At 66.5% G+C, this 57111-nt stretch carries 56 protein-coding genes and 1 tRNA gene (2 of these 57 cut by a window edge); 18 read left to right on the forward strand and 39 right to left on the reverse strand.

The window, feature by feature from the left end; translation table 11 throughout:
• The 3 genes from ahcY to AC4EEO_RS13025 all read right to left on the reverse strand — a co-directional run.
• Positions 1 to 368 carry the beginning of an adenosylhomocysteinase gene (ahcY, locus tag AC4EEO_RS13015; protein ID WP_109863448.1) on the reverse strand. It extends 1099 nt beyond the left edge of the window, so 368 of the gene's 1467 nt are visible here — the first part of the coding sequence; its start codon is at positions 366 to 368; its stop codon lies beyond the left edge, outside the window.
• Between the two features lie 74 nt (positions 369 to 442).
• Positions 443 to 670, reverse strand: coding sequence for a Trm112 family protein (locus AC4EEO_RS13020; protein WP_491338994.1), 228 nt, complete (start codon positions 668 to 670; stop codon positions 443 to 445).
• A 79-nt stretch (positions 671 to 749) separates the two neighbouring features.
• A complete protein-coding gene (locus AC4EEO_RS13025; RefSeq protein ID WP_026264922.1) occupies positions 750 to 1136 on the reverse strand; it encodes a DUF3499 domain-containing protein in 387 nt (128 codons plus the stop codon).
• Between the two features lie 118 nt (positions 1137 to 1254).
• Here AC4EEO_RS13025 and AC4EEO_RS13030 point away from each other — a divergent pair, with 118 nt between their 5' ends.
• Positions 1255 to 1767, forward strand: coding sequence for a metallopeptidase family protein (locus AC4EEO_RS13030; protein ID WP_491338995.1), 513 nt, complete (start codon positions 1255 to 1257; stop codon positions 1765 to 1767).
• Between the two features lie 68 nt (positions 1768 to 1835).
• Here the strand turns inward: AC4EEO_RS13030 and AC4EEO_RS13035 are convergent, their stop codons facing one another.
• Genes AC4EEO_RS13035 through AC4EEO_RS13045 form a run of 3 tightly spaced genes read right to left on the reverse strand, consistent with a single transcriptional unit; the run spans position 1836 to position 7439 of the window.
• On the reverse strand, positions 1836 to 3530 hold the full coding sequence (locus tag AC4EEO_RS13035; protein WP_491338996.1) for a DUF5719 family protein: 1695 nt from the start codon (positions 3528 to 3530) through the stop codon (positions 1836 to 1838).
• Entirely contained in the window at positions 3523 to 6879 is a 3357-nt protein-coding gene (locus AC4EEO_RS13040) for a glycosyltransferase (RefSeq protein WP_491338997.1), read from the reverse strand. The genes AC4EEO_RS13035 and AC4EEO_RS13040 overlap by 8 nt, the downstream gene beginning before the upstream one ends.
• Positions 6880 to 6908: 29 nt before the next feature.
• Positions 6909 to 7439, reverse strand: a complete 531-nt coding sequence (locus AC4EEO_RS13045; RefSeq protein ID WP_018762934.1) for a WhiB family transcriptional regulator — start codon at positions 7437 to 7439, stop codon at positions 6909 to 6911.
• A 390-nt stretch (positions 7440 to 7829) separates the two neighbouring features.
• Between AC4EEO_RS13045 and AC4EEO_RS13050 the strand changes: the two genes are divergently transcribed.
• Positions 7830 to 8531: a TIGR03089 family protein gene (locus AC4EEO_RS13050; RefSeq protein WP_491338998.1), complete on the forward strand. Its 702-nt coding sequence runs from the start codon at positions 7830 to 7832 to the stop codon at positions 8529 to 8531.
• 12 nt (positions 8532 to 8543) lie between these two features.
• On the opposite strand, the gene AC4EEO_RS13055 is transcribed toward AC4EEO_RS13050, so the two are convergent.
• Positions 8544 to 9101 carry a GtrA family protein gene (locus AC4EEO_RS13055; RefSeq protein WP_018762932.1) on the reverse strand — a complete coding sequence of 186 codons (558 nt, stop codon included), beginning with the start codon at positions 9099 to 9101 and terminating at the stop codon, positions 8544 to 8546.
• A gap of 171 nt (positions 9102 to 9272) precedes the next feature.
• Here AC4EEO_RS13055 and AC4EEO_RS13060 point away from each other — a divergent pair, with 171 nt between their 5' ends.
• Genes AC4EEO_RS13060 through manA form a run of 4 tightly spaced genes read left to right on the forward strand, consistent with a single transcriptional unit; the run spans position 9273 to position 13982 of the window.
• Positions 9273 to 10469: a 5-(carboxyamino)imidazole ribonucleotide synthase gene (locus AC4EEO_RS13060; RefSeq protein ID WP_491338999.1), complete on the forward strand. Its 1197-nt coding sequence runs from the start codon at positions 9273 to 9275 to the stop codon at positions 10467 to 10469.
• Complete coding sequence (purE, locus tag AC4EEO_RS13065; protein WP_018762930.1) at positions 10466 to 11050, forward strand: 5-(carboxyamino)imidazole ribonucleotide mutase; 585 nt, start codon at positions 10466 to 10468, stop codon at positions 11048 to 11050. The genes AC4EEO_RS13060 and purE overlap by 4 nt, the downstream gene beginning before the upstream one ends.
• A gap of 10 nt (positions 11051 to 11060) precedes the next feature.
• On the forward strand, positions 11061 to 12704 hold the full coding sequence (locus tag AC4EEO_RS13070; protein WP_491339000.1) for an LCP family protein: 1644 nt from the start codon (positions 11061 to 11063) through the stop codon (positions 12702 to 12704).
• 33 nt (positions 12705 to 12737) lie between these two features.
• Entirely contained in the window at positions 12738 to 13982 is a 1245-nt protein-coding gene (manA, locus tag AC4EEO_RS13075; protein ID WP_491339001.1) for a mannose-6-phosphate isomerase, class I, read from the forward strand.
• Here the strand turns inward: manA and AC4EEO_RS13080 are convergent.
• Entirely contained in the window at positions 13979 to 15022 is a 1044-nt protein-coding gene (locus AC4EEO_RS13080) for a lipid II:glycine glycyltransferase FemX (protein ID WP_491339002.1), read from the reverse strand. The genes manA and AC4EEO_RS13080 overlap by 4 nt on opposite strands.
• An 89-nt stretch (positions 15023 to 15111) precedes the next feature.
• Positions 15112 to 16134 (reverse strand): class II fructose-bisphosphatase, encoded by a 1023-nt coding sequence (glpX, locus tag AC4EEO_RS13085; RefSeq protein ID WP_018761877.1) that lies wholly within the window; start codon positions 16132 to 16134, stop codon positions 15112 to 15114.
• Positions 16135 to 16272: 138 nt separating this feature from the next.
• Between glpX and AC4EEO_RS13090 the strand changes: the two genes are divergently transcribed.
• The 5 genes from AC4EEO_RS13090 to AC4EEO_RS13110 all read left to right on the forward strand — a co-directional run bounded on the left by AC4EEO_RS13090 (position 16273) and on the right by AC4EEO_RS13110 (position 21689).
• Positions 16273 to 17040: a DUF4245 domain-containing protein gene (locus AC4EEO_RS13090; protein ID WP_240617805.1), complete on the forward strand. Its 768-nt coding sequence runs from the start codon at positions 16273 to 16275 to the stop codon at positions 17038 to 17040.
• 10 nt (positions 17041 to 17050) lie between these two features.
• Positions 17051 to 17665 carry a carbonic anhydrase gene (locus AC4EEO_RS13095; RefSeq protein ID WP_018761879.1) on the forward strand — a complete coding sequence of 205 codons (615 nt, stop codon included), beginning with the start codon at positions 17051 to 17053 and terminating at the stop codon, positions 17663 to 17665.
• 87 nt (positions 17666 to 17752) lie between these two features.
• Complete coding sequence (locus AC4EEO_RS13100) at positions 17753 to 19180, forward strand: class II fumarate hydratase (protein ID WP_109863457.1); 1428 nt, start codon at positions 17753 to 17755, stop codon at positions 19178 to 19180.
• Positions 19181 to 19347: 167 nt separating this feature from the next.
• Complete coding sequence (locus AC4EEO_RS13105; RefSeq protein ID WP_043424020.1) at positions 19348 to 20019, forward strand: TetR/AcrR family transcriptional regulator; 672 nt, start codon at positions 19348 to 19350, stop codon at positions 20017 to 20019.
• Positions 20016 to 21689, forward strand: a complete 1674-nt coding sequence (locus tag AC4EEO_RS13110) for an MDR family MFS transporter (protein ID WP_491339003.1) — start codon at positions 20016 to 20018, stop codon at positions 21687 to 21689. The genes AC4EEO_RS13105 and AC4EEO_RS13110 overlap by 4 nt, the downstream gene beginning before the upstream one ends.
• Before the next feature lie 169 nt (positions 21690 to 21858).
• On the opposite strand, the gene AC4EEO_RS13115 is transcribed toward AC4EEO_RS13110, so the two are convergent.
• Positions 21859 to 22329 (reverse strand): NUDIX hydrolase, encoded by a 471-nt coding sequence (locus AC4EEO_RS13115; protein ID WP_109863460.1) that lies wholly within the window; start codon positions 22327 to 22329, stop codon positions 21859 to 21861.
• Positions 22330 to 22373: 44 nt separating this feature from the next.
• Positions 22374 to 22919 (reverse strand): prepilin peptidase, encoded by a 546-nt coding sequence (locus AC4EEO_RS13120; RefSeq protein WP_018761884.1) that lies wholly within the window; start codon positions 22917 to 22919, stop codon positions 22374 to 22376.
• A gap of 60 nt (positions 22920 to 22979) precedes the next feature.
• Here AC4EEO_RS13120 and AC4EEO_RS13125 point away from each other — a divergent pair, with 60 nt between their 5' ends.
• Both AC4EEO_RS13125 and AC4EEO_RS13130 read left to right on the forward strand, forming a co-directional pair.
• Positions 22980 to 23774 (forward strand): hypothetical protein, encoded by a 795-nt coding sequence (locus AC4EEO_RS13125; protein ID WP_491339004.1) that lies wholly within the window; start codon positions 22980 to 22982, stop codon positions 23772 to 23774.
• A 42-nt stretch (positions 23775 to 23816) separates the two neighbouring features.
• Entirely contained in the window at positions 23817 to 24464 is a 648-nt protein-coding gene (locus AC4EEO_RS13130) for a GNAT family N-acetyltransferase (RefSeq protein WP_018761886.1), read from the forward strand.
• A gap of 265 nt (positions 24465 to 24729) precedes the next feature.
• Here AC4EEO_RS13130 and phoH2 read toward each other — a convergent pair whose 3' ends face one another.
• Both phoH2 and AC4EEO_RS13140 read right to left on the reverse strand, forming a co-directional pair.
• On the reverse strand, positions 24730 to 26148 hold the full coding sequence (gene phoH2, locus AC4EEO_RS13135; protein ID WP_018761887.1) for an RNA 5'-3' helicase PhoH2: 1419 nt from the start codon (positions 26146 to 26148) through the stop codon (positions 24730 to 24732).
• Positions 26149 to 26387: 239 nt separating this feature from the next.
• The gene (locus AC4EEO_RS13140; protein ID WP_018761888.1) at positions 26388 to 27149 is read right to left on the reverse strand and encodes an isoprenyl transferase; all 762 of its coding nucleotides are present in this window, start codon (positions 27147 to 27149) and stop codon (positions 26388 to 26390) included.
• 149 nt (positions 27150 to 27298) lie between these two features.
• Here AC4EEO_RS13140 and trhA point away from each other — a divergent pair, with 149 nt between their 5' ends.
• Positions 27299 to 28042, forward strand: coding sequence for a PAQR family membrane homeostasis protein TrhA (gene trhA / locus AC4EEO_RS13145; protein ID WP_018761889.1), 744 nt, complete (start codon positions 27299 to 27301; stop codon positions 28040 to 28042).
• A 7-nt stretch (positions 28043 to 28049) separates the two neighbouring features.
• Here the strand turns inward: trhA and AC4EEO_RS13150 are convergent, their stop codons facing one another.
• On the reverse strand, positions 28050 to 28379 hold the full coding sequence (locus AC4EEO_RS13150; RefSeq protein ID WP_109863465.1) for a hypothetical protein: 330 nt from the start codon (positions 28377 to 28379) through the stop codon (positions 28050 to 28052).
• 98 nt (positions 28380 to 28477) lie between these two features.
• On the reverse strand, positions 28478 to 29383 hold the full coding sequence (mca, locus tag AC4EEO_RS13155) for a mycothiol conjugate amidase Mca (RefSeq protein WP_018761891.1): 906 nt from the start codon (positions 29381 to 29383) through the stop codon (positions 28478 to 28480).
• Positions 29384 to 29511: 128 nt separating this feature from the next.
• Between mca and AC4EEO_RS13160 the strand changes: the two genes are divergently transcribed.
• The gene (locus AC4EEO_RS13160) at positions 29512 to 29970 is read left to right on the forward strand and encodes a DUF4307 domain-containing protein (RefSeq protein WP_491339005.1); all 459 of its coding nucleotides are present in this window, start codon (positions 29512 to 29514) and stop codon (positions 29968 to 29970) included.
• 151 nt (positions 29971 to 30121) lie between these two features.
• The gene (greA, locus tag AC4EEO_RS13165; RefSeq protein ID WP_018761893.1) at positions 30122 to 30616 is read left to right on the forward strand and encodes a transcription elongation factor GreA; all 495 of its coding nucleotides are present in this window, start codon (positions 30122 to 30124) and stop codon (positions 30614 to 30616) included.
• Positions 30617 to 30720: 104 nt separating this feature from the next.
• Here greA and AC4EEO_RS13170 read toward each other — a convergent pair whose 3' ends face one another.
• Genes AC4EEO_RS13170 through AC4EEO_RS13185 form a run of 4 tightly spaced genes read right to left on the reverse strand, consistent with a single transcriptional unit; the run spans position 30721 to position 34902 of the window.
• Entirely contained in the window at positions 30721 to 31335 is a 615-nt protein-coding gene (locus AC4EEO_RS13170; RefSeq protein ID WP_491329569.1) for a rhomboid family intramembrane serine protease, read from the reverse strand.
• 8 nt (positions 31336 to 31343) lie between these two features.
• Positions 31344 to 32582, reverse strand: a complete 1239-nt coding sequence (ilvA, locus tag AC4EEO_RS13175) for a threonine ammonia-lyase (protein WP_109863468.1) — start codon at positions 32580 to 32582, stop codon at positions 31344 to 31346.
• A gap of 3 nt (positions 32583 to 32585) precedes the next feature.
• Complete coding sequence (locus AC4EEO_RS13180) at positions 32586 to 33902, reverse strand: AI-2E family transporter (protein WP_240617806.1); 1317 nt, start codon at positions 33900 to 33902, stop codon at positions 32586 to 32588.
• Between the two features lie 25 nt (positions 33903 to 33927).
• Positions 33928 to 34902, reverse strand: coding sequence for an aldose 1-epimerase family protein (locus AC4EEO_RS13185; RefSeq protein WP_491329568.1), 975 nt, complete (start codon positions 34900 to 34902; stop codon positions 33928 to 33930).
• Positions 34903 to 35002: 100 nt separating this feature from the next.
• Between AC4EEO_RS13185 and galT the strand changes: the two genes are divergently transcribed.
• A complete protein-coding gene (gene galT, locus AC4EEO_RS13190) occupies positions 35003 to 36157 on the forward strand; it encodes a galactose-1-phosphate uridylyltransferase (RefSeq protein WP_491329567.1) in 1155 nt (384 codons plus the stop codon).
• Complete coding sequence (gene galK / locus AC4EEO_RS13195; protein ID WP_491329566.1) at positions 36154 to 37335, forward strand: galactokinase; 1182 nt, start codon at positions 36154 to 36156, stop codon at positions 37333 to 37335. The genes galT and galK overlap by 4 nt, the downstream gene beginning before the upstream one ends.
• 110 nt (positions 37336 to 37445) lie before the next feature.
• On the opposite strand, the gene AC4EEO_RS13200 is transcribed toward galK, so the two are convergent.
• From AC4EEO_RS13200 to AC4EEO_RS13295, 20 genes are all read right to left on the reverse strand, one after another.
• Positions 37446 to 38345, reverse strand: coding sequence for a Bax inhibitor-1/YccA family protein (locus AC4EEO_RS13200; RefSeq protein ID WP_491329565.1), 900 nt, complete (start codon positions 38343 to 38345; stop codon positions 37446 to 37448).
• A gap of 148 nt (positions 38346 to 38493) precedes the next feature.
• Positions 38494 to 39207, reverse strand: coding sequence for an ABC transporter ATP-binding protein (locus tag AC4EEO_RS13205; RefSeq protein WP_018761901.1), 714 nt, complete (start codon positions 39205 to 39207; stop codon positions 38494 to 38496).
• Positions 39194 to 40141, reverse strand: coding sequence for an ABC transporter ATP-binding protein (locus tag AC4EEO_RS13210; protein WP_491339006.1), 948 nt, complete (start codon positions 40139 to 40141; stop codon positions 39194 to 39196). Before AC4EEO_RS13210 ends, AC4EEO_RS13205 begins: the two co-directional genes overlap by 14 nt.
• Entirely contained in the window at positions 40138 to 41382 is a 1245-nt protein-coding gene (locus AC4EEO_RS13215) for a branched-chain amino acid ABC transporter permease (protein ID WP_018761903.1), read from the reverse strand. The genes AC4EEO_RS13210 and AC4EEO_RS13215 overlap by 4 nt, the downstream gene beginning before the upstream one ends.
• Positions 41379 to 42386, reverse strand: coding sequence for a branched-chain amino acid ABC transporter permease (locus tag AC4EEO_RS13220; RefSeq protein ID WP_018761904.1), 1008 nt, complete (start codon positions 42384 to 42386; stop codon positions 41379 to 41381). Before AC4EEO_RS13220 ends, AC4EEO_RS13215 begins: the two co-directional genes overlap by 4 nt.
• Positions 42387 to 42539: 153 nt before the next feature.
• On the reverse strand, positions 42540 to 43772 hold the full coding sequence (locus AC4EEO_RS13225) for a branched-chain amino acid ABC transporter substrate-binding protein (RefSeq protein WP_018761905.1): 1233 nt from the start codon (positions 43770 to 43772) through the stop codon (positions 42540 to 42542).
• A gap of 246 nt (positions 43773 to 44018) precedes the next feature.
• Positions 44019 to 44092, reverse strand: a tRNA-Leu gene (locus AC4EEO_RS13230).
• Between the two features lie 105 nt (positions 44093 to 44197).
• On the reverse strand, positions 44198 to 45664 hold the full coding sequence (locus AC4EEO_RS13235; protein WP_018761906.1) for an NAD(P)/FAD-dependent oxidoreductase: 1467 nt from the start codon (positions 45662 to 45664) through the stop codon (positions 44198 to 44200).
• A 34-nt stretch (positions 45665 to 45698) separates the two neighbouring features.
• On the reverse strand, positions 45699 to 47114 hold the full coding sequence (locus AC4EEO_RS13240) for a S8 family serine peptidase (protein WP_491339007.1): 1416 nt from the start codon (positions 47112 to 47114) through the stop codon (positions 45699 to 45701).
• Positions 47115 to 47118: 4 nt separating this feature from the next.
• Entirely contained in the window at positions 47119 to 48066 is a 948-nt protein-coding gene (locus AC4EEO_RS13245; RefSeq protein WP_491339008.1) for a Ppx/GppA phosphatase family protein, read from the reverse strand.
• Positions 48063 to 48734, reverse strand: coding sequence for a DUF501 domain-containing protein (locus tag AC4EEO_RS13250; protein WP_133832122.1), 672 nt, complete (start codon positions 48732 to 48734; stop codon positions 48063 to 48065). Before AC4EEO_RS13250 ends, AC4EEO_RS13245 begins: the two co-directional genes overlap by 4 nt.
• 27 nt (positions 48735 to 48761) lie before the next feature.
• A complete protein-coding gene (locus AC4EEO_RS13255) occupies positions 48762 to 49442 on the reverse strand; it encodes an FtsB family cell division protein (protein ID WP_491339009.1) in 681 nt (226 codons plus the stop codon).
• Positions 49443 to 49579: 137 nt separating this feature from the next.
• A complete protein-coding gene (gene eno / locus AC4EEO_RS13260) occupies positions 49580 to 50860 on the reverse strand; it encodes a phosphopyruvate hydratase (protein WP_491339010.1) in 1281 nt (426 codons plus the stop codon).
• A 118-nt stretch (positions 50861 to 50978) separates the two neighbouring features.
• Complete coding sequence (locus AC4EEO_RS13265) at positions 50979 to 51551, reverse strand: MazG nucleotide pyrophosphohydrolase domain-containing protein (RefSeq protein ID WP_081624148.1); 573 nt, start codon at positions 51549 to 51551, stop codon at positions 50979 to 50981.
• A gap of 79 nt (positions 51552 to 51630) precedes the next feature.
• The gene (locus tag AC4EEO_RS13270) at positions 51631 to 52767 is read right to left on the reverse strand and encodes an adenosine deaminase (RefSeq protein WP_018761913.1); all 1137 of its coding nucleotides are present in this window, start codon (positions 52765 to 52767) and stop codon (positions 51631 to 51633) included.
• Positions 52768 to 52806: 39 nt separating this feature from the next.
• Complete coding sequence (locus AC4EEO_RS13275; protein ID WP_018761914.1) at positions 52807 to 53538, reverse strand: DedA family protein; 732 nt, start codon at positions 53536 to 53538, stop codon at positions 52807 to 52809.
• Between the two features lie 134 nt (positions 53539 to 53672).
• Positions 53673 to 54302 carry a DedA family protein gene (locus AC4EEO_RS13280; protein ID WP_285320112.1) on the reverse strand — a complete coding sequence of 210 codons (630 nt, stop codon included), beginning with the start codon at positions 54300 to 54302 and terminating at the stop codon, positions 53673 to 53675.
• 6 nt (positions 54303 to 54308) lie between these two features.
• Complete coding sequence (locus AC4EEO_RS13285; RefSeq protein ID WP_018761916.1) at positions 54309 to 55631, reverse strand: thymidine phosphorylase; 1323 nt, start codon at positions 55629 to 55631, stop codon at positions 54309 to 54311.
• Positions 55628 to 56071: a cytidine deaminase gene (locus AC4EEO_RS13290; RefSeq protein ID WP_491339011.1), complete on the reverse strand. Its 444-nt coding sequence runs from the start codon at positions 56069 to 56071 to the stop codon at positions 55628 to 55630. The genes AC4EEO_RS13285 and AC4EEO_RS13290 overlap by 4 nt, the downstream gene beginning before the upstream one ends.
• Positions 56072 to 56076: 5 nt before the next feature.
• Positions 56077 to 57111, reverse strand: the 3' portion of a protein-coding gene (locus AC4EEO_RS13295) for an ABC transporter permease (RefSeq protein WP_109863480.1). 474 nt of this gene lie beyond the right edge of the window; only the last 1035 of its 1509 coding nucleotides appear in the window; its start codon lies beyond the right edge, outside the window; the stop codon is at positions 56077 to 56079.

Raw genomic sequence — 57111 nt, forward strand, 5'->3', positions numbered from 1 at the left:
ATCTGTTCGGCTGTCCACCAGTATTCTTCGAGGGTCTCGCCCTTCCAGGCGAAAACGGGCACGCCCTGCGGATCCTCGACGGTGCCCTTGCCCACGACAACTGCCGCTGCGGCCTCGTCCTGGGTGGAGAAGATGTTGCAGGAGGCCCAGCGGACCTCGGCGCCCAGCGCGGTGAGGGTTTCGATCAGCACCGCGGTCTGCACCGTCATGTGCAGGGAGCCTGCGATCCGGGCGCCCTTGAGCGGCTGCGTTGGCCCGAATTCTTCGCGCAGGGACATGAGGCCGGGCATTTCGTGCTCCGCCAGGCGGATCTGGTGCCGCCCGGCTTCCGCCAGGGAGATATCGGCAACTTTGTACTCAAAAGTCATGAATGGTCCTTTGCTTGAGGCGGGGTCCTGGTCCCCGTTCTGCTGTTTCTCGGTGCGGGCTGGTGCAGGTGGATCTATTGCCCGGCCGCGTTAGGATCGTGCTGGTCCGAGCCCGCCGTTGCCGCTGCCGCCAGCAGTTCCGGCGGAAGGAGCAACGGAATACCGTCTTCGATGGCGTACCGGTTCTTGACGCCTGCTTCATCTGCCGTGGTGGCCACCAGTTCTTCGCCTTCCTGGACCAAGGGCGAGCCGGTCACGGGGCAGCGCAGGACGGACAACAGCTCGGGACTGATCTTTGGCATGTGTTCTTGCTCCCTGGCGGGCGCGCTCGCGCCGGTAGCGGAAAAGATGTGCAGCAACCAGCCTACCGCCAGATCCAGGTCAGGAAGGTTCCCGAAGGACGCGCAGGTGGCCCCGCCGGGTTCCTTCGGTTCCGGCCGGCGCTTCGAGGGCAGAATGGTGCCCGCGCTGGGTGGGCGGCTGTGGCTCCGACGGGCGCGCCGCGGCATCACGGACGGCGTTGGCGAGGGCCAGGAGGTCGTCCGGGCCGGGCTGCTGTGGGGTGGACGGCATAGCCAGCCGCAAAACTTCCCAACCGCGCGGAACGGTCAACGAGCCCGCATGCTGTTCACAGAGGTCGTAGCAGTGCGGCTCGGCGTAGGTGGCCAGTGGACCGAGGACGGCCGTGGAGTCCGCATACACGTACGTCAGGGTGGCTACCGCCGACTGGCGGCAGGCGGACCTTGAACATTGACGGATAGCTCCCACGACATCACAGACTACCCTTATATCCCTCGAAAGCCGTGCATTGGCTGCGGTCCCCGACGCGGACGGGCCGCCGGGGGAATATATCGCGTAAATCCGCCCCCGGGTTTAGAGTCGGTATATGCAGTCATCGAACCATGAATCAGGTTTTTCGGTCCGGTTGGCTGACCCGGACGCCTCGGCTGCGCCGGGCGTGGAAACCACCGGCAGGAGCTTCCTGCGGCGGCGCCGGAACCGCCACGGACGCGGCCTGCGCGGCGAAGTAATGCTCCCCACCCACCCCGGCTACCGGACCCGCGGCGACCGCTTCGACGATCTGGTCCTGGACTCAGCGCAGCGGCTCCATGACATTTGGGGCAAGACCCTTGACGGCGTCCGGTTCGGCGTCGACGAAATCCCGCCGGACCTCGAACAGTTGGCCGCCAAAGGCAGCACTGCCCCCATGGGGGCCTATACGCCCGCCGCTGGTGCCGAGGGGCCCATGATTACGGTGTACCGCCGCGTTGTTGAGAACGCCTGCTCCAGCGTGGAGGAGCTCCAGGACCTGGTCCACGACGTCGTGGTGGAGCACACCGCGGAGATGCTCGGCGTAGCCCCGGAGACCCTGGACCCGGTCTACCGCCGCCGCTACTGAGCCCGCCACCCGGGGCAGCCGCGCGGCAGGCCCCGGGTCTCCACCGGGCGTGCCGGCTGTCAGGAATCCTAGTAGCCCAGGGTAACCGGGACGGTTTCCTGTCCGGCGGCAGCCGGCAGGAAAGCCAGGGTTGAGACGTCGTTGCGACCGTCCTGGCCCAACAGCACGGAACCGTAGGCGGCATCCCCCGACGCCGACACCACATACCCGACGACGTCGGCACCGTCAGCCTGGTCCGGAACGGTAATGGTGGCGGTGGTTCCGCCGGCGATGTCCGCGGTGGCGGCCGGCCTGACCTTGCCATCAGCGGTGATTGGCGCGTAGGTAATGGTGGCCCGCGTGTCCAGGGCCCCGAACACCAGCTGGCGCAAGCCGCCCTTGGGGACGGGAACAACATGCTGGCTGCCCAGCCGCACGGCGGATCCCGCCCACGCCACATCCGAGGGTTGCCCGGCTTGAAGGCCGCGGCTCATTCGGGCGGCCGCCACGAAGGAAACGTCCGATGAGGCGGCAATGGTGTACTGGCCCGCCGGAACCCCGGCCAGGGACACTTCCGTGACGGAGCCGGCCTTTGCGGTGACCACTCCGCCGGCTGGGAGCGCGGTTTGGCCGTCCCGTCCATACAGCTTGATCTCCACCACGGCGTCCGAAGCGCCCGGAACCGTCAGTTGGAGCGCCGGGGCGGCATCCCCGTAACCGTTGCGGGACGTCAGCGCGGCAAGCCCGGCCGGATCCTGGATATCCACTCCTGGCACGACCTGGCGGACGGCCGGTGCCGCCCCGGGCGCAATGAAGTCCACGCCGCCCGGGGTCAGGCCGCGCAGGACGCTTTGCTGGATCGAGGCGGCCACGGGTCCGCCGGCGCTGCGTACGCGCACGCTGAGCTGGGGAACGTTGGGGGCCAGGCCGGCAAGGACGACGCTGCGGGTGGTGCCGGGAGCCACCAGCAGGCCTCGGCTGCCCGGCGCCTGGATCTGCCCTGCGCCACCGTACAGTTCCAGGCTTACCGTGGCAGGGGTGCTGGAAGCGTTGGTCAATGCCAGGACGGAAGTGCGGCCCACTGTGGTGCTGGCACCTCCCAGCCACTGGTCGTTGGAAGGTTGTCCGCAGGTGGCTGCCGCACTCCCCTGCAAGTCGCCGTCGGTGGCGGTGTATTTCATGGCACCGGCCGCGGACGCGTTCTGGTTGGCCACGGCGTTGGCGCTGAGGACGTTGACCTGGTCTGCGGCCCGGTCCGCCACCACTCCGGCGAGGAGCTCCTGTGGTGCGCCGGCCGCCGGAGGCTTCCCGGCGTCCTTGGCGATCTCAACGACGGCCGTCCCGTCCAGGCGGGTCAGGCGGCTCGCAGGCAGAACGCCGCCGGCGCCCAGCACGGCCGCGGTGACCTTGGTTGCGGCGGTGGCCGACTCCGGCCGGAACTGGGCGTCGGTGCCTGTGCCCGTACCCTCCAGCAGCCTCGCCGGGCCCGGGCACACGCCAACACTGGCTCCTGCCGGAACAGCTGCCCGCACCACCGGAAGGACCCGGCTCGACGCCGGCCCCTGCACCAGCGACCCCGCAGCCACTACGGCTCCACCACCCGCGAGGATGAGCACCCCTGCGGCTGCTCCGGCCACCGCCGCTGCCCGCCCGCTGACGCGAGGCACCCGGGTGGAACCGCGGCCGGTCCGTTTGGCGTTACCACCGTTTTCGCTTTGGACTGGAGCCGGTGCCTGGACCGGCGCGGGAGCCCCGGAATCCGCCGGCGGGGTGTGCTCATGCATTTTGGTGTTCCTTACGCAGGGAGCCCTCGTCGCGTGAGAGGCCGGTCCGCGGCCGTTGCGTCGGCATCGGGACAGCGAGGATGACGGTCAGGGCGATCACCGTGATTTGGCCTGCAGCGGCCCAGAAAGCCCACGGGTTGTCGTAGCGGACCGTGAGCTGGCCGGCCGAGGCCGGAAGAGTGAAGGCCTGGGCCCAGCCGGACGTGGTGGAGGTCAGCTTGCGGCCGTCGAGCCAGGCGCTCCAGCCCGGGTCCGCCCGCTCGGCAAGCACCACCAGACGGCCCTCCGGACCGGTTGGGACGGCAGCGTCAACGCCGTCCTTGTTGGAGGGGACGGAGGTTGTGGTGGCACCGCGCGGATCCACGATACGGACGCGGTGGGCGACGTCCGCGGCCTGCAGGACCGCCTGGTTCGATGGGCTGATGCGCCAGAGCCAGCCGACGTCCGTCTGACCCACTGCCACCAGGCCGGGTACGGCATCCATGCGGCTGGCCGTCAGTTGGGCTGCCGTGTCTGCGGCCCGCAGCACCACGAAGCCGACGCCCAGTTGTTCGAGGTCGGCACGGGGATCCACTCCCTGGCCGGCAACCAGCGTGGCGACGACACGGCGGACGGAGCCTGTGACGTCGTCGTCGTCGCGGACCTCTTCCGCGCCCGGGGCGCCGATGATGGTGCGGGCGGAGGCAATGGCCGAGAGGTTGTCCAGGGTGGTACCGGCCCCCCGCATCAGGGAAGCCTTATAGGTGCCGTCCTCATTGGTGCTGATGATCAGGGTGCGGGTCTGTTCGGGTCCGGTACCGCGGTCGATCGCCGTAGCAGGCAGGGACCGTGCGTTCGCGGCCTCCACCAGCCGGGCGGAGCCCAGTGCTCGGTCGGTCCCGGAGCCGGATGGGCCGGGAGTGCCGGCCAGTGCTGCAGGCGCGGGGGCGGCGGCCGGACGCAGGAGGTTTTGGGCGGACCACGCAGCCATCCCGGCCAAAGGTCCGGCCAGAAGCATCACCAGGCCCACTGCCAGCCCGGCGCGTGCCGCAGTGGTGGCCTTGGACCCGGCAGCGGATCTGCGGTCAACGGCAGACATGACCTGGCCGGCGCCCAGGATTGCCGCGGACAGCAGGGCGAAGGAGGCAGCCGAAACCGCCGGTCCCGGGAAGGGGGTTACCAGGGACTCGGCGTTGATGCCCGTGGCCACGTGGCTGGTCAGCCATCCGCTGGCCAGTGACACCAGTGCCACGATCCAGAACCAGCGAACGGCCCGGACCGGGCGTCCCGCGACGAAGAGGCCAACGATGGCCAGGGCCACGACCGGGACCGAGATCAGGAGTGCCATCAGCAGCGCCCACGGCACCGGTCCGCCGGAGAACAGTCCAAGCCCCTGCAGCCCGCCCGCAGGGTCAAACGCCAGGGGCTGTCCGATAATTTGCTGCCACAGAGGCGCGGCATCGAAGCCAAGCGGGAGTCCGGGGTCGGCCAGGAGTGCGCGCGGCCGGTCGATGGTGGAAAGGCCGAACGGCACGAACAGGGCCGCACTGGGCAGCAGGGCCCACCACACGGTCCTCCCCCGCCGGCCCAACAGGACGCCGCAGAGGACTATGAGCACAACGGCCGGGACAAGCAGGGAAGGGGCGGAGGCCGTCGTGACGGCCAGCGCCAGGCCGGCTGCGGCGGAGGCAGTCCAGGATGGCATGCCGTTGACGCCGGGTTTGGCAGGCGCTTGGTCGGCCGGACGTGCATCAGCGGGGGATTCCAGGCTGAAGCTGCCATGGCCCACGGCTGAACCAGTAGCCCGCAGCAGGCCCAGGACCACCAGCGGAATCATCATGTGCGCTATGAGTGCGCCGGCGCGGCCTTGGTTGAGGGCAACCTGCAGTGCCGGGGCAGCCGCCCAGAAAATGGCGGCTGCGAGCCGGAGCCGGCGCCGGGCCGTCAGGCCGCCTGCCGCAAACCAGGCGGTAAGGCCGGAGAGCGGGGCGCCCAGGAGGAGGAGCCACGCCATGGCCGGGTTAGCATCGCCGCCACCCAGGACACCGATAATCCACAGCACATAGTCAAAGGGGTCGCCATGGCCGGGAAGTCCGGCTCCCAGGCTGATCCACCAGCCGGAGGCGTTGTGCCAGATGTCGCCCAAACCCGCCGATACCGGGATCAGGCCGCCGCCGGTGATGGCATTGGCCCGGAACAATCCGGTGAGGGCGAGGAGCGAGGCGATTGACGCAATGATGACGGCAGCGAGGGCGCCGTTGCCCACCCATCCCCTCTTGGCGGTGGCGAGGGCGGCGAAGTCATCAGCGGCGTCACCGGTGGGCTGGTGGGCGAGCGGATCCTGCACCAGGTGGTCAGCGCCGGATCCGTCCGATCCCAGCGCCTCCATCAGGGACCGGCGGTGGCTCCACACTTCACGGCGTGGTGTTTGCAGCTTGCGGATCACCGAGCGTCGGATCCGCCGGGTCCGTTTGGCCGCCCTTCGGGCTTTTGCCACCGACCGTGGACGGCCCAGGGCCGCACAGGTGGCCAGGAGCTGTGAAATGCCGTGGCCGGGATCCTTGACCACGATGCTCAGGACTAGTTTGAAGAGGCTGCCCAGCAACGCTCCAAGGCCGTGGACCGGCACCATCCAGAGTGGGCTGTGCTTGAGCCGCAGGTGTACCTGTGCCTTGCGGGCTGCTGCGGGGTTGCCCAACGCGTGGGGCCGGTGCGCGACGTGGAACATGCGGGCCGCGGGGACTACCACGACGCGGTGGCCGGCCAGCCGGTTCCGCCAGCAGAAGTCAACGTCGTCGCCGCTGCCAGGCAGGGCGGGATCGAAACCGCCCAGTTGCTCCCAAACGTCCCGGCGGACCAGCATGCCCGCGGAATTGACGGCGAAAGTGTCGGTGCGGCCGTCGTACTGGCCTTGGTCCAGCTCATCGGCGTCGATCAGGGTGAGCCGCTCAGCCCACCGGCTGGTGGAAAGCCCGACGTCGATCAGCCGGCGCGGCGAGTGCCAGTCGAGCTGCTTGCAGCCGGCCACGGTCACGGAAGGCGCACGCTCCACGGCGCCGAGGAGTTCAGCGAGGGCATCCGGGGCCGGGGCCGCGTCGTCGTGCAGCAGCCAGATCCATTCCGTCCTGTCGCCGCCCGACCCGGCTTTAGGAACCAAACCGGCGAGGCCTGCGGAGATGGCCGCACCCATACCGCCCTTGGTCCGGGGGTAGGCCAGGACGCTGGCGTCGCCCAGGGATTCCCGAAGCAGGCTGTGGGAGTCGTCGGCAGAACCGGCATCAACGCCGATGGCACGGTCGACAGGCCGGGTCTGGCCAGCCAGGGCTGACAGGGTTGTGGGCAGATAGGCACTGCCGTTGTGGGCGACCACAACGGCAGTGACATGGACATCCTGAAGAATTAGATCGCTCGCTTCCTAAGCCGCCGGCGCTCACGCTCGGAAAGGCCTCCCCAGATGCCGAACCGTTCGTCGTTGGCCAGCGCGTACTCCAGGCATTGCGACCGTACGTTGCAGGCGCCGCACACCTTCTTGGCGTCGCGGGTGGAACCGCCCTTTTCCGGGAAGAACGCCTCCGGGTCAGTCTGGGCGCACAAAGCGTCAGTCTGCCAGCCCAGTTCGCCTTCGTCATCGAAGTCCTGTTGGAGCGGCAGTCCGATCCACACCGGTTGCACGCTTCCGCCGGCGGCCAACTCCATGGGCGGATCCAGGTCGTCCTCCGGTTCCGCGCCGTCCAGCAGGGCCTCGTGCGCCGCGAGGAACGCCGTGGCCTGATCCTCGAGGACACTGCCGGAGTTCCTTTTGTACCGTTCCGCAGCATCAGGATCGGCGGGGTCAACGTACCAATCGCTTGGCACCCCCCGCGCACGGTACTTTGCCGTTGCCTGGCCGGCTACGACGGCATCTTCCTGGATACGCTCTGCTTGCCCCACGGCGACCCTCCTGACGTTGCAGCCACTGCCTTGATACGTGGACACTCGGTTGTGTGCCGGTATTTACGCAATTGCTTTAGATACCTAATTACACGCGTGTAACTAGGGTGAGTCAAGCCGTAGCCGGGATAATAGACAGTGAAACCTAAGAACTTTGCGCACGCCACGCCCGGGTTTTTTGCCGGCTTCGGCGTGGCGCGGGCCGGAAGCAGCATATTCCGGCCGTGAAAGCCGCAAAAACAGCGCCACGACGGGGAAAATACCCGCTAAGTGCCAAAATAGCAAGCACCCTTAGTAGGCCACGTGATAAACATCACTCCTGCCGGCGGACTGGGGACGCAGCGTCCAGCTGCTGGTGACCAGGGGATGCCAGGATGGCAGGATGAAGCCATGACATCGATCCCCGCCATCACCCTGATGGGCAACCTCCGTTCCGGCAACTCCACGGCACCGCGCCTGACCTGGTACGGGCCGGATTCGGAACGGGCTGAATTGTCGGGCCGGGTCCTGGACAACTGGGTGGCCAAGACCAGCAACCTGCTTCAGGACGAGCTCGACGCGGAGCCGGGCATGCGCCTCGGACTTGCGCTGCCGGCGCACTGGAAGGCCTTGGTCTGGGCGCTGGCCGGCTGGCAGCTTGGCCTGGAAGCAGTGTTCGACGGCGGACCGGTGGACTTTACGGTGACAGCCGCCCCTGGTGAGGCGACAATCGGGCACGGCGCCGTGATCGCCGTCGCGCTGCCCGCCCTCGCCATGCGCTGGCCAGGGGAACTTCCGGGTGGCTGCATCGACTACGCGGCAGAGGTACGGTCCCACGCGGACGTGTTCATGCCGCACACGGATCCTGATCCCTCAGCCCGCGCGCTCGTGACGGGCGACGGGCGCCCGGTGGAGCACAAGGACCTGCTCACGGACTTTGGTGCATCCCATGGGGAGGGCGTCCGCCTCCACATTCCAGCGGGCAACGGCCTCGAGTCAGCGCTGTCCAACGCGCTGGGCGCCTGGCAGCACGGCGGCTCCGTGGTCCTGACCCACCCGGATGTTGAACTCACGGACAAACTGCTGGCCGACGAACGCATCCACGGCAGCTAGCAGGCGCGGGTCCTAGGCCTTCGGGCCACCGTCGACAGGGGCGGAAGCGGGACGTTCGGCGCGCGCGGACTCCCGGTGCGGGTGCGCTTCGATGAGTTCGTGGTCGTGCGAGAACTCCGGCTCCTGGTCCAGCTCCTGGTTGAACACCAGGAAGCGGTACGCGAAGAACCGGACAACAGTGGCGACGAGGATGCCCGCGACCCCTGCCAGGAAGAGCAGGTTCTTGTCGTCGATACCCATCCCGTACTTGGCCAGCGCGGTGAATCCGGTGGAGATCCCGATCCCGATGCCATTGATGATGACGAACATGACGAACTCGCGAAGAACATTGGCCTGGCGCCGGTGCCGGAAAGTCCAAAAACGGTTTGCGATCCACGAGAAGACCGTGGCCACGGTGGCGCCCACGAAGCGCGCCTTCGCTTCGCTGTCCGACATCGGGCCGTGCATCAGGTAGTACGTCAGCCCGTTGTCGATGACGAATGCCACACCGCCCACGGCCCCGAATTTGGCCACTTCCCGCCAGAAGAGCGAGGCAAGCCCCCGGATACGATCTGCAAGTGCGCTAAACATGACCCTCCATGGCCGTCCGAACTGTGGGCCACTCGGCCAAGGACCCATTTTAGCCCCCAAAGCTTTGGACTGGCCCCGGACTGCCCCCGCTGCCGGCCCGCAGCAGAAAATGTCACGCTCCCGCCGGGCCGTAAAAGCGCGATACGGTGCGTCTTCGGTAGGCTGGCATACGTGACTTTTCCAGTAATAGGTGTAGTTGGCGGCGGCCAGCTTGCGCGAATGATGGCCCCTGCCGCTACAGCACTCGGCTTCGAACTCCGTGTCCTCGCCGAAGGCGAGGACGTTTCCGCGGTCTCTGCCGTACCGGCCACGCCGGTGGGCGATTACAAGGACCTGCAGACCCTCCTGGAATTTTCCCGGGGCCTGGACGTGATGACGTTTGACCACGAGCACGTGCCCACGGCGCACCTCAGGACGCTCCAGGAAGCGGGGGTCAATGTGCAGCCCGGACCGGACGCCCTGGTCCATGCACAGGACAAACTGGTCATGCGCGCAGCCATCGACCGGTTGGAACTGCCCAACCCCGCCTGGGCGTCAGTGGCCAATGTCGCAGACCTGGTCAGCTTCGGCGAGGAAACGGGCTGGCCCGTGGTACTGAAGATGCCGCGCGGAGGCTACGACGGCAAGGGCGTCCGGATTATTGCCTCCGCAGAGGAAGCTGCCGGCGCCGCCGAATGGTTCGCCGCCATGAGCCCCTTGCTGGCCGAAGCGAAGGTGGAGTTCACCCGCGAACTGTCCGCCCTGGTGGCGCGGACACCTGATGGCGAAGCCCGGGCCTGGCCGGTGGTCCACACCATCCAGGTGGATGGTGTCTGTGACGAGGTGATCGCACCCGCGCTGGACATCCCGCTGGAGGTGGCCGCAGCCGCCGAGGACGCCGCATTGCGTATCGCAGCGGAGCTCAACGTCACCGGCGTCCTCGCTGTTGAACTTTTCGAGACGCCGGGCTCGGGCGCCGGCTTCCTGGTCAACGAACTGGCCATGAGGCCACACAACACCGGCCACTGGACCCAGGATGGCTCCATCACCAGCCAGTTCGAACAGCATCTGCGCGCCGTCCTCAACCTTCCACTCGGCGCCACCGACGCATTGGCCCCCGTCACCGTGATGAAGAATTTCCTGGGCGGGGAAAACCAGGACCTCTTCTCCGCCTACCCGATGGCCCTGGCCAGCGAGCCGGCCGCCAAGGTCCATTGCTACGGCAAATCCGTGCGGCCCGGACGTAAGATCGGCCATGTCAACCTGGTGGGAAGTTCGACGACGGACGTTGACTCGGTCAGGCGCCGGGCAACGGCGGTGGCGGCCATCATCCGTGATGGACGTGCCGGCGCCGAGGAACCATCCCCTATCTTCGAGGAGAACGCATGAGCGCCGAAGCCACCCCAGCCGCCGGTCCCGGTGCCAGCCCCCTGGTGGGCCTGGTCATGGGCTCCGACTCGGACTGGCCCGTCATGGAGGCGGCGGCCGAGGCCCTCGCCGAATTCGGCATCCCGTTCGAAGCTGACGTCGTCTCCGCCCACCGGATGCCGACCGAGATGATCCGCTACGGCCAGACGGCTCACGAGCGGGGGCTGCGCGTCATCATCGCCGGGGCCGGCGGCGCCGCGCACCTGCCGGGCATGCTGGCCAGCGTTACTCCCCTGCCGGTCATCGGCGTCCCCGTCCCACTCAAGACCCTTGACGGCATGGACTCCCTGCTGTCCATCGTCCAGATGCCCGCGGGTGTGCCGGTGGCAACGGTATCCATCGGCGGTGCACGCAACGCGGGCCTCCTGGCCGTGCGGATGCTTGCCTCCGGTACGGACGAACTCGCTGCGTCACTGCGCGCCGACCTCCTGGATTTCGCTGCCGACCTCAACGCCGTCGCCTCGCGCAAGGGCGCCAACCTGCGGCAGAAAGTCAGCGAAGTCTTCCCTGACGTGTCCGGCTCACTTCGGGGCAGCCGTTAGGGCGGCGGGAATGGCCAGCAGCACGCAGCAGCCGGGCACCGGAGCGATTTTGACTGATCCGGTCCGTTACCCGGCCGGCGCTTCCCCGGCAGTCCGCACCAAACGGGCCTTCGTGTTGGTCCTCCTGACGCTGCTGGTACCGGGAAGCGCCCAGCTCGTGGCCGGCGACCGGAAGCTGGGCAGGATCGCGCTGCGCACCACGCTCTGTGTCTGGGCACTCCTGGCCGTGGCAGTGGTCCTCCTCCTGCTGGACCGGACGCTGGTGATCAACGTGTTCACCAACCCCGTCACGTCACTGGTCCTGGTGATCCTGCTGACGGCCCTGGCTGTTAGCTGGGCCCTGCTGTTCGTCAACACCCTGCGAATCATCCGCCCGGTCCTGCTGGCACCGCCGGCCCGCCCCGCTGTCGGGATCGCCCTGGTGCTGGCCTTGGTCCTTGGCAGCGGGTCCCTGGGCTACGCCGCCTACCTTCTGAACGTGGGCCGTAATGCGATCGGCAGCATTTTCTCGTCCGGGCCCGCCATTGAGCCAGTGGACGGCAGGTACAACTTCCTGATGATGGGCGGCGACGCCGGAGACGACCGCACCGGTCGCCGCCCCGACAGCCTTTCCGTGCTGAGCGTTGACGCCAAGACCGGCCAGACAGCCATCATTTCCATCCCCCGGAACTTCCAAAATGCCCAGTTCAGCGCGAACTCGCCCATGCGCGCCATCTACCCCGACGGCTACGACTGCGGGGACGAATGCCTGATCAACGCCATCAACACCGAGGTCACCAACGAGCACGCCAATCTCTACCCGGGCGTGGCGGACCCTGGGGCGCAGGCCACCCTGGAGGCCGTATCCGGCACGCTTGGCATGGACATCCAGGCCTACGTCCTGGTGGACATGGACGGCTTTTCCAAGTTGATCGATGCCATGGGCGGCATCAGGATCAAGGCGGGCGGCTGGGTGCCCATCAGCGGTGAAACCATCGATGAAGCCAACGGCATCCACGGCATGCCCTTGGGCTGGATACCGGCCGGCGACAACACCCTGGACGGCTACCACGCCCTCTGGTACGGGCGGTCACGCGAGTTCGTGGACGACTACGCCCGCATCGCCCGCCAACAGTGCGTGCAGCAGGCCATGCTCAAGCAGCTGGACCCGGCCACCCTGCTGTCCAAATTCGAGGACATTGCCAACGCCGGCACCAAGGTGGTGGAGTCCAACATTTCCTCCACCCAGCTGGGCAGTTTTGTGGACCTGGCCATCAAGGCCAAGGGCAAGGAAGTCAAGCGGCTCACCATCGGGCCGCCGGACTTCGACCCCGCATTCTCCACCAACCCCGATTTCGACCAGATCCACGACCGTGTGGACCAGCTGCTGGCGTCGGCGTCAGGAGCCCAGGCAACAGGGGCGTCCGACGACACGATCAACGCACCGGCAGCCGGTGCCGGGCACGTCCAGGCGGCAGGACCGGCCGGGCTTTCCCGGGCCATGACCGGAGGACTGCCGCAGGAGTCCACGGCGCCGTCGGACTTCACACCGGTGACCACCACCCCCGACGGTGAGCCGATCACGGAGCAGATGCTGGACGATTTCAAGCGCCAGGGCAACGAGCAGGCCATCCGCAACCTCGTGGCCACCAACGGCCAGTGCGCCGCACTGTAGCCGTCCCATCACACCTAGGGAAACGGAACATCCTTGTACGAGATCGAGAACGTCCTTCGGGATTACGCATGGGGCTCGACGACGGCGATCGCCTCGCTGCTCGGCCGCCCCGAATCCGGGCGGCCCGAGGCCGAACTGTGGATCGGCGCGCACCCTGATTCGCCGTCGGTGGCCCACATTTCCGAGGACGGCGGACGACGCCCGCTCGACGACCTGATCGCCACCGACCCTGAGCATTTCCTGGGTGCGGAATCAGTGGCCGCTTTTGGCCCGCGGCTGCCTTTCCTGGCCAAGATCCTGGCCGCAGCCCAGCCGCTGTCCCTCCAGGTCCATCCCAGCCTGGAGCAGGCAAGGGCCGGGTTCGCGCGGGAAAAGGATGCAGGGCTCGACCCCCATGCCGCCAACCGGAACTACAAGGACGACAACCACAAGCCGGAAATGATCTTCGCCCTCACGCCGTTCGAGGCGTTGTGCGGGTTCCGCCCGGCGGCCGAGACCCGGAAGATCCTGGACCACGTTGCCGGGACCTTCCCGTCACCGGATGAGTGCCCTGTCCTGGTGCAGGACCTCTTGTCCGACCTCTCCGCGGAAGATGAAGGCGCCGGCCTGCACGATGCCTTCGAACGGCTCATCACCGGCGGGCAGGCCGTGGCCGAGGCTACGGCCCTGGTGGTGGCAGCATTGCTTTCAGGAGCTCCCCTGGCGCCGTACGAGGCCGAGCTCGGAACCGTCATCAGCCTCAATGAGAAGTACCCCGGCGATCCCGGAGTCCTGATCTCGCTGCTGTTGAACAGGATCTCCCTGCAGCCCGGCGAGGCCGTCTACCTGCCGGCAGGAAACGTCCACGCGTACCTCCATGGCCTCGGCGTGGAGGTCATGGCGTCCTCGGACAACGTCCTGCGCGGCGGCCTGACCCCCAAGCACATCGATGTGCCGGAGCTCCTGAAGACCATCGACTTCCACCCGGTGGCCGTTCCGATGCTGGACGCCGGGAGGACCATGATGGACCAGGAGGTGTACCGGCCGCCGTTCGGGGAGTTCCAGCTTCAGCGCATCGAGTTGGGCCCGGACTCCGGCCCCGTCCCGTTGGCCCAGTCCGGCGCCGCCGTGGTCATAGTGGTGGCCGGTGCCGTCTACCTGGACTCACCCAAGGGCGACCTGGAACTGTCCCGCGGTTCCAGCGCGTTCGTGGCCGCTGCCGAGGCCCCGGTCAACGTCCACCGGGCAGCAGGCAGCAGCGAGCCTGCCCTGGCCTTCGCCGTGACTACCGGACTCTAGCGCCGCTTCATCAGCCCCTGCGCCCGGCCCGCCGCGCCCTTGACCAGCCGGCGGGCCGCCTGGAGGCCTTTGCGGGCCAGCGGCATGGCTGTGGAGTACGCGGGGTAGAACGGCGACAACGGCTTTTCCCAGGTCCCCAGGAGCATGTCCTCATGCTTGGCGAACTGCTTCTTGAAGTCGGAGATGCCGTCGTTGAGGAGGCCGTTGAAGTCATACCGGCTGCAGCCGTCTTCCCGCATCAACTGCAATGCCGCCCACTTGACCCCGTAGTTCACGCGCTGCTTCTGGCCCTCGGCGGACACGCCGCCATAAAGTTCGAACGCGGTGGTGCCGCTGCGGGAAAGCCACGTGAAAGCAAGCATCTGTTCGCCGTCGAAGGCTGCGACGATGGGCGAGGCGTCCCCCAGGTTCCGGAAGATGTCGCGATAGTACTGGTCCTCGTGGATGCCGAACCCGGCACGTTCCGCCGTGTCGTGGTAGATCGCTAGCACCTGCTCCAGCTCGGAGTCGTTCTTGACCTTGCGGAATTCCACGTCGCTGCGCATCGCCTTGCGGATGTTGGCCCGCGTTGACTTGGACATCTCCGCCATCAGTTCATCGTCTGACCGGGTGAGGTCCAGGATCAGTGTCCTGGGGATCAGGACGGTGTTGGCCGATTCCCGGAAGCCGGCTGCGGCGACGGCACCGGCGAAGGCAGAGCCGCGGTCCCAGTCGGGTTCGATGCTGAGGGCAACGCCGCGGTGCCGAAGAGCTGCGTGCTCGGCCAGCCGGTTGAGCACCTCCTGCGCATTCTCCACGGTGCACATCGGACCGCGCGGGATGTAGACCAGGGCGCGGAAGGGTGCAGGCAGCTTCCGGACCAGGAGCTGGGCACAGCCAATGGTTTCGTCACCGGCCTTGACGAGGACCCGGTCCACGGACCAGCCGTGCATCGCCTTGGTCTCTCCCCAGCCCCACAGCTGCTGCGGGTGGCCCTGGAACCGGTCGACATATTCGTCCCAGAGGACGCGGTCAATACAGGGCACAACGGCAGGAATCATGGCTTAAACCCTATACCAAGGCGTTAACGCCAAAGCCCCGGCAGCGCGCATGGCGCCCCGGGGCCCTGGTATCCGTTTCCGGATGCGGATCAGCTCTTGCGGGCGTAGCCCTCCCACTTGCTGGCCTGGTGCTCGCCATCCACGAAGCGGATGGTTCCCGACTTTGAACGCATCACGATGGACTGGGTCAGGACCTTGTCCTTGGAGTAGCGGACGCCCTTGAGCAGGTCTCCGTCGGTGATGCCCGTCGCGGCGAAGTAGCAGTTGTCGCTGGAGACGAGGTCATTGGTGGAAAGCACGCGCTCCAGGTCGTGGCCGGCGTCGATGGCCTTCTGCTTCTCTTCGTCGCTGGTGGGCCAGAGGCGGCCCTGGATGACGCCGCCGAGGGACTTGATGGCGCAGGCGGCCACGATGCCCTCAGGGGTACCGCCGATGCCCATCAGGGCGTCCACGCCGGTGCCGGAGCGGGCCGCCGCGATGGCCCCGGCGACGTCGCCGTCCATGATGAACTTGGTGCGCGCGCCGGCTTCGCGGATTTCCTCCACCAGCGGGCGGTGCCGGTCCCGGTCCAGGATCATGACGTTGAGCTGGTTCACCTTCACGCCCTTGGCCTTGGCGATCAGGTGCAGGTTCTGCTTGACCGGCAGGCGCAGGTCAACCATGTCCGCCGCTTCGGGACCGGTGACGAGCTTTTCCATGTAGAACACGGCGGAGGGGTCGAACATGGAGCCCCGCTCGGCGACGGCCAGGACGGCCAGCGCATTGTTGATGCCCAGGGCGGTCAGCCGTGTTCCATCAATGGGGTCCACGGCCACGTCCACCTCGGGGCCGGTGCCGTCGCCGACGCGTTCGCCGTTGAATAGCATGGGGGCTTCGTCTTTTTCACCTTCGCCGATGACCACAACGCCGTTGAAGTGGACCGTCTGCAGGAAGGAGCGCATGGCATCGACGGCCGCACCGTCAGCGGTGTTCTTGTCGCCGAAGCCAACCCAGTGGCCGCCGGCAATGGCCGCGGCCTCGGTGACGCGGACGAGTTCAAGGGCAAGGTTGCGGTCCGGCTCGTCGTGGCCCACCGCAAGGGACGGTGAAATCGTGGAGTACTTCTGGGTCATGGACGCTGGTGACACGTGAACCTCTTCTTCGAGTGGCGATCATTGAACCCGCTTGCCGGTGCAGCAGAGCGGTGATTCCTCTGGTACCGATCATAGTCGCGGCGCCGCTCGGCGGGCGGCCCATGACGCTGCGGCGCAATGTGCCCGGACATCCGCCTCCGCGGCCTGCTGACCCCCGAATGGAACTACGGCTCCGGGATGGGCGACTATAGAGAAGTGAATGACATGCAGGAAGCCACCAGCCCCAATTCCGGCCAGGCACAGCCCGAAGGCCGGCCCGAGGCAGCAAAGGCCGGTGCGGAAACCCCCGTAAAGCCCGTCATTCCGGCGGCGGCCGCCAAACGGGCCAACGCCTCGGTGATCGGAATGATCATTGCCCTGGTCCTCAGCATTGCCGCGTTCCTGCCCGTGGTCCTCATGAACCCGCAACCGAAAAGTGACGGCTACCGGCCGGACATCGACGTCGCGTCGGTGGCCCGGAACGCCGCGGATGTGGCCGGATTCACACCCGTCGCACCGGATACCGGCAACGCCTTCCGCGCCAACTACGCGCGGTGGGAGGCCGGGACGGGCAGCGGCGTGCCCACGTGGGAAGTCGGCTACCTGACGCCCAAGACCTCATTCATCGCCCTCGTACAGACCAAGAGTTCCAACCCCACCTGGCTCCTCCAGCAGACCAAGAACGCCCCCGTGACGGGTACCCGGAACGCCGGCGGCCAGGACTGGGAGCTGCGTGACACCGGCAAGGGCGAAAAGTCGATGATCCTGAACTACCGGGGCAGCACCGTCATCCTCTCCGGCGCCGCCCAACTGGACGAATTCTCCACGCTGGCGGCCGCCGTCGTGACCTCCCTGGACAGCAGCCCGGCCGTCACAGTTTCACCCTCGGCGGCCCCCACGCCGTAAGGTGGGGCCCGTGACGACTAACCTGACCCCTGCACTGGCCTGGCGCCGCCTGCGCGAAGGCAACGAACGTTTCGTAAACGGCGAGTCCTCCCATCCGAACCAGAACGCATCCCGCCGCTCATCGCTGGTGGAGACGCAGAATCCGTTCGCGGTGATCTTCGGCTGCTCCGACTCCCGGCTCGCGGCGGAAATCATCTTCGACGTCGGCCTGGGCGACGTCTTCGTGGTCCGCACCGCCGGCCAAGTGATCGACGACGCCGTCCTGGGCTCCCTGGAGTACAGCGTGGGAGTGCTCAACGTGCCCCTGATTGTCATCCTCGGCCACGACAGCTGCGGTGCCGTGACAGCCACCAAGGACGCCGTGGAGACCGGCGAGATGCCGGCAGGCTTCATCCGCGACCTCGTCGAGCGCATCACGCCCTCCGTCCTGACCTCGCTGCGCAACGACCAGCACGAGGTCAACGACATGGTGGTGGAGCACGTCAAGCAGACCTCGCAGCGCCTGGCGGACAGCTCCCGTGTGATTTCCGACGCAATCGAGGGCGGCCGCACCGCCGTCGTCGGCCTTTCCTACCGCTTGGCGGAAGGCCGCGCTGACCTGGTTTACGGAATCGGCGAGCTGTAGCCACACCGCCAAGGGGGCTGCACGGGACCTCCGTGCGGCCCCCTTAACGGTTTTCGATGGGGCCCCTGATCGCCATAAGCTAGCCCCATGACTTCCACTGAAGAGTTCCGCATTGAACATGACACGATGGGCGAAGTCCGCGTCCCCGTGAACGCACTGTACCGCGCGCAGACGCAGCGGGCAGTGGAGAACTTCCCCATTTCCGGCAAGACCCTGGAACGCACCCACATTGAGGCGCTGGCCCGGGTCAAGAAGGCTGCCGCCCAGGCCAACGCAGAACTGGGCGTGCTCGACGGCGAGCTGGCCAAGGCGATTGCAGACGCTGCCGACGAGGTGGCCGCCGGCAAGTACGACGGCGACTTCCCCATCGACGTTTTCCAGACCGGCTCCGGCACCTCCTCGAACATGAACACCAACGAGGTCCTGGCAGAGCTGGCCACCCGCGCCCTGAAGGCTGCCGGCAGTGACAAGGTGGTCCACCCGAACGACCACGTCAACGCTTCACAGTCCTCCAACGACGTGTTTCCCACCTCGGTCCACGTCGCCGCCACCTCCGCGCTGATCAACGACCTGATCCCCGCACTGGGCTACCTGGCCGAGTCGCTGGAGCGCAAGGCCGTTGAGTTCAAGGACGTGGTCAAGTCCGGCCGCACCCACCTCATGGACGCCACCCCGGTCACCCTGGGCCAGGAGTTCGGCGGCTACGCCGCGCAGGTGCGCTACGGCATCGAGCGGATCAACGCCTCGCTCCCCCGCGTCGCCGAGGTTCCGCTGGGCGGTACCGCCGTGGGGACCGGCATCAACACCCCCGCAGGCTTCCCGGAGCGCGTCATCGAACTGCTCGCCACGGACACCGGCCTGCCGCTGACCGAGGCGCGCGACCACTTCGAAGCACAGGCAAACCGCGACGGCCTGATCGAGGCCTCCAGCCAGCTGCGCAACATCGCCATCTCCTTCATGAAGATCAACAACGACCTCCGCTGGATGGGCTCCGGCCCCAATACCGGCCTCGGCGAAATTGCCATCCCGGACCTGCAGCCGGGCTCCTCCATCATGCCGGGCAAGGTCAACCCGGTCATCTGCGAGGCGTCCATCATGGTGGCAGCCCAGGTCATCGGCAACGACACCGCCATCGCCTGGTCCGGTACCAACGGCGCGTTTGAACTCAACGTGGGCATCCCGGTCATGGCCGCCAACCTGCTTGAGTCCATCCGGCTGCTGGCCAACACCAGCCGGGTCATGGCGGACAAGATGATTGACGGCATCACCGCCAACGTGGAGCGCGCCCGCTTCCTCGCAGAGGCTTCCCCGTCCATCGTCACCCCGCTGAACAAGTACATCGGCTACGAGAACGCCGCCAAGATCGCCAAGACCGCCGTCAAGGAGGGCCTGACCATCCGCCAGGCCACCGAGCAGCTTGGCTTCGTCGGCGAGGGCGACGGGAAGGTTTCAGAGGCAGACCTGGACAAGGCCCTGGACGTCACCACCATGACGGCTCCGGCGCACAAGGCATAACCCGCCGCAGCGTCCGACGGCGGCCGGCACCTTTCGCAGGAAAGGTGGCGTCCGACGGCGGCCGGCACCTTTCGCAGGAAAGGTGCCGGCCGCCGTCGTCCGTTTAAGCCCCTGCCGACTCCCAGAAAAACTTGCACTTGTTTTCACTTAGTGCAAAACTTTACTTTGTGAGTAACAGTGCAACTTCGGATCCCGGACTCCGCGAACGCAAACGGGCCGCCACCCGGCGCGCCATCACCGCCGCTGCCCGCAGCATGACCGCCGAGCACGGGCTCAACGGTTACACCGTGGAGGAAGTCTGCGAGGCGGCGGATATCTCACGCCGGACGTTTTTCAACTACTTTCCCACCAAGGAAGACGCCATCATCGGCCACGCGGACGATGACGTCCCGTCGGCGGTCATCGACGAATTCGTGGCCGGCGGTTCGGATTCACCCGCCGGTGCCATCTCACCCACCCTCTTCCGGGACCTTGTCCGGCTCTCCCTGCGCCTGGCCGAGGACATGACGGAGTCCGAGGAAGATACCCGGCAACTGATAGGCGTGGTCCGCAAGGAACCGCAGCTCATCCTCCGCATCATCGGCGTCACCGAGCAGCGGGAAGCCCAGTTCGCCAAGGACGTGGCACGGCGCGAAGGCGTGGCCCCGGACCACCCGGTGGTGCAGATGGCCGTGGTCCTCCTGAGCACCATCGCCCGCAAGAGCAGCATGGCCTATTTCTCCGACGGCAACACACGCCCGTACCGGGACCTGCTCCTGGAGAACATCTCCGCTGCCAGCCTGCTCTTCTCCCAGCCATTCGACATTCCGGACCCCACCGCCGCAGAAGGACAATCATGAGTACCGCCACCACCAAGGCGCCGGCAGGCCCACTCCTGCTGACGCAAAAACGCATCTGGATCATCTTTTCCGCGCTGATCGCCGGAATGCTGTTGTCCAGCCTGGACCAAACCATCGTTTCCACCGCCATGCCCACCATCGTGGGCAAGCTGGGCGGAGTGGAGCACCAGGCCTGGATCACCACGGCCTACCTGCTGGCCACCACCATCGTCATGCCCATCTACGGCAAATTCGGGGACATCCTGGGCCGCCGCAACCTGTTTTTGGTGGCCATCGCACTCTTCACCCTCGCGTCCGTGGGCTGCGCACTGGCCACGGATTTCTGGGGCTTCGTCATCTTCCGCGCCATCCAGGGCCTGGGCGGCGGCGGCCTGATGATCCTGTCCCAGGCCATCATCGCCGACATCGTGCCCGCCAAGGAGCGCGGCAAGTACATGGGCCCGCTGGGCGCCATCTTCGGCCTGTCGGCCGTGGCCGGCCCGCTGCTGGGCGGCTTCTTCGTTGACCACCTCACCTGGGAGTGGGCCTTCTACATCAACATTCCGGTGGGCGTTGCCGCGTTCGCCATCGCCTGGTTCGCCCTGACGCTGCCCAACAAGAAGGCCGAGAAACGGATCGACATCCTGGGCGTGGTCCTGCTCTCCGCGGCCACCACCTGCCTGATCTTCTTCACCGACTTCGGCGGCAAGAAGGACGAAGGCTGGGATTCACCCCTCACCTGGGCATTCGGCGCCGGCCTGCTGGTCTCCGCCGCCGCGTTCGTGCTGGTGGAGCGGCGCGCCGAGGATCCGATCATCCCGCTGAGCCTGTTCCGGAACCGGATCTTCATCAACGCCACAGCCATCGGCTTCACCCTTGGCCTTGGCATGTTCTCCGCCATCGCCTTCGTCCCCACGTTCCTGCAGATGTCCTCGGGCACGTCGGCCGCAGAATCCGGGCTGCTGATGCTGCCCATGATGGCCGGCCTCATGGGCACGTCCATCTACTCAGGCATCCGGATCTCCAAGACCGGCAAATACAAGATGTTCCCCATCCTGGGCGCCGCCTTCACCATGGCCGCCATGCTGTGGATGACCACCCTTGCCGCCAGCACCCCCATCTGGGTCATCTGCCTCCAGCTGTTCGTGTTCGGCGCCGGGCTGGGCCTGATCATGCAGGTAGTGGTCCTGGTGGTCCAGAACTCCGTCCCTGCGGACCAGATCGGCACCGCCACCAGCACCAACAACTATTTCCGCGAGGTTGGCGCCGCCATGGGCGTCGCCGTCTTCGGGTCGATCTTCACCACGCGCCTCTCCGAGGCCTTGACCGCTGCCTTCACGGGGGCGGGAGCCTCCGCCGAGCAGGCCGGGCAGTCCACCCGGACGCTGGACCCGCAGGCGTTGAGCCAGCTTCCCTCACAGTTGCGCGACGCCATCGTGAACGCCTACGCGGATTCGCTGGCGCCCGTGTTCTGGTATCTGCTGCCGTTCATTGCCGTGGCACTGCTGCTGGCCCTGACGCTCAAGCAGATCCCGTTGTCGGATACCGCCGGTATGGTGGCACGCGGCGAGGCAGTCGGCGGGGAGGAAGCAGAACGGCTCGCTGCCGGGCTGCCCGCCAGCTCCGCGGCCCGCGCTGCAGACGAGCATGCCAAGGACGACGACGGCGAGCTGGTCTCCCCGGGCCGCTGACCGTCGTCGGACGCCTGGCGCAGCCGTGGCTGGCCGGGTGCCGGGCCTGGGCACCCAGGGCCGGCTGAGACCAACAGGGACGCCGCAATCTTGGGGGTTGCGGCGTCCCTGTTCCGTACCGCCAACCTGGCACCGGGCCCGGCCGGGAACGGGCAGGTCCCGAGCACCCCTACGGCTCGAAGTAGACGGCTCCTGCCGGCGTCAGCGCCTGACGGATGCTGGTCAGGTGGCCCGGCATGAGCTCGGGAAGCTCGTCCAGTCCGAACCAGCCAACCGCCAGGGACTCGTCATCGTTCACCCTGGCGTCGCCGGACACGTAACGGCACAAGAACACGACGTCGAGGAATTCGCAGACGTCGCCGTTCGGGTAGGTCACCGGACCCACCGCCCCCACGGATACCACGCGTTCGGCTTCCGCCACCACGGCCGTTTCCTCAAAGATCTCCCGGACCAGGCCCCGGGCAGGCTGCTCCCCCGGGTCCAGCATCCCGCTGATCAGGGCCCACTGCCGGTTGTCCGCCCGCTGGGCCAGCAGGATCCTGCCCCCGTCATCGACCACCACGCCCCGGACGCCGGGAACCCAGAGGGGGTCGTTGCCGATCTTCTTGCGCAGTTTCAGAACGTATTCAGGTGCAGGCATAATGCCAGCCTACCCAAGGCCAAAGACGTCCCAAGGCCTTACACCTACGCCGGCAGCAGCATGGCGGCCGCGGCCCCGGCAAGCATGAACGGGCCAAACGGTATGGCGGACTTCAGCGTTCCCCTGCGGGCCGCCAGGATCGCCAGCGACCACAGGCCGCCGAGCAGGAACGCGAGGAAGGTGCCGGCGAAGAGATGTCCCCAACTGAGGTAGCCAAGGTACATGCCCAGCACGCCCGCCAGCTTCACATCGCCGAATCCCATCCCGGGCGGATAGGCAAGGCGAAGGACGAAGTAGAAAAGCCAGAGGATCGCGGCCCCCGCCAGCACCCTGACAACAGGCATGATGGGGTTGCCGTTCGGATCCCCCGCGGCCGTCACCGCCCCGCCCCAGCCCGTCGCCGCTGCGGCCAGGAGAAGGAGTCCTGCCACGGCATAGGAGGGAAACACGATTCGGTTGGGCAGGAGATGGTGCCGGACATCGATAACGGTGAGCCGCACAGCCATCACCACAAAGTAGAGGCAGGCGGCCAGCACCAGCCAGAAGGCCACGGGGGTGTACTGCCACAGGTCGCCCAGTCGTCCGATCACCCCTCGGATGCTACTGGATCCGGCCGTACCGGCCGTAGCGCCGCCGCGTAAACTGTGGATATGTCGACCTGGGAGTCCCGGCGCCGGACGGTTCCGGACCCTCCTGGCACGCCCGCGGATCCGGCTGCCGAGTTCCGGAACCTGTGCCGGTCATCCCCCTGGAAGTGGCAGTCCCTGAGGTTCGAGTACTGGGACCAGCCATTCGATGCGGCTCCCGGACCGGGGGCGCCGTTCGTCCGGGCATGGCTGCGGCGGCCCGGGGCGCTCCGGCTGGAGAGTCCGGATGGCCTGGTGCTGCACAGCACCACCGGAATCAACGATTCCCGTGGTGACTTCTACGTCAGCTCCACCCGCAAGTCCTGGCTCCTGCCGCCCCATCTGGTCACCCCCGTCTATGACGACGCCGGACAGGTCCGCCGCAGGCCTGAGGCAGCGTACGGCGAACCGGGTTTCGGCAACGGACGCTTCTCGGCCGCCCTGGACCCCGTTGAGCTCGCCGGCAACGCTCCGGTTCCCATCGAATTCCCGGGCAGCAACGCACTGGACATCAAGGACATCCACCATGTCGAGCACGAAGGCAGGGCCGCCCTGGAAGCGGTGGTGGTCGCCAACGCCGCCTACCACCCGGGGGATGCCGCTGCTCCGCTGTGCCTTCCCGGGCGCACGCGCCTCCGCGTGGACGTGGGCACCGGGGTCTGCGTCGCCAGCCGGTCACTGGAACCGGGGACCGGTGATTACGGGCATTGGATCCGCATCATTGCCGTGGACGAATACATGCTTGATGACCTGTTCCTGGCCCAGTCCATGAACCTCACGGACGTCCGGCGGCACATCACCTGGGACCTCCCCGCCTGAGCGTGACAGGTACAGGCGGTGACGATCAGCTAGGCTTCGCGGATGACTTCCCTGAGCTCCATCTGGCCCCTGTTCGACCTTCGGCTGGCCACACCCCGGCTTGAGCTCCGGCCCATCACCGATCAGGACGTGCCCGCCGCCGTGGCAGCGGCCCGCAGCGGCATCCACGAGGCCGGCCGCAACCCGTTCAGTATGCCCTGGACGGAACTTTCGGACGACGAACTGGGCCCCAACATGGCCCGCTGGTACTGGCGGTGCAGGGCCGAATGCTCCCCGGAAAACTGGACGTTGCTGCTTGGCATCTGGCACGAGGGACGTTTTGTCGGCTGCCAGGACATTGGTGCCAAGGACTTCGCAAGCCTCAAGACCGTCAGCACCGGCTCCTGGCTTCAGCAGTCCGTCCAAGGGCGCGGACTGGGCACGGAGATGCGTGCCGCCGTCGTGCTCTGGGCCTTTGACTGGCTGGGCGCCGACGTGGCCGAATCCGAGGCCGCATCCTGGAACGACGCCTCCCTGGGCGTCTCGCGCTCCCTTGGCTACGAACTGAACGGGATCACCCGCAAAGCCTGGGGTACCAAGGTCGAAACGCTCCAGCACGTCCGCCTCACCCCCGAAACCTTCAATCGCCCCGAATGGAAGCTGAAGGTGGAGGGCCACGAAGCAGCGGCCAGGTTCCTGAAGGTCGCGTAAGTCCTGGCTGGGTTGGCCGGGCAGTGGCCGGGTTCGTCCGCTTCGAGCCCTTCGCCGTCGCTTAGACACCTCCCGGCGCGCCGCTACGGTCGCTGGGCGACCTGCGCAACGCTCTGGTCGGCGATGCGCTCCTACGCGAAGGACTCGAACCGGACATGTGCGCAGCTCGCCGAACGACCGCAGGTGCCCCTATGCGTCGTGTCTAAGCGACGGCGAAGGACCGTGGCCCGGCGAACCCGGCCACGGCCCCTTGCCAACTCAGGTACTAGCCTTCGAGCAGCTCTGTCACCAGCGCTGCGATGGGCGAGCGCTCTGAGCGGGTGAGGGTGACGTGGCCGAAGAGCGGGTGTCCCTTCAGGGTTTCGACGACGGCGGCGATTCCGTCGTGGCGCCCGACGCGGAGGTTGTCCCGCTGGGCGACGTCGTGGGTAAGGACGATCTTGGAGTTCTGGCCCATTCGGCTCATCACCGTCAGCAGCACGTTCTTCTCCAGTGACTGCGCCTCGTCCACGATCACGAAGGCGTCGTGCAGGGAGCGGCCGCGGATGTGCGTGAGCGGCATGACCTCGAGCATGCCGCGGTCCATGACTTCCTCCACCACTTCCTGGCTGACCAAGGCCCCGAGCGTGTCGAAGACCGCCTGCGCCCAGGGGTTCATCTTTTCGGATTCCGAACCGGGCAGGTAGCCAAGTTCCTGGCCGCCCACGGCGTAGAGCGGCCGGAACACAATCACCTTCCGGTGTTCGCGGCGTTCGAGTACGGCTTCGAGGCCCGCACAAAGGGCGAGCGCCGATTTTCCGGTGCCGGCGCGTCCGCCAATGGACACGATGCCGACGCCCGGATCCATCAGCATGTCGATGGCGAGCCGCTGCTCGGCGGACCGGCCGTGGAGGCCGAAGACATCTCGATCGCCCTTGACCAGGCGCACCTGCTTGTCCGCCCCCACCCGGCCCAGGGCCGAGCCGCGGTTGGAAAGCAGGACCAGGCCGGTGTTGACGGGCAGTTCCGCCGCGGCGGGGATGAACACGGGTTCGTGCCCGTACAGGGTAGAGATTTCCTGTTCGTCGGCTTCGATTTCGGCGACGCCGGTCCAGCCCGAGTCCTTGACGAGCTCGTTGCGGTATTCGTCGGCGGTGAGGCCCATGGCGGACGCTTTGACCCGCATGGGGAGGTCCTTGGAGACCACGGTGACACTGCGGCCCTCGTTGGCCAGGTTCTTGGCGACGGCAAGGATCCGGCTGTCGTTGTCACCGCTGCGGAAGCCCAGTGGCAGTACCTCCGCCGAAATGTGGTTGAGCTCCACCACCAGGGTGCCGCCGTCGTCACCAATGGGAATGGCCTGGTTCAGTCCGCCGTGCTTGACCCGGAGGTCGTCCAGGAGCCGCAGGGCCTTCCGGGCGAAGTAGCCCAGTTCGGGGTCGTGCCGTTTTGCCTCAAGTTCGGTGATCACAACGATTGGCACCACGACTTCATGCTCGGCGAACCGCAGGAGTGCCCGGGGGTCCGAGAGCAGGACTGACGTGTCGATGACGAAGGTGTGGATGTCGGCTTCCCTTCCGGAGACAGCGAAACCGGCCGCAGCATCAGTTGCTGCGCCGGTTTCAAAAGTGGCGCGCTCGGCGCGAGAGGTAGCTTTTCCGCCCTGTCCAGCCAGGACCTCGGGCAGTCGTTCAGAAGTAGCCACATCGACTCCAGCCCCGGGCACCAGCCCGGAATTGTTATTGGTGAGGCGGCTCGGCCACGAGGCCGGGTCCGGCCTCCCATACAACCGGTGCGATGTTTCGCTCCATGTATTGGCCTCCCCGATCAGCCGGCGGTTTTGCCTGCTGATGGATATAACGTAAATCCACCCGGCCAAGTTTCCGCAACCATTACGCGGCGATTCCCGTTGCGCGTCGATTAACTCGTGCTGAACCGGGGGTGTCAGGCGCCGAAGCGCCGCTGCCGGCCGGCGTAGTCACGCAGGGCACGGAGGAAATCGACTTTTCGGAAGGCAGGCCACAGGGCCTCGCAGAAATAGAACTCGCTGTAGGCGCTCTGCCACATGAGGAAGCCGGAGAGCCGCTGCTCCCCCGATGTCCTGATCACCAGGTCCGGGTCAGGCTGGCCGCGGGTGTAGAGGAAGCGCGAGATGTCATCGACGCACAGGTCGTCGGCGAGCTTGGAAATGTCCATGCCCTTGGCGACGGCGTCGTGCAGGAGTTCGCGGACGGCGTCGACAATTTCCCGCCTTCCCCCGTACCCGACGGCGACGTTGACGTGGATCTTTTCCCGCACCGGAGTCCGCGCAGTCAGCTTGTTGAGCCGCTCAGCCAAGTAGTCCGGAAGCAGTTCAGGGGCACCCATCGCGTGGACGGAAATATTGGCGTCGTCATCGAGCCGGTCCAGCGTGTTGGCGATGATGCCCATCAGGAGGTCCAATTCCTCGCTGGACCGGTTCATGTTGTCAGTGGACAGCATGTACAGCGTGACCACCTTGACGCCGAGTTCCTGGCACCAGCCGAGGAACTCATGGATCTTGTCCGCGCCCGCCTGGTGGCCCTGGCTGGTGGGGGCGTTGAACTGCTTGGCCCAGCGCCGGTTGCCGTCCACCATGACGCCAATGTGGCGGGGAATCCGGTCGCGCGGGAGATCCTTCAGCAGCCGGCGTTCGTAGTAGCCATAGAGGAACCCGGGCAACTCCACGCGTCCACTCACCTGACTTTCCTGCCGTACGTACATCCACATCCTAGGCTACCGCCAGCAGCGCTCCGGGACGCGCCGGGGTCCGGGAGGCGGATCCGACACTAAGTTACCAACGAGTAACTTACCGATGCGTAAGTTATTCTGGACCAATGAACAGCGACGCTCCGCACAGTTCCCGGCCGTCCGGGCCGGAGGGCAGCAACCCCGGCGACGGGCCCGGGCCCAACGCAGTGGATGATGCTGCCGTCCGCCTGGCGGAACTGCTGATGATCAAACCGAAATGGCGGGGTTGGATCCACACCGTCACCGCCCCGCTGGCGCTTGCCGCGGGCATCGTCCTGGTTGTCCTGGCCCCTACCGCGGACCGGCGGATCACCTCTGCCGTCTTTGCGGCCACCGGCGTGCTGCTGTTCGGTGTCAGTGCCGTCTACCATCGCGGAAATTGGTCCCCACGGGTCAAGCTGGTCCTCAAGCGGCTGGACCACACCAACATCATGCTCGTCATCGCCGGCACCTACACGCCGCTGGCATGGACGCTCCTGGAACGCCCGCAGGCGGTGATCCTCCTGTGGGTCATCTGGTCCGGGGCCATCCTTGGCGTGCTGTTCCGGCTGTTGTGGACCGATGCGCCCCGCTGGCTGTACGTGCCCATCTACATCGCGCTGGGCTGTGGCGCCCTGTTCTACCTGCCGCAGTTCTTCCAGGCGAGCCCGGCTTCAGCGGTCCTGATCTGCGTGGGCGGAGTTCTCTACATCACCGGCGCCGTCTTCTACGCCCTGAAGAAGCCAAACTTCAGTTATCACCACTTCGGCTTCCATGAACTGTTCCATGCACTGACGGTGCTGGCTTTCGCAGCGCACTTCGTTGCCATCGCACTGGCGGTCCTGGCCTGACGCCGGTTTACTCCCCCGGCCGCTGGAGCCCGTTTCCGTTGGACTCCGGCGCTGCCGGGCGCGGGCCGTCGTCGAGCCCGTCCTGCGCGTCAGCCGCCTCCACGTCTGCCGCGGTTGCGGCCGCCATGCGTTCTTCCTCCACCTGGGCGCGGTAGCGCACCCGGCGGATCCGGCGCACCATATCGACGATCAGCAAGGCCGTGGCCACCACGAAGAAAGCCGTCATGACGAACCCCAGCAGGCCGGGGGTCACCTGGTCCTCGGAGATCCCGTCCCGAAGCGTTGGAGTGGGCAACGGGGTCGGCGTGGTGGCGAGGCGGAGGAGCAGTGAATGCACGATTGATACCTTTTGGTGGAACGGATGCAGCAGGAGGCGGACAGCACGGGCCTGGGACGCACCCGACTTCTACGCTTGATAGAAAAAGCCTGCTCTGACTATCTTAGCCCGGCGAACAGGTCCTTCTCCGGGAGCTCGGACGGCACCCTCGAATGGATCAGGGAGTAGTCCTCCCAGGGCCAGGTCCGGCGCTGCATGTCGGGTGAGACGGCGAAGAAGAACCCCAGCGGGTCCACCTGCGTCCGGTGGGCGCGCAGGGCGTCGTCACGAACTTCGAAGTAGTCGCCGCAGTCGATCTGTGTGGTGGTGGGGTGCGGCGCCGGCGGCGGGGTGTGGCCCTCGGCGTCGGATTCGAGCCACGCGGCCAAACGCTCGGCATACGGGGACTGGAGGCCCGCCTCTTCCAGCGCAAAGTGCAGGGCCCGGAACCGTTCGGGGCTGAAGGCGCGGTCGTAGTAGAGCTTGCTCGGCTCCCATGCCTCCCCCGCGTCCGGGTAGCGTCCCGGATCGCCGGCGGCTTCGAAAGCTTCCACAGCCACACGGTGGGCCATGATGTGGTCAGGGTGGGGGTAGCCGCCGTTTTCGTCGTAGCTGAGGATGACGTGCGGTTTGAACGAACGGACCAGCCGCACCAGCGGCGCCGCAGCCCGTTCCAGGGGCAAGGTGGCGAACGAACCGGCCGGAAGCGGCGGAAGGGGATCGCCTTCGGGAAGTCCGGAGTCGACGAATCCAAGCCACGCCTGCTTGATGCCAAGGATGGAGGCTGCGTTGGCCATTTCCAGCCTGCGGGCACCGGCCATGTCCCGCTTCGGGTGTGGTTCGCCTTCGACTGCCGGGTTCTGGATGTCGCCGCGCGACCCGTCCGTGCAGGTTGCCACCATGACGTCCACGCCCGTGGCTGCGTACATGGCCATGGTCGCAGCGCCCTTGCTGGATTCGTCGTCCGGGTGGGCATGGACTGCGAGCAGCCGGAGCGGCACCTGGGAGTTGCTGGACGCTGTCATGGAAAGGACGGCTCCTTATTCTTGTTTCGCGGCTTGTGGCAGCCGAAGGATGTTGAAGCGGGCGTCGTGCCCCACCGGCGGCCACGGCCGCCGCAGAGTGCCGGCGGAAAGGGCACTAAACTGGTCTGGTGACTTCCCCGGACCAGCCGGCCCAACCCGCGCCCGCAGACACTAGCCTAGCCAATCGGTATGGTGCTAAAAAGCGCCGGTTCACTCCCAAGGCCAGCCGCACCGCCATCGGCATCGCCCTCGCGGCCGGAATCGGGTTCCTGGCATGGGTTTCGACGTCGAATTCCCTGTCCGGGGTGACGTACAAGGACATCGGCTACAGCACCACCGATTCCACCGTTGCCGAGGTCGACTTCCAGGTCACCCGCGAGCCCGGAAACGCCGTGAAGTGCGCCGTCAAGGCACTGGATTCCAAGTTCGCCGTCGTCGGCTGGAAGGTGGTTGACATCCCGCCGTCGGCGGCGGATGGAACGGCCGACGGCGGCAGGACAGTCGCCCAGCGCGTCACCGTGCTCACTGAGTCGGAGTCCGTGTCGGGCCTGGTGGACAGCTGCTGGATTCCCAGCCAGGCGCAATAAGGGATGTGACCGGCGACTCGTCCAGGTTGGGTTATCTCCAAGTGATTGACTACACTGGATAGATACCTTTACCCCGCTGAGCTGGTTGCTGCTCCACAAGTGGCCACCATGGCGGGGTCTTTTGCATGTAGGACCACCAGAGGAGAAGTCCGTGTCTACCACCAACAGCGCTTCTGCAGCCTGGCTCACCCAGGAAGCTTTTGACCGCCTGAAGGCAGAGCTGGACCACCTTTCCGGCGCAGGCCGGGCGGAGATCGTCCAGAAGATTGAAGCAGCGCGGCAAGAGGGCGACCTCAAGGAAAACGGCGGTTACCACGCAGCCAAGGAGGAGCAGGGCAAGATTGAAGCCCGCATCCGCCAGCTGACCGTGCTGCTTCGGGATGCCCACGTGGGCGAAGCACCTGCCGATGACGGCATCGTGGAACCGGGCATGATCGTGGTGGCCAAAATCGCCGGGGACGAAGAGACGTTCCTGCTGGGCTCCCGTGAAATCGCCGGCGACTCGGATCTGGATGTCTTCAGCGAAAAGTCGCCGCTGGGTGCCGCCATCGTGGGCCATAAGGAGGGGGACACCCTCAGCTACGTCGCTCCGAACGGCAAAGACATCAAGGTGGAGATCCTCTCCGCCAAGCCCTACGCAGCCTAGCCTTCGCCGGCCTGGCCGACGCTGGCACACTGCGGCGGCCGTCCCCTCAGGGGACGGCCGCCGCAGTGTTTAAAGCCGACCGTGCCGGCACACAGGCGCTTTGCTCAGGGCCCCACGGTTGCCGGGACGCGGGGCCGGAGCAGGAGCGCAGCCACGACACCGCCGGCAGCACCGCCCAGGTGCGCTTGCCAGCTAACGTAACCGGCAACGAACGGCAGGGCGCCCAACAGGATGCTCCCGTAGCCCATGAACAGGACCACGGCGAGCAGGATCTGCCGCCAGCTCCGGTTGAAGAAGCCTCGCACCAGGAGGAACGAGAACAACCCGAAGACCAGGCCGGATGCCCCCACGGTAACGCCGTCGCCAATGAGCCACACGGTCAGGCCGCTGCCCAGCCAGCTGAAGGCCAGCGCGGTCAGGAAGACGCGCAGCCCGGACAGGAACACCAGGAACCCGAAGATAACCAGTGGAAAACTGTTGGAGAGCAGGTGGTTCAGGTTGGCGTGCAGCAGCGGGAAGGTGAAGATGTCCAGCAGCCCGTCGGCGCTCCTGGGCCGCAGCCCGAATGTCCTGACCAGCGCGCCCATCATCAGCGAGTTGGCCACCTCCAGGGCGAACAACAGGGCAAGGAAGCCGCCCAGCACCGCCAGGCCGCCCTTCGCGCGCGACGCCAGGGTTTGGCGCCCGGGGAGGCGTCCGTTACCAGCAGGTCCGGCCATGCCCTGTCCTAATGGACCACGATCGGCTGGAAACCTTCAGCGCGGAGTGCGCTGAGGACCTGCTCACCGTGCTGGTGGCCCTTGGTCTCAAGATTCACCGTGATGGATACGTCGCCCATGCTGATGGAACCACCCACGCGGGTGTGGTCCAGGCCGGTGACGTTCGCATCGTTTTCGGCGATGATGCGCGCAATGGTTGCCAGGGAGCCGGGACGGTCGTCCAGCATCATTCGAACGGTCATGTAGCGACCGGCGGCAGAGAGGCCGCGCTGGATGACCTTGAGCATCAGCATGGGATCGATGTTGCCGCCGGAGAGGACGGCCACGGTGGTTCCCGGGTTCTCGATCTTGCCGTCCATCAGGGCCGCGACGCCCACCGCACCTGCGGGCTCCACCACCATTTTGGCCCGTTCCAGCAGGAAGATCAGGGCACGGGCCAGGGAGTCCTCGCTGACGGTGACCACGTCATCGACCAGTTCGCGGATTATGCTGAAGGGCAACTGCCCCGGGCGGCCCACGGCGATGCCGTCAGCCATGGTGGAAACCTTCTTCAGCGGCACCAGGGCATCGGCGGCCAGCGAGGGCGGGTAGGCGGCGGCATTCTCCGCCTGGACGCCGATGATGCGGATCTCGCGGCCGAGTTCCCTGGCCCGGGCCTTGATGGCGACGGCGACCCCAGCAAGGAGCCCTCCGCCACCCACGCCCATGAGTACGGTGTCGACGGTGGGCACCTGCTCCAGGATTTCGAGGCCAACGGTCCCCTGCCCTGCCACGACGTCCACGTTGTCGAACGGGTGGACGAAGACCATTCCGGTCTCATTGCTGTAGCGCTGTGCTTCGGCCAGCGCCTCGTCAACGTTGTGTCCATGGAGGATCACTTCGGCGCCATGGCTGCGGGTCGCGGCGAGCTTGGGCAGAGCCACTCCCAGGGGCATGTAGATGCGGGCCTTGATGCCCAGGCTCTTGGCGGCAACGGCTACACCCTGGGCGTGGTTGCCGGCGGACGCTGCCACCACGCCGCGCTTCTTCTCGTCCGCGGAGAGCCGCGCCATGCGGACGTAGGCACCGCGCACCTTGAATGACCCGGCCCGTTGCAGGTTTTCGCATTTGAAGTAGACGTCACCGCCCACCATGCCGCCCAGCGCGCGGGACGATTCCACGGGGGTGCGCGCAATAATCCCGTCAAGCAGCTTCTGCGCCTCAAGGACATCGTCCAGTGTGACGGGAAGGGTTTCAAGGATCTTCACGGACTACTCTCCTCTGGATTCGGCTCCGGTGCCCTCTCGGGAGGCGGTGCGGGCATCGCGGTTTTCGGCTGTTGCGCCGGCCGCCTCCAGCCCCGCATCGGATGCAGCCTGCGGTTCAACGTCCTCGATGGTGTTGTCCCCGCCCGCTCCTGCTGTGATGGGCTTTCCGGCGATGACCGGCACTTGTTCATGTTCCCACGTTCTTGCGGCAATGTAGCGAACGGCCGAGTTTGCTACGGCCAGGATGGGTACCGAAAAGAGCGCCCCGGGGATTCCGGCGAGGTACGAGCCCGCCGCAACGCTGAGGATTACCGCCACAGGGTGCAGCGAGACGGCCTTGCCCATGACCAGGGGTTGCAGGATGTGGCCCTCGAGTTGCTGGACCAGCAGGACGATGGCCAGCATGACCAGCGCGTTGACCGGGCCGTTGGCCACCAAGGCGAGCAGGATGGCGACGGCGCCCGTCACCAGGGCGCCCACCACCGGGATGAAGGAGCCGAGGAAGACCAACACGCCGAGCGGAAGCGCCAGCGGGACACCGATTATGGCCGCGCCTACGCCGATACCGATCGCGTCGACGGCAGCGACGAACATCTGGATGCGCGCATAGCTGACCATTGACGCCCAGCCCTTGCGGCCTGCACCGAACGTCGCTGCCCGTGCCTTTCGGGGCAGCAGCCTGACCAGGAAAGCCCAGATCCGGTCTCCTTCCAGCAGGAAGAAGATAAGGATGAACAGTGACAGGAGCATCCCGGCCGCAAAGTGTCCGGCGGTGCTGCCGAAGGAGAGCGCACCGCTGAGGATGCTGCTGCTATTGTTCTGCAGCGCGTCACTGGCGTCTTTGACGTACTGGTCCACCTGGGCGTCCGTGAGGTGCAGGGGGCCCGTGGACAGCCAGTCCTGGACCTGCCGTATGCCTTCGAGGGCCTGTGACCAGAGTTCTCCGAACCCGACCGCAAGCTGGCGGCCCACCAGGGCCAGCGCACCGGCGATGACCCCGATGAAGCCCAGGACCGTCACGGCCACGGCGAGGCCGGCGGGCAGGCGCCGGCGTTTCAACCAGTGCGTGACCGGACTCAGGAGTCCTGCAAGGAGCGCGGCCACCATGATCGGAATGATCAGGAGCGTGATCTTGCTCAGCAGCCACACGAGGGTTCCTGCCATCAGCAGGATCAGTCCCAGCCGCCACGACCAGGACGCCGCAATGCGGACGCCGTAGGGAATGTCCTTGTCGAGTTCACGATCCGTCAGCACCCTCAGCGGGGCAGCGGGGGCAGAAGGTTGGTTTGCCTGGGTTACGGCGTCCTCATGTGGCGTCATAACCCAATACTTCCGCAGCCTTGCGCTAATGGGAAACCAACGCCCCGGCCGGGGCCGGGACATAGTCAATCCCCCATTCGATGCTGAAGGATTCGCCCGGCGCCAGCCAGCGAAGGCCGTCTCCGGAGTTGAAAGCGTTCGCTGGTCCGGTCATCGGTTCCACGGCCACGGCGCGGGTCCGGCCGGGGTATTCGGTGCTGACGAAAACGTGGACATAGCGGCAGGCTTCGTCCTGCCAGAGCGACACCGCGGCGCCGTCGGCGGCGGCCAGGGTGTGCCGCGCCCTGCCCCCGTCGTAGCGCAGGTCGGTCAAGGCGACATCCACTGCGAGATTGGCAATCGCGCTGCCGGAGCGGAAGTCGGTATCTCCGTCCACCGGCGCCGTGCTGCGCGGGATCAGGCGGTCATCGGCCACCAGCCGGGTTTCGGCGGCGACTGTCAGCTTCAGGTCCTCGACCGGCGTGTCGCCGACCCGCAGGTAGGGGTGTGCGCCCAGGACGAAGGGAGCCGGAGCCGTGGAATCGTTGATGAGCGTCTGCCTGACGTGCAGTCCCAAGTCGTCGGTGAGCTGGTAGTGCACCCGGTGCCGGGCCAGGAAGGGGTACCCATGCTGCGGAAAGACGGTGGCTTCAAGTTCCACCGAATGTTCCGACCTCCCCACGAGGGAGTAGCCGGTGTTCCGGAGGAGTCCGTGGCTGGCGTTGTTGCGGGACACTTCCGTGATGTCCAACTGTTGCTTCTTCCCGTCCAGGAACCAGGTCCCGTCCTCCACCCGATTGGCCCAGGGCGCCAGCGTAATCCCGGTGGCGCCGGGAGCGATCTGGTCATCGCCGTAGGTTTCCGTGAGCAGGACACCGCCCCGGTGGTACGAGCGCAGGCCTGCCGCCAGCTCGGTGACCACGGCCGCGGCATCGCCACGGTGCAGCTCGTATTGGCGGCCGGTCGCGCAGGACGGGAGGGACGCGGCACCTTGGTTTTCGGGTTCGGAAGAGGCAGTCATGGGCCTACCGTACAACGGGCGGCACCGCACCCGCATGAGCGTCACTGTTACTTTTTGTTGTTAACTATTCTTTCTTGAGCGTTTATGAGAAACTTTTGCCATGACAGGGATGACCACCACCACGCTCTCCGACGGTCGGGAACTGATGTACTTCGACGATGCGGGCAGCACCACGCCCCGGACCGCGGAACTCACCACGGACCATCGCGGGCTGCCGCCCAGGGGCGAACCGGGCGAGATCCGGTTCGACGCCCTCACCGGGGAATGGGTGGCTGTGGCTGCCCACCGGCAGACACGGACACACCTGCCTCCGGCGGACCAATGCCCCATTTGCCCCACCACTGACTCGAACGCGTCAGAGATTCCGGCTTCCGACTACGACGTGGTGGTATTCGAAAACCGCTTCCCGTCCCTCGGCCCTGCGTTGGGGCCCGTTCCGGCGGTTCCGGGATGGGGAACGAAAGGTCCCGCCTACGGGCGCTGCGAGGTTGTCTCCTTCACTCCTGAACACACCGGTTCGTTCAGCGGACTGACCCGGGAACGGTCCCGCACGGTGATCGAGGCGTGGGCACAGCGCACCGCTGCGCTCAGCGCCATGGCCGGCATCAAGCAGGTGTTCCCGTTTGAGAACCGGGGCGCCGATATCGGCGTGACGCTGCATCACCCACACGGACAGATCTACGCCTACCCTTACGTCACACCCCGCGCCGGCGTCCTGGGCGCTGCCGCCCGGAAGTACTACGACGCCAAGGACGGGAGCGAAACCCTGACCGGCTCCCTGCTGCGTGCAGAACGCGAAGATGGCAGCCGGATGGTGGTGGAGGGGACGCATTTCAGCGCCTATGTGCCCTTCGCCGCCCGGTGGCCCCTGGAGATCCACTTGGTGCCGCATCGCCACGTCCCCGACCTTGCCGCCTTGGACGGGGAGGAGAAGGACGAGCTGGCGGAGGTGTACCTCGACCTGCTCAAGCGGGTGGATGCCCTCTACCCCACGCCCACGCCCTACATCTCCGCGTGGCACCAGGCTCCCCTGGATGAAGTCCTCCGCCCGGCCGGCTACCTCCACCTGCAGCTGACCTCCCCGCGCAGGGCAGCGGATAAGCTGAAATACCTCGCCGGCTCGGAGGCAGCGATGGGCGCGTTCATCAACGACACCACGCCGGAAAGCGTGGCGGAGCGCCTGCGCAGTGTCTCTGTCCCGGCGTCCACAGAGCCGTCCGCCGTGGCGGCCGCACCAGAAGGAGCTTCCGCGTGAGCAGCCAGGACCAGGCCGGCACAGCCCAGGTTTCCGCCGTCGATCTCGCCGTCCGCTTCGCCGAGGCTTTCGGTGGCACTGCAGACGGCGTGTGGCAGGCGCCGGGCCGGGTCAACCTCATCGGCGAGCACACCGACTACAACGAAGGGTTCGTGCTTCCGTTCGCCATCGACCGCACCGCCCGGGTGGCCGTCGCGGTCCGCCCGGACCGGACCGTGCGGCTGCTGTCCACGTACGGTGACCAAGGCGTCGTTACCACCTCGCTGGAGTCCCTGCAGCCCGGAACAGCCAAGGGCTGGACCAAGTACCCCCTGGGTGTAATGTGGGCCCTCCGGGAGCGCGGCATCGACGTCCCCGGCCTGGACCTGCTCCTTGACTCCACGGTGCCGCTGGGCGCCGGCCTGTCGTCGTCGCACGCCATCGAATGCGCCGTGATCTCCGCACTCAACGACCTCACCGGCGCCGGGCTTACGGCCCAGGAGATGGTGCTGGCAACGCAGCGTGCGGAGAACGACTTCGTGGGCGCGCCCACGGGGATTATGGATCAGTCCGCGTCGCTGCGCGGCGCCAAGGGCCATGCGGTGTTCCTCGACTGCCGGGACCAGAAAGCCGCCCTGGTTCCGTTCGAGACAGAACCCGCCGGCCTGGTGCTGCTGGTCATCGACACCAAGGTGTCCCATTCCCATGCCGACGGCGGCTACGCCTCCCGGCGCGCGTCCTGCGAGCTCGGGGCGGAGGTCCTCGGGGTCAAGGCGCTGCGGGACGTCCAGGTGGGTGACCTTGAAGAGGCTGCCGGGCTGCTCGATGAGGTGACGTTCAGGCGGGTGCGGCACGTGGTGACTGAAAACGACAGGGTGCTCCAGACCGTCGAACTCCTGGACGGTGCCGGCCCGGTTGCCATCGGACCCCTGCTGGATGCCAGCCACGCCTCCATGCGGGATGATTTTGAAATTTCGTGCCCGGAGCTGGACCTGGCCGTGGACACGTCACGGGCGAACGGGGCCCTCGGTGCCCGCATGACCGGAGGCGGGTTCGGCGGGGCAGCGATCGCCCTGACCCCCGTGGATGCGGAGCAGAGGGTGCGGACCGCCGTCGCGAAGGCCTTCTCCGACGCCGGCTTCACGGCACCGGACATCTTCACTGTGTCCCCTGCCGCCGGCGCCATGCGTATTGCCTAGGCGGGCTACCGCTCAGCCCTGACGGGCTGCGGACGCAAAAGGCCGCGGGCCCCACCAGTTTGGTGGGGCCCACGGCCTTTGCTGACGACGGCGGCAGTTGCCGCCGGTGCCTAGTCGTCGCCGCGCAGGATGGCCAGCAGGCGGATGATTTCCACGTACAGCCAGACCAGCGTGACGGTGAGGCCGAAGGCCGCCGTCCAGGAGAAGCGCTGCGGAGCGCCACTGCGGACTCCGGCCTCGATGCTGGTGAAGTCCATGACCAGCGAGAAGGCGGCAAGCCCAATCGCCAGCAGGCCGATGACGACGCCGATCATGCCGCTGCGCAGGCCGAAGGGCTCCTGCGTCAGGCCGGTCATCATCATGACAAGGTTGACGATGGAGAACAGGGCGTAGCCGCCGAGTGCGATCATGAAGAAGCGCATGGCCTTGGGTGTTGCACGCACCTTGCCACTCTTGAACAGCAGGAGGGTTACGGCGAAGACCGAAAGCGTGCCGACGACTGCCTGCAGGCCCACACCTGGGTACTGCGTATCCAGGATCCGGGTCAGGCCGCCAAGGAAGAGTCCTTCCAGGGCGGCATAGGCGAGGATGAGTGCGGGCGAGGGCTGCTTCTTGAACGTGTTGACCAGGGCCAGCACGAAACCGCCCAGGGCTCCGACGATCATCAGCAGGGAGGCCAGCCCCAGGCCAACGGTCAGCGTGATGGCTGCGCCTACCAGCACGGCGCCGAGGCAGGCCGCGGTCTTCATGATGACGTCGTCGAACGTCATCCTGCCGGTGTCGGCGGGGCCGGCAGACGGCTGGTTGTACATCTGCTGGAGTTGTTCGTCCGTCATGCCCTGGGATTGGGTGCCCCACCCCTGCTGGCCGTAGGACGGCTGGCCGTACGGCTGCTGACTGTACGGCGCCTGGCCGTAAGGAGCACCGTACGGAGCCTGCGGGACAGGCGGTGCCTGGGTGGCGCCACGGAAACTCTTTCCGTTGAAGATCGGGTTGCCGCCAAGTGCCATTGCGGAATTCCTCCATGTGGGTGTGGGTGATGAGCTGATTGTTACGCTACCAAGTCCCACGTGGAGGCCGTGGTGAAAGTTCCCGCGGGGCCCGGTTGCAACCGAACCGTGACCGTTGCCTCCCGGACAACCGGGCCCCGCAGGGCAGCTATCCCACGCCCAGGTAGGCCTCTTTGATGGAGGGATCTTCCAGCAATTGCTTGCCGGTGCCACTGTGCGTGATCTCGCCGGTCTCCAGGACGAAGGCCCGGTGCGCTCCCGCCAGGGCCTGGTTGGCGTTCTGCTCCACCATCAGGACGGTGGTGCCTTGGTTGTTGATCTCCTTGATGATCTTGAAGATCTGCCGGATGAACTGCGGTGCCAGCCCCATGGACGGCTCGTCCAGCAGGAGCAGCTTCGGGTTGGACATCAGGGCCCGTCCGATGGCGAGCATCTGCTGCTCGCCCCCGGACATGGTTCCGCCGAACTGCTTCTCGCGTTCCTTCAGCCGCGGGAACAAGTCGAAGACGCGGTCCAGGTCCTTGGATACGCCGCTTCTGTCCTTGCGCCCGAAGGTGCCCATGTCGAGGTTTTCCATCACCGTCATGCCCGGGAAGATCCCACGGCCCTCGGGCGCCTGCGAAATCCCGTGCACCACCCGGATGTGCGCCTTCATCTTGGTGATGTCCTGGCCCGCGAAGGTGATCTTTCCCTCGGAGCAGTTCAACAGGCCGGAGATGGTGCGCATGGTGGTGGTCTTGCCGGCGCCGTTGGCGCCGATCAGCGCCACCACTTCGCCTTCTTCCACCGTGAAGGAGATGTTCCGCAGCGCCTGGATGCGGCCGTAGTGGACGGAAACGTCCTCAAGTTCAAGCAACGTCATCTTCGGGCTCTCCTAGGTAGGCGGCAATGACCCTCGGGTCTTCGCGGATCTCGCGCGGCAGTCCGTCCGCGATCTTCTTCCCGAACTCCAGCACCACGATCCGGTCGGTGACACCCATCACGAGCTTCATGTCGTGCTCGATCAGCAGTACGGTGTAACCCTCGTCCCTGATGGTGCGGATGAGCGCCATCAGCTCCTCTTTCTCGGCCGGGTTGAAGCCGGCGGCCGGCTCGTCGAGGCAGAGTACCTTCGGATCGGTAGCCAGTGCCCGGGCGATCTCCAGCCGGCGCTGGAAACCGTAAGGCAGCTGGCGGGACAGGACGTGGGCGTGGCTCCTGATGCCCACGAAATCAAGCAGTGCCATGCCGCGCTCGATGGCGGACTTTTCCTCCTTGATGTGGGTGGGCAGTCGCAGCAGGGCCCCGCCAACGCTGGTCCGGTGCCGCGCGTCCAGGCCCACCACCACGTTTTCCAACGCCGTCATTTCGCCGAAGAGCCGGATGTTCTGGAAAGTGCGGGACAAGCCCAGACGGGTGATCTTATGCTGCTTGATGCCGTTCAGGACCTGGCCCTCCAACACCACCTTCCCGCTGGTGGGCTTGTAGACCCCGGTCATGGCGTTGAAGCAGGTCGTCTTGCCGGCGCCGTTGGGACCGATAAGCCCCAGGATCTCGCCGCGCTTGATGTTGAAGCTGACGTTGTCCAATGCCACGAGGCCGCCGAACTTGATCGTGAGGTTCTGGACCTCCACGATGTTGTCGCCCACCGCAACCGCGATATCGCGGTCCGGTGCCACTTTCTCGGCCAGTTCCTGGTCCACCCCGGCTTCGGCCAGGGCTTCGATGTCCATTTCGGGTGCTGCAACTGCCGGGCTGCCCTTGTCCGGCTGCTCCCCGACGCTGCCGGAGCCGGCCTGCCGTTCCTCGGAACTCATGCCTCCGCTCCCCTCTCTCCGGCCGTGCGGGTCCCGGGGCCGGCTGTTGGATTGTCCGTGTCTTTGGTTTGCGTGTCCCGGGCCGCGACCTTATTGAAAGCTGTCCGGCCATAGGCGAGCAGGCGCTGCCGTGCCGGGAGCAGCCCCTGCGAGCGGAAGATCATGATCAGGACCAGGGCGATGCCAAAGATCAGGTATTTGTACTCGGCGATGGCCGTGAACCTCAACGGAATGTAGCTGACCAGGGCCCCACCCAGGATGGCGCCGACCTTGTTGCCGGCCCCGCCGAGCACGACGGCAGCGAGGAACAGGATTGAGGTGGTGACGTCGAACTTCTGGTTATTGACGAACCCCACCTGCCCGGCAAAAAGCGCGCCGGAAAGGCCGCCGATCGCGGCGCCGATGGCAAATGCCCACACCTTGTACTTGAAGGTGGGAACACCCATGATTTCAGCTGCGTCCTCATCCTCGCGGATGGCGATCCAGGCGCGGCCAACCCGGCTGCGCTCCAGGTTGCCCACCAGGAGGGTGACGATGATGATGATGGTCAGGGTCAGCCAGTACCAGGGCACACCGTTCGAGTTGGAGAAGATGGGCGTACCGTCAGCTTCGGTACCGGGCGGATGGCCGACGTTCTGGAAACCGACCTGGCCCTTCATGGCGGGAATGATCGTGGCCAGGATGCGGACGATCTCACCAAATCCAAGCGTCACGATGGCCAGGTAGTCGCCCCGAAGCCGGAGGGTGGGGACACCCAGCACCACGCCGAAGAACATTGTCACGGCCATGGCCACCGGAATGGTCCACAGGTAAGGGATGTGCAGGAAGGGTGAATCGGGGCTGGTCAGCATCGCCGCACAGTATGAGCCAACGGCGAAGAAGGCAACATACCCAAGGTCCAGCAGGCCTGCGTATCCCACCACCACGTTGAGGCCTACCGCGATGAGGGCAAACCGTGCCATATCGAAGCATGCCAAGGCGAAATTGTTGCCCGGCTCGGTGGTGATGATGGGCGGGTTGAGCAGCGGGAGCAGGTAGGCCAGGACAACGACGATGACCAGGAATGCCCACTGCTGCTGGCGCGACAGGGCGTGCCACCGGTCGGAGAAGTACCCGGACTTGCGTTTCCCGCGCTGGCGCAGATCGCTCCTGCCGGCCGCCTTGGACGAGGCTTCCCGGTCCTCAGCAGCCTGTGCGGCGGCCGCCGTCTGCAGCGGCGTGGGTCCATCCGTCATGCTCATGCTTTGCTCCTTCCAAGGGACGTGCCCAGGATGCCTTCGGGCCGCAGCAGCAGCACGAGCACCAGCACCACGAAGGCCACGACGTCGGTCCACTGCGAGTTTCCGAGCAGGATCTGGCCGTAGTTGCCGATCAAGCCGAGCAGCAGTCCACCCAGCAGGGCGCCGCGGACGTTGCCGATGCCCCCGAGCACGGCTGCGGCGAAGGCCTTGATGCCGAGGACGAATCCGCCGCTGTACTGGACACCGGAGGGGATTTTCATGACGTAGAACAATGCTGCGGCTCCTGCGAGCAGGCCCCCGATGATGAAGGTGGTAATAATGATGCGCTCTTTGTTGACACCCATCAACGTCGCGGTGTCCGGGTCCTGGGCGACTGCCCTGATGCCGCGGCCGGTGCGGGACTTGCTGATGAATCGGTCGATGCCGACCATCATGATGACGGCTGCGATGATGATCACCAGCTGCTGGGAATCGACGATGGTGCCGAAGACATCAAAGATGGGGGTGGGCCGGAACATTGTCAGCGCAAGTTCGGGGCTGGGACCGCGCCACAGGTAGATGAGGTACTGGATGGTGAACGAGGCGCCAATGGCGGTGATCAGGAAGACCAGGCGCGGGGCGTTGCGTTGCCGGAGCGGTTTATAGGCAATGCGCTCAAGCAGGAAGGCCGTGACTGCGGAGGCCAGCATGGCAAGGACCAAGGCCAGCAGCAGGTTCAGGATGATGGCCCAGATGTCGAGGCGGGGAACGGACGGGCCGAAGCCCAGGCTGCTCAGGGTGAAGAAGACGGCGTAGCAGCCAACGATGAACACTTCAGAGTGTGCGAAGTTAATCAGGTTCAGGACGCCGTACACGAGGGTGTAGCCAAGGGCGACCAGCGCGTAGATGGCGCCGAACGTCAGGCCATCAAAGGTGGCACTCCAGAAATTCTGGGCCAGGGACGGTATATCGAAAGTGATCCAGTCATTTTCAGTCGGGAGCAGTGGGACGAGAGAGGGAAGCATGGGAACATCCTGATCCAGTTGCACGGGGCTTTGTGGGCCCGGCCGAGGGACTTATGTCTAGTGACGTAGCTTGGTCCTGGGTTTGTTGCCAAGCGAAGAAAAGGCTGTGGGGGCCTGCAGTGCTGGCCCCCACAGCCGATTCCCGCCGGTTTGCTACTCCCCGATGGGGCCGATCGGAACGATCTTCCCGTTTTCCACCTTGTAGCCGTAGACGGTCGGAGCCTGGAGCTCGCCCTTGGCATCCCACTTGTAGTGCTTGCTGAAGCCGTCCTTGTCGTAGGACTTCACCCACGACAGCAGATCTGCGCGGCTCTGCTTGCCCGCGTCGATGCCGGACAGGAGCACCGTTGCGGCATCGTAGCCTTCGATGGAATACGTACCGGGCTCGGCGCCCTTGGAGACGTCCTTGTAAGCGGATGCGAAGTCCGGGATCAGTTCACCCGGGAGGCAGGGGCAGGTGAAGTAGGCGTTGTTCGAGGCGTCGCCTGCCTGCTTGATGAACTGGTCATCCTTGACACCGTCGGGTGCCACGAACGTTCCGGTGAATCCCTTTCCAACCAGCTGCTGGTCGAACGGTGCGCCTTCGGCGTAGTAGCCGGCGTAGAAGACGGCGTCCGCCTTGGCGTTCATGATCTTGGAAATGACTGCGGAGAAGTCCTTCTGCCCCGTGGTTACCTTCTCCGTGCCGGCCAGGGCGCTGCCCAGGCCTGCAGAGGTGGAGGTGCCCAGGCCGATGCCGTAGTCGGAGTCATCCTGGACCAGGTAGACCTTCTTGGCCCCGAGCTTGCCAGTGAGGAACTTCGCGGCGGCCGGGCCTTGGACGGCGTCGTTGCCGAGGCCGCGGAAGAAGGTGGTCCAGCCGTTTTCGGTCAGCGTGGGGTTGGTGGCCGACGGGGTGATGTGGACCAGGCCCTTCTGCTCGAAAATGTTGCCGGTTGCCTTGGACTCGCCGGAGAACGGCAGGCCGATGACACCAAGGATGTCGGGCTCGCTCACCAACTGGGTCACCGGGCCGGTGGCCTTGTTCGGGTCACCTTCGGTGTCGAACTTCTTGAACTGGACCTGGCAGCCCGGGTTGGCCTTGTTGTGCTGGTCGATGGCGAGCTGGATGCCGTTGAAGATGTTGACGCCCAGCTGTGCGTTCGGGCCGGTCTGAGCGCCGGCATAGGCCAGCGTGGTGGTGGCCGGGCAGGTTGCCTTGCCGTCGCCGGCCGGCTTGACCGCGCCGGACGGAACATCCACCTTCGAAATGGCGGGGATGTTCACTTTGCTGGAGGAGCCGGAGCTTTCGGTGGTGCCGGGGCCCGCCTGGTTGGCGCAGGCCGACAGCAGCATGCTGAATGTGGCTGCTGCTGCCAACGAGGTGAGGACTTTCTTTCGGTACATTTGTCTGCCTTCCGAAACAGGGCCATGCGATGCGCGTGCGGATCAATGGGGCGCTGCGGCGCCCGAAAATGGGACCAGGTATTCCTGATTTAGGTTCAAGCTAGTGCATGGAAGGCAGCGAATCTAAGTGACTGAGGTCACAGCCTTATAACAGTCGTTGCCTATGTGGAATTAAATGGCGAAAGCCGCCTGCAATGCAGGCGGCTTTCGCTGGTGGGGGCGTCAGTTCCCCGTGCGTGGCAGTTGTACCCCAGGTGGGACTCGAACCCACAACACGCGGATTTTAAGTCCGCTGCCTCTGCCAATTGGGCTACTGGGGCGCCGGGTCAATGGTACCTGCCGGCGGCGTATTGCCGGGAAACGCCGACGGCGGCCGTCCCCGGGAAAGGGGACAGCCGCCGTCGGCGTGCTGAAGCGCGGAGGCGCTACTTGGCGTTTGCCGCCACCGTTTCCTTCGGAGCGGTCGTGGCGGATGAACCGGAGCCGGATGCAGGAACGGCTGCGGGTGCAGCCGCAGGCTTGGGAGCCGGGGTGGCCGCCGCGACGAAGGCGCCGCGCGGGTTGTCCAGGTCCAGCAGCTGCGTGGTGTCGCGGCCGGCAAAGAAGCTGATGATCCAGTTCAGGATGACGCGGAACTTGCGTTCAACGGTGGGCATGGCCATGCCGTGGTAACCGCGGTGTGCCAGCCAGGCAAGGCCGCCCTTGAGGCCGATCCGGCCCAGGAGGTTGATGTTGGCAACACCCTTCCATTCGCCGAAGCCGGCCACGGCACCGAGGTTCTTGTGCTTGTAGTCCCCCAGCGGCTTTTCCCAGCGCGAGGCCCAGAGGTTCTTCGCGAGGCGCTTGGCCTGGCGGAGGGCGTGCTGGGCGTTCGGGACGCAGGTGCCGTCCGGGAGGCCCTTCCCGGTGAGGTCCGGAACAGCCGCGATGTCACCGGCTGCCCAGGCGTTCTCCACGATGCCTTCGTCGCCGGCGATGCGCAGGTCCGGCAGGACGCGGACGCGGCCGCGCGGCTCGAGCGGGAAGTCGGTGGAACGGACCATGGGGTTGGCCTGCACGCCTGCAGTCCACACCAGGGTGTCGGCCTCGAATTCCTGCGCGGGCGTCTTGTCCGGCAGGTTGATGAGTTTCAGGCTGCCCTCGGCGCTGTCCAGCGACGTGTTCAGCAGGACCTCGATGCCACGGCTGCGGAGGTGCTCCACGACCCAGTCGGCCTGCTTGGCGGTGACCTCGGGCATGATGCGGCCCATGGCTTCAACCAGGACGAAGCGGATTTCCTCCTGCTTGACGCGCGGGTTGTTGCGCACGGCGGCGCGGGCGAGGTCTTCCATTTCGGTAATGCACTCGATGCCGGCGAAGCCGCCGCCGACCACCACGAAGGTGAGGGCCTTGGCGCGAGCAGCGGGGTCCGTCATGGTGGAGGCAACTTCGATGCGCTCCAGCAGCTTGTTGCGCAGGGCAACGGCTTCTTCGATGGTCTTCAGGCCGATGCCCTTGTCCGCCAGGCCCTTGATGGGGAACGTGCGGGTGATGGCGCCGGCTGCGAGGACGACATCGAAATAGGGAACCTCAAAGTTTTCGCCGCCGTCGGCGGGTGCCACCACAGCCGTCCGGTTGACGTGGTCGATCGAGGTGACGCGGCCCTGGATCAGTTCCGTCTGCTTGAGGTGCTGGCGGTGGGACACCACCGCGTGGCGGGCTTCGATGTTGCCGCCGGCCACTTCGGGAAGGAAGGGCTGGTAGGTCATGTAGGGCAGGGGATCAACGACGGTGACGATGCCACCGGCATTCGCGATCTTCTTCTGCAGTTTCAGTGCTACGTACAGGCCGACGTACCCGCCGCCGACGACGAGTACCCTGGGACGGTCCTGGAGCTGTGGGGTGGTTGCCATAGTTTAAGGATAGCGCAGTTTGTGAAAATCTTCACTAACTTGGTCGCTGGTCCGTAACGTGACGTTCCCGGGGCAGATCCACCCGTTCCACCACTCCTGTGTCCGGGTCCTCCCTGGCCAGGGCCGGGTTGCGGGATGCCCGCCTGAGCTGGAAGGCCGCTGCCGCGATGATGGCCACGAACAGGGCGGCGAAACCAATCACGACGGCGGCGCCGATGGCACTGTCGCGCTGCGAGGGGGCCTTGGCGGCGGGGACGGTTGCCTCCGGCAGGGTAGGCGCGGCGCTGGGCACCGGGGTGGCGGAGGGAAGCGGGGTTGCCGGTGCTGCGTTGCCGCGCCGGTGGACCCGGATCCATTCGGCAATGGTGCCCAGCGGGTTCACCGACACTTCCGGGACATCTGCCTTGAGGGCGGCCTCCGCGTTGAGGATACCGTAGCCGTACAGCGGGTCCTTTCCGGGGGCGCCGGCATCCTTCGCCGTTGAGACGATCCTGTTAATGACCTGCTCGGCACTCATGTCCGGCCATTTGGACCGGATCAGGGCGGCCACCCCGGCAACGATCGGCGTGGACCCTGACGTTCCGGCCCACTCCGCGTAGCTCCCGCCGGGGAGCCCGCCCACCAGGTTCTCCGCAGGCGCGGCCACGCCGATGCTGATCCCTTGCGAGGAAGCATCCACGCTGGCGGTGTTCTTGCGGTCCAGGCCGGCGACGGTGAGGACACCGGGAATGGTTGCGGGAGCGCCCACCTGGGTGTTGCCGCCTACCCGGTTGCCGGCCGCGGCCACGATGACCACGTCCTTTTGTTCGGCATACAGGAACGCCGCATCCCAGCTTTGGGGCCATTGAGGTGTGGTGCTGCCGAGCGAAATGTTGATGACCTTGGCACCGTTGTCCACGGCCCAGCGGACGGCCTCTGGAATCTGGTCCTGGTCGCTCTTGCCGGAAGGGTTCGGCGAACCCAGCCAGGTGGAAACGGAAAGGAGCTGCGCTTCCGGCGCCACGCCCATGATCCCGTCCGGCGGCGTGCCGGCGGGCCCGGGGCTGGGGCTGGGGCTGGGCGAGGGACTGGCCGGCTGGTGCCCGCGGCCTGCCAGCATGGTGGCCACCAAGGTGCCGTGTTCGGGCTTGGAACCGACGCTTTTCTGGCCGTCCGGCTGGCCGGATCCGGACGCGTCATAGCCGCCGGTGACCACACCTTTGAGGTCCGGGTGCTGGGCGTCTATGCCGCTGTCGATGACGGCTACCTTGACTCCGGCGCCCTTGGAGACCTCCCAGGCCTTGGTGATGCCGGAATCTGCCAGCCAATATTCCTTGTCGCGCCAATCGTCGGCCTTGGCGGCCGGGGCGGTAAAGAGGCCGGCGCACAGGCAACATGCTGCGAGCAGGACAGCGACAAGGGCCGCGGCGGCCCGGCGCGCAGGCGGGGTCGGAGCTGGGGTGGACTGCATGCGGCTAGCCGATGCTCAGGGCGATGCCGTCAAGGATGTCGTGCTCGCTCGCGGTGGCGGAGGTGATCCTGCCGCCGGTCAGCGTGCCCATCCGTTCCAGGATGCGGCGCCATACCAGTCCCCCGGCGCCAATCACATCCACCCGGCCCGGGTGCATGTACGGCAGGTCCGCGCGCCGGGCGCGGGTCATCTCGAGCAGGTCACCGGCCGCGGCCGTGACGACCTCGATGGGCAGCTCAGCGCCGTGGATGGCCTGCGGCGAATATTCGGGCAGGCGGAGGGCGTGCGCAGTGATGGTGGTGACGGACCCGGCCACACCGACGACGGCGGTGGCGCGTTCGAGCGGAACGTCGCGTCCGGCGCGGGCCAGGGCGGCGTCAACGTCGGATTCGGCGGCCGCCACCTGTTCGGCGGTGGGCGGATCATCGCGCAGGTGCCGCTCCGTGAGGCGGACACAGCCAATGTCCACGGACTTGGCGGCCGTGACCCCGGCCGCGGTGCCGAGGACGAATTCGGTGCTTCCGCCGCCGAGGTCGACCACCAGGACTTCGTGGCCGTCCAGGATGGGCAGCACACTGCTGGCGCCGGCGAAGGACAAGGCCGCTTCCTCATCACCGGAAATGACCTCCGGTTCAACTCCCAGCAGGTCCCGGATGCCGTCTACGAAGACGTCGCGGTTGCGTGCGTCGCGGGTTGCCGAGGTCGCAACGAACCGGGTGCGTTCCGCGCCGTGCTCACGGATGAGGCGGGCATAGTCTGCGGCGGCGGCAAAGGTGCGTTCCAGCGCTTCCGGAGCCAGTTCGCCGGTGGCGTCCACCCCCTGGCCCAGCCGGACCACGCGCATTTCCCGGACGACGTCGGTCAAGGCCGCACTGCCGCTGCTCCGGTCGATGTCCGCGATCAGGAGCCGGATGGAGTTGGTGCCGCAGTCGATGGCGGCCACGCGCGTCATTCCGCCACCCCGGCGTCGCGGGCAGGCTTTCGCACGGGCGCGGGGCGGCCAACGATGTCCGGCAGGCCCTGGGGGCCGTGGCGGCTGAGATCCCGGGACGGCGCTGCCCCGGTGGTGTCCCAGGCGCCGTCGCAGTAGCATTTGTCCGCCGTCCACCACTCGCTGATCATTCCAAGGGCCTGGTCGCCGAGCGGGTTGACGCCGGGACCGGACGCCAGGGAGTGGCCCACGAGGACGTGCAGGCACTTGACGCGTACGGGCATGCCGCCGGCCGAGACGCCGTCGATTTCCGGCACCGGGCCGATGCCGGAACGCTCTCCGATCGCATTCCGGGCGGCCAGGTATTCGTCATGGGCCGACCGGTAAGCCGCAGCGAGGGCGGGGTCCCCGGCGAGCTGGTCATTCATCTCATTCATGACGCCGGCGGCTTCCAGCCTGGACACCGCGGAGGTGATCACCGGATGGGTCAGGTAGAACGTGGTGGGGAACGGGGTCCCGTTGCTGAGACGGGGGGCGGTCGCGGCGACGAGCGGGTTGCCGCAGACGCACCGTGCCGGAATTTCCACGACATCGCGGACAGGACGTCCCAGCTGCCTGCTCAGTACGTCAAGGTCGTGTGCTGTCGGTTGGCGGGATTCGTCCCGGGCGGCTTCCGTGCTGTGTTCCATTGTCGCGGGCCGTCCTTCCTGTGCGGTTCAGTCTGTGGCCGCGCGCCTGATGGACTCCCACAGGGAATCCACCCACGGCAGATCGGCGGGGTCTTGTGCTGTTGCGCCGGCGGGGCTACTGCTCTCTCCGGCCGGTTCATCGCTGCCAAAAACCCAGTAGCCGGTTTCGCCCGGCATAACCATGTTAATGCGGTCGCGGGCCTGCTGCTTGACGTAGTTGGGGTCCTGCCACCGCGAAACCTGCTGCCGGAGGGCATCCCCCTGGGCCTGGCGTGCGGCGATATCGGCATTCAGCGCGTCGATTTCGGCCTTTTTGTCGAAGAAGATCTTCACCGTGGGCGCCAGCATGATGGTGATGGCCACCATCACCACGGCCAGGGCCAGCATGCGGCCGGAGAACGCTTTGGCGGGGACGGGGTGCTGATCGCCATCGCTGTCCCGGCCGTCCTTGCCGTCAATGGAGCTGCTGCCCTTGCGTCCAGCGGACGCCTTGGGCGTGGTTGACTCCCCCGACTTTCCGGCCGGGCGGCCTGCAGTTCCGCGGCTGCCGGCGCCATGTCCCGGTGACGCGCCTGCTGCGCCGGTGTCCTTGGCCGGACGGAAATCCGCCCGGATGACCTCGGCCCCGCCGGAGGTACCGTCGTCGGCCGTATCCTTTGCCGGACGGGCGGGGGCGACCTTGGGAACTTTGGGGCGGCGGGTAGCCATGACACTCCTGAAACGCAGCCTCCCTGGGCCGCCACTATCTGTGCTGGACAAACACTGCTGGGACCATTGCTGCGAAAAGCAACAGCGGTGGCTATGGTCTTCCAACCATAGCCACCGCCGATGGGTTTATCCGGTTACTAGCCCTTGAAACGCGGGAACGCGCTGCGGCCTGCGTAGCGTGCGGCGTCGTCGAGTTCCTCTTCGATGCGCAGCAGCTGGTTGTACTTGGCAACGCGCTCGGAGCGGGCAGGTGCGCCGGTCTTGATCTGGCCTGCGTTGGTGGCCACCGCGATGTCGGCGATGGTGGTGTCCTCGGTTTCACCGGAGCGGTGCGAGGTGATGGTGGTATAGCCGGCGCGCTGGGCCAGGCTGACGGCGTCCAGGGTCTCGGTCAGGGAACCGATCTGGTTGACCTTGACCAGCAGGGAGTTGGCCGTCTTGGTGTCGATGCCGCGCTGCAGGATGGACGGGTTGGTGACGAAAAGGTCATCGCCCACCAGCTGGACCTTGTCGCCGATGGCGTCGGTGAGGGTCTTCCAGCCTTCCCAGTCGTTCTCGTCCAGCGGGTCCTCGATGGACACCAGCGGGTAGTCGGCAACGAGTTCGGCGTAGTAGGCGCTCATCTCGCTGGCGGACAGGGCCTTGCCTTCGAACTGGTAGGCACCGTCCTTGAAGAACTCGGAGGAGGCGACGTCCAGGGCCAGGGCGATGTCCTTGCCCGGGGTGTAGCCGGCGTTCTTGATGGCTTGCTGGATCAGGTCCAGTGCCGCGCGGTTGGACGGCAGGTTCGGGGCGAAGCCGCCCTCGTCGCCCAGGCCGGTGGACAGGCCCTGTTCCTTCAGGACGGACTTGAGGTTGTGGTACACCTCAACGCCCCAGCGCAGGCCCTCGGAGAAGGTTTCGGCGCCGATGGGGGCGATCATGAATTCCTGGATGTCGACGTCGGAGTCGGCGTGGGACCCACCGTTGAGGATGTTCATCAGCGGCACGGGCAGGACGTGGGCGTTCGGGCCGCCCAGGTACTTGTAGAGGGGCAGGTCGGCGGATGCTGCGGCAGCGTTGGCGACGGCCAGGGAGACGCCCAGGATGGCGTTGGCGCCGAGTTTGCCCTTGTTGGGGGTGCCGTCCAGGTCCAGCATGGCCTGGTCGATGCTGCGCTGGTCGGTGGCGTCGAAGCCGGTCAGGGCGGGGGCGATCTGGTCGATCACGGCGTCGACGGCCTTCTGCACGCCCTTGCCGAGGTAGCGGCCCTTGTCGCCGTCGCGCAGTTCAACGGCTTCGTGCTCACCGGTGGAAGCACCGGAGGGAACTGCGGCGCGGCCGATCTGGCCGTCGGACAGCAGGACTTCAACTTCAACAGTGGGGTTGCCGCGGGAATCAAGGATCTCGCGGGCGTGGATGGCATCGATAAGCGCCATGAATTTGCTCCTTATGGGCGATTAACGGGGGGAATCAGGCAGAAAACTCGACGTACTCGTCAGGGACTAGCGTAGTCGAGAGTGCTCCGGGTTACTCAAACCGGTCAAGGCCCGGACGTCATGATGCCGCTTGGTCGCCGTGGTAGCGGCGTACGGCGGTACGGAGGGCGCGCTCGGCGTCCATGCCGCGGTCCCGGGCGGAACGCACGACGGCGAGCAGCAGGGTTCCCAGTTCTTCCTCGCTTTCGGGGACGGGAACCCCGTCGGGCAGCCCGAGCCCTGCCCGGGCCGCCCGGTCGAGCGATTTTTGCGCCTTGGCCAGCGCCGGGAGGGCAGCGGGGACTCCTTCGAAGGCATGGCGCCGCTCCGGGCGCTCCGCCCGTTTGACCGCATCCCACGTCTGCTCGATTTCCGCCACCGTGGCGGGGAAGGTGTCCTGCAGGGAACCGTCGGGCCGGAAGACGTGGGGGTTCCGGCGGACCATTTTGGCAGCCAGGCCGCGCGCGACGTCGTCGAACGTGAACGCGCCTCGTTCCTCGGCAAGGCGGGCGTGCAGCACCACCTGGAGCAGGACGTCACCGAGCTCGCCCTGGAGTTCGGCGTCGGGGTGGCCCTCCTCAATGGTCTCAGCCACCTCGTAAGCCTCCTCGAGGAGGTATTCCACCAGCGAGGCGTGCGTCAGGGCACCCATCCAGGGGCAGTGCTCGCGCAGTTGGGCCATCTTTTCCAGCAGCTCCGCAGTGGCGGAGCTGCCGGGAGGAGGATCCTGGTCAGCCAAGGTTGGCGTAGGCGTCGTTGATGTATTCCACCAGTGCTTCCTTCTCCTCCAAGGGCAGGAAGGACGCCTCGGCCGCGTTCAGGGTCAGCTCCAGCAGGTCGTCAAGGTCGTAGTCGAACGTCTCCACCAGCAGGTTGAACTCGTCCGTCAGCGTGACGCCGCTCATCAGGCGGTTGTCGGTGTTGATGGTGACGTTGAAGCCCAGCTGGTACAGCATGTCCAGCGGGTGGCTTTCGATACCCTCGCCAAATTCGGCGATGGCTCCGGTCTGGAGGTTGGAGGACGGGCAGATTTCCAGGGCGATGCCGCGGTCACGAACCCAGCTGGAGAGGTCGCCGAGGGTGACCAGGCCGACGGTGTCGCCGGCCTCGTCGTCATCGTCGAATTCCACCATGATGTCCTCGGCGATCCGGACGCCGTGTCCCAGGCGGAGGGCGCGGCCGTCCACCAGTGCAGACTGGATGCTCTCCAGCCCCGCAGCCTCGCCGGCGTGCACCGTGGCGGGGAAGTTGTGCTGGGCCAGGTAGGTGAACGCGTCCTTGAAACGGCTGGGCAGGAAGCCGTCCTCCGCCCCTGCGATGTCAAAGCCCACTGCGCCCTGGTTGCGGTGGCGTACGGCGAGTTCGGCGATTTCCTGGCCGCGGTCCGCGTGGCGCATGGCGGTGATCAGCTGGCCCACCTGGATCTCCCGGCCGCTCTCCGACACGGCCTCGACGCCGGCTTCCAGGCCGTCCTGGACCGCTTCCACGGCTTCATCCAGGCTGAGCCCCTTCTGCAGGTGCTGCTCCGGCGCCCACCGGACCTCGCCGTAGACCACGCCGTCATCCGCCAGGTCTTCGACGAACTCCTTGGCCACGCGGAACAGGCCGTCGTAGGTCTGCATTACGGCCACGGTGTGGTCGAAGGTTTCCAGGTAGCGGACCAGGGACCCGGAGTCGGCGGATTCGCGGAACCACTCCCCCAGGGCAACCGGGTCCGTCGAGGGGAGGGTGTGCCCCACGGCTTCCGCCAGCTCGATAATCGTGGCCGGACGGAGTCCCCCGTCCAAGTGGTCGTGAAGGGAAACCTTGGGCAGGCTCTTCAGGTCGAAATCAATGGCAGGGGCAGCGTCAAGAATGGGCTCAGTCACGTTCCCACCTTAGGGTGGGGCGGGGTTCAAAGCCAGCCGCTACTTGGCTGCGGGACCCGCATCGGCCGATGGCACCGTTAGGGGCCGGGTGCCGGGCCGTCCTTCCTGGCCCGGGGTGTTTTCGGCCCATCCGTCCACGTCGGCGTCAGCCTCGGGCGCATCGTGGCGTCCGAGCCGTTTGTGCCACCAGCGCAGGGCGTGGTCGATCACGACGCCCAGGACTATCGCGAAGACGACGGCGATGCCGGCGCTCAGGAGCGGGTTGTGGTGCAGCCATGGGAAGGAGCTGGCCAGCACCCCGATGCCCAGGGAGTAGCCCACCCATGTGACGCAGGCAAAGGCGTCGAAGACGAAGAACCTGCGGTGTGAGAACCCGGTGCTGCCGGCCACGTAGTTGACGGCCACCCGGCCCCAAGGGATGTACCGGGCGGTGAAGATGAGGACCGCCCCGCGCTTCTCGAGCTCGTAGCGGGCCCAGGCGAAGACTTTCCGGACCTTGGGCCGGCGCATCCACGCCCACCGGTCCAGTCCGATCTTTCGGCCGAGCATATAGGCCATGTTGTCGCCGCAGATCGCGCCGATCAGGGCGGTCAGACCAAGGATCCAAAGATTGGGCTCGCCGCTGTGCCGCGAGAAAGCCGCCAAAGCCACAATGAGGGTCTCACTGGGCACCACCATGGCGAAGCCGTCCACGAAGAAGAACACCAGCAGTACGGGGTAGATCCACCACTGGCCCGCTGCATGGAGCACGGCCTCATTAATAAACTCCACGCGGTGTTGCTCCTGTAAAAAAATGGCACGGCCGAAGCGCCGCAGCCAAAGCGGAAATCGTTCCTAAGTGTCCCATGGCGGGGACGCAGTACGCTACGCCCCGGCGCCCGGAATTATCCGGTTAAACGCGGGGCTCAGGTCCCGGGTTCCCGGATCCGTTCCACCACGTTGGGTTTACCCCGGAATTTGTTGATCACCAGGTCCACCAGGATGCCCAGGGCTACGGCACAGACAATGGCGATCGCGGCGCCCAGGACGTGGTTGTCCTCGAACCATTGGCCGAAGAACAGCCCGATCGTCACGGAGTATCCGGCCCACAGGCTTGCGGAAAGGACCGTCAGCCCCACGAACCGCAGGTGGGGATAGTGGGTGACTCCGGCGGTCAGGTTGACCGCCACGCGGCCGATCGGAACGAACCGGGCCACCAGGATCAGCGACGCCGGCCGCTTGCGCAGTTCCCGGCCCGCCCAGCGGAAGGCGGCCTGCATCCGCGGTCCGCGCATCCAGGCCCAGCGGGTGGTGCCCACCCGCCGGCCCAGGAGGTAGGCAATGTTGTCGCCCGCGAAGGCTCCGGCGGCAGCCACCCCTGCCAGAAGCAGGGGGTTGGGGACATCCGCGGTGGCGGCGACGGCGGCGAGGCCCACCACCACGGATTCACTGGGCACGGGCGGGAAGAAGCCGTCAATGACGCAGCACGCCAGCACCAGGACCAGCACCCAGGGCTGTCCGGCTGCGGCGAGGATGAAGTCGTTGATGGCCTGCATTGGTACCTATGCTATGCGGTCAATGATGAGCTGCTGGGCAGGCCGTGAACCATCCGGCGCGATGACCACCGCGTGTTCGAGGGCTTCCCGGGCGCGGGCAAACCGGTCCGGTGTGTCCGTAAGCAGGGTCATCAAGGGTTCCCCGGCCCTGACGGTGGCGCCCGGTTTGGCGTGCATCCGCACCCCGGCTCCGGCCTGGACGGCATCCTCCTTGCGGGCACGGCCGGCCCCCAGCCGCCAGGCGGCAACCCCGACGGCCAGGGCGTCGAGTTCCACCAGCACTCCGTCTGCGGGGGCGTAGACGACATCGGATTCCCTGGCTGCCGGGAGGGGGGCATGCGGATCGCCACCCTGGGCGGAGATCATCCGGTTCCAGACGTCCATGGCGCGGCCGTCCTTGAGCGCGGCGGCGGGGTCGGCGTCGTGCACTCCCGCAGCGGCGAGCATCTCTTCGGCGAGCCTGACGGTCAACTCCACCACGTCTTCCGGTCCGCCACCGGCGAGGACCTCCACGGACTCCTCGACTTCGATGGCGTTGCCGGCTGTGAGGCCCAGTGGCGTGTTCATGTTGGTCAGCAGCGCAACCGTGTTGACGCCGGCGTCCTTGCCCAGGGCCACCATGGTCTCGGCCAGTTCCCGGGCCCGGGACTCATCCTTCATGAACGCTCCGCTGCCCACTTTGACGTCCAGGACCAGCGAGCCCGTGCCCTCGGCGATCTTCTTGCTCATGATGGACGAGGCGATGAGCGGGATGGCTTCCACGGTGCCGGTCACGTCACGCAGCGCGTAAAGCTTCTTGTCCGCCGGGGCCAGGCCTGCGCCGGCGGCGCAGATCACTGCCCCGACGTCCTGGAGTTGGGCCAGGATCTCACCGTTGGTCAGGTTTGCGCGCCACCCGGGAATCGACTCAAGCTTGTCCAGGGTGCCGCCCGTGTGGCCCAGGCCGCGGCCGGAGAGCTGCGGGACGGCGACGCCGAACACCGCCACGAGCGGGGCCAGCGGCAGGGTGATCTTGTCCCCTACCCCGCCGGTGGAGTGCTTGTCCGTGGTGTACTTCAGGCCGCCGTCGGGGCGCCGAAGGCTGGAGAAGTCCATTCGCTCCCCTGACGCGATCATGGCGGCGGTCCAGCGGGCAATTTCCGCCCGGTCCATGCCGTTGAGCAGGATGGCCATGTTCAAGGCCGCCATCTGTTCATCGGCAATGGCTCCACGCGTGTAGGCGTCGATGGTCCAGTCGATCTGTTCGGGGCTCAGAGTGCCTTTGTCCCGCTTGATGCGGATGATGTCCACGGCATCGAATGCCTCGGCGTTGCTGGTGGTTTGGGTCACCGGGTCTCCTCCAGATGTTGGGGGCCAAATGCGTCGGGCAGCACCTGGTCCATCGTCCTGATGCCTTGGGTGGTCATGACTTCCATGTCCGGGGCGCGGAATTCGTACAGCAGCTGGCGGCAGCGGCCGCACGGCATCAGGACCGTGCCGCCGGCGTCGACGCAGTAGAAGGCGCGCAATTGGCCGCCGCCGGTCATGTGCAGATTGCCTACCAAGGCGCATTCGGCGCAGAGGGTGAGGCCGTAGCTGGCGTTCTCGACGTTGCAGCCGCTGACGATCCGGCCATCCGTGGTGAGGGCGGCCGCCCCCACCGCGAAATTCGAATACGGCGCGTAGGCATTTGCCATGGCGGCAACGGCGGCAGCCTCGAGGGCGGCCCAATCGACGCCGGTACCTCCGCCGGGCTTGCATTGGTTGCCGGGGGCTCCGGTTTCTGTCACCGTGGTCACCCCTTGACGTACGGGATGCCGTCGGCCGCGGGCGGCCGGGACCGCCCCACGAGGCCGGCCACGGCGATGACGGTCAGGGCGTAGGGGAGCATCGCCATGAACTGGCTGGGCACGGGCGAGCCAATGATGGTGATGATGCTCTGCAGGTTGTCGGCGAACCCGAAGAGCAGGGCGGCCAGGAAGGCCCCGATGGGATTCCAGCGCCCGAAGATCATGGCGGCAAGGGCGATGTAGCCGCGACCGCCGGACATGTCCTTGCTGAAGGCGTCCACCGACACCAGGGTGAAGAAGGAACCACCGATGCCGGCGATCGCGCCGCCCATCAGGACGTTGATGAAGCGGGTGCGGTTGACGTTGATGCCCACGGTGTCCGCCGCCTGGGGGTGTTCGCCGACGGCGCGCACCCGCAGGCCCCATTTGGTGTGGAACAGCCCGACGTAGACCACGATCACGGCCACGTACATGAGGTAGCCCACCAGGGACTGGCGGAACAGGATGGGTCCGATGATCGGGATGTCTGCAAGGAACGGGATATCCACTGCCTGGAGCCGGCCGGGCTTGTTGAGGTGTTCCGGGTCCGCCGTGAGCAGGGTGGAGAACAGGAAGCTGGTGAGGCCGCTGATCAGGACGTTGAGGACCACGCCGACGATGATCTGGTTGACGAGGTACTTGATGCTCACCACGGCCAGGACCAGGGACACGAGTGCGCCGGCGACGGCCGCCGAAATGAGTCCCACGTAGACATTGCCTGTCACGGTGGCTACGACGGCGGCGGAGAACGCACCGAGCAGGAGCTGTCCTTCGATGGCGATGTTGACCACGCCGGCCCGTTCGCACAGCACTCCGGACAGCGACCCGAACACCAGTGGTACGGCCAGTGTCACCGCTCCTGCCATCAGGCCGCCCAGGGAAATGGACGGTTCGGGGTCACGGCCGCCGGCGACGATCCAGATCATGAACCCGACCAGGAAGACGACGGCGAAGAGACCGCCCAGCCATCCGGGGGTGCGCCGCCGTTGCAGGGTCAGCAG

It is taken from the genome of Pseudarthrobacter sp. MOO13, from assembly GCF_058267655.1.

Coding starts and splice junctions, on each gene's coding strand:
- AC4EEO_RS13020 (WP_491338994.1), bottom strand. CDS start 670: ATGCCAAAGATCAGTCCCGAGCTGTTGTCCGTCCTGCGCTGCCCCGTG.
- AC4EEO_RS13030 (WP_491338995.1), top strand. CDS start 1,255: ATGCAGTCATCGAACCATGAATCAGGTTTTTCGGTCCGGTTGGCTGAC.
- AC4EEO_RS13035 (WP_491338996.1), bottom strand. CDS start 3,530: ATGCATGAGCACACCCCGCCGGCGGATTCCGGGGCTCCCGCGCCGGTC.
- AC4EEO_RS13050 (WP_491338998.1), top strand. CDS start 7,830: ATGACATCGATCCCCGCCATCACCCTGATGGGCAACCTCCGTTCCGGC.
- AC4EEO_RS13055 (WP_018762932.1), bottom strand. CDS start 9,101: ATGTTTAGCGCACTTGCAGATCGTATCCGGGGGCTTGCCTCGCTCTTC.
- purE (WP_018762930.1), top strand. CDS start 10,466: ATGAGCGCCGAAGCCACCCCAGCCGCCGGTCCCGGTGCCAGCCCCCTG.
- AC4EEO_RS13070 (WP_491339000.1), top strand. CDS start 11,061: ATGGCCAGCAGCACGCAGCAGCCGGGCACCGGAGCGATTTTGACTGAT.
- AC4EEO_RS13080 (WP_491339002.1), bottom strand. CDS start 15,022: ATGATTCCTGCCGTTGTGCCCTGTATTGACCGCGTCCTCTGGGACGAA.
- glpX (WP_018761877.1), bottom strand. CDS start 16,134: ATGACCCAGAAGTACTCCACGATTTCACCGTCCCTTGCGGTGGGCCAC.
- AC4EEO_RS13090 (WP_240617805.1), top strand. CDS start 16,273: ATGTGCCCGGACATCCGCCTCCGCGGCCTGCTGACCCCCGAATGGAAC.
- AC4EEO_RS13100 (WP_109863457.1), top strand. CDS start 17,753: ATGACTTCCACTGAAGAGTTCCGCATTGAACATGACACGATGGGCGAA.
- AC4EEO_RS13110 (WP_491339003.1), top strand. CDS start 20,016: ATGAGTACCGCCACCACCAAGGCGCCGGCAGGCCCACTCCTGCTGACG.
- AC4EEO_RS13115 (WP_109863460.1), bottom strand. CDS start 22,329: ATGCCTGCACCTGAATACGTTCTGAAACTGCGCAAGAAGATCGGCAAC.
- AC4EEO_RS13125 (WP_491339004.1), top strand. CDS start 22,980: ATGTCGACCTGGGAGTCCCGGCGCCGGACGGTTCCGGACCCTCCTGGC.
- AC4EEO_RS13130 (WP_018761886.1), top strand. CDS start 23,817: ATGACTTCCCTGAGCTCCATCTGGCCCCTGTTCGACCTTCGGCTGGCC.
- trhA (WP_018761889.1), top strand. CDS start 27,299: ATGAACAGCGACGCTCCGCACAGTTCCCGGCCGTCCGGGCCGGAGGGC.
- mca (WP_018761891.1), bottom strand. CDS start 29,383: ATGACAGCGTCCAGCAACTCCCAGGTGCCGCTCCGGCTGCTCGCAGTC.
- AC4EEO_RS13170 (WP_491329569.1), bottom strand. CDS start 31,335: ATGGCCGGACCTGCTGGTAACGGACGCCTCCCCGGGCGCCAAACCCTG.
- AC4EEO_RS13180 (WP_240617806.1), bottom strand. CDS start 33,902: ATGACGCCACATGAGGACGCCGTAACCCAGGCAAACCAACCTTCTGCC.
- AC4EEO_RS13185 (WP_491329568.1), bottom strand. CDS start 34,902: ATGACTGCCTCTTCCGAACCCGAAAACCAAGGTGCCGCGTCCCTCCCG.
- galT (WP_491329567.1), top strand. CDS start 35,003: ATGACAGGGATGACCACCACCACGCTCTCCGACGGTCGGGAACTGATG.
- AC4EEO_RS13200 (WP_491329565.1), bottom strand. CDS start 38,345: ATGGCACTTGGCGGCAACCCGATCTTCAACGGAAAGAGTTTCCGTGGC.
- AC4EEO_RS13205 (WP_018761901.1), bottom strand. CDS start 39,207: ATGACGTTGCTTGAACTTGAGGACGTTTCCGTCCACTACGGCCGCATC.
- AC4EEO_RS13210 (WP_491339006.1), bottom strand. CDS start 40,141: ATGAGTTCCGAGGAACGGCAGGCCGGCTCCGGCAGCGTCGGGGAGCAG.
- AC4EEO_RS13215 (WP_018761903.1), bottom strand. CDS start 41,382: ATGAGCATGACGGATGGACCCACGCCGCTGCAGACGGCGGCCGCCGCA.
- AC4EEO_RS13220 (WP_018761904.1), bottom strand. CDS start 42,386: ATGCTTCCCTCTCTCGTCCCACTGCTCCCGACTGAAAATGACTGGATC.
- AC4EEO_RS13225 (WP_018761905.1), bottom strand. CDS start 43,772: ATGTACCGAAAGAAAGTCCTCACCTCGTTGGCAGCAGCAGCCACATTC.
- AC4EEO_RS13235 (WP_018761906.1), bottom strand. CDS start 45,664: ATGGCAACCACCCCACAGCTCCAGGACCGTCCCAGGGTACTCGTCGTC.
- AC4EEO_RS13240 (WP_491339007.1), bottom strand. CDS start 47,114: ATGCAGTCCACCCCAGCTCCGACCCCGCCTGCGCGCCGGGCCGCCGCG.
- AC4EEO_RS13245 (WP_491339008.1), bottom strand. CDS start 48,066: ATGACGCGCGTGGCCGCCATCGACTGCGGCACCAACTCCATCCGGCTC.
- AC4EEO_RS13250 (WP_133832122.1), bottom strand. CDS start 48,734: ATGGAACACAGCACGGAAGCCGCCCGGGACGAATCCCGCCAACCGACA.
- AC4EEO_RS13255 (WP_491339009.1), bottom strand. CDS start 49,442: ATGGCTACCCGCCGCCCCAAAGTTCCCAAGGTCGCCCCCGCCCGTCCG.
- eno (WP_491339010.1), bottom strand. CDS start 50,860: ATGGCGCTTATCGATGCCATCCACGCCCGCGAGATCCTTGATTCCCGC.
- AC4EEO_RS13265 (WP_081624148.1), bottom strand. CDS start 51,551: ATGGGTGCCCTGACGCACGCCTCGCTGGTGGAATACCTCCTCGAGGAG.
- AC4EEO_RS13280 (WP_285320112.1), bottom strand. CDS start 54,302: ATGCAGGCCATCAACGACTTCATCCTCGCCGCAGCCGGACAGCCCTGG.